Source organism: Nocardia acidivorans NBRC 108247, from assembly GCF_001625085.1.
Lineage (GTDB): Bacteria > Actinomycetota > Actinomycetes > Mycobacteriales > Mycobacteriaceae > Nocardia > Nocardia acidivorans.
The window spans coordinates 1-56495 of the sequence record NZ_BDAW01000057.1; the positions used below are offsets into that span (position 1 = coordinate 1).

Genomic DNA, 56495 nt, shown 5'->3' on the forward strand with positions numbered 1-56495 from the left:
GCGGAGTCACAACTTCTTAACTTCCGAACGAGAGAGACAGTACAACGGAGGGATCGGATTGTCTACACCCAAGGATAGAGATTTTTTGAGCGTTCAACCGTGGCCAGGAGGTGCGCGCATCGCCAGGCAACGAGGGCTCGTCCGGGCCTACGGACGGCTCCCGGCACGCCGGAACACCCCCGAAAAATCTGTAGTGTCAGATCTAGACATTCATCGATCGCTTCGGTAGCTTCTTCGTCGTAGCAAGTGAAGTAAACATGAGGGCACGGGAGAGAACGAACTGCCCGTGAGGATGGGACGACGGTCGGACCGAAACGTGGTCCGTAGCCGTCGAGTACGAGGTAACACGAAAGAGTAAGTGCGCGACCGGCCGATCGCCCGCCTCCGTCTTCCCGGCGGGCAGTCCCCACCGATTCACCCCCTTCAGGTGGGTCACGGTCGTTTCCACCGGGCCCCGGTGCCGCCCTTTGCGCGGCACCGGGGCCCCCGTCGTCGGAGTCCCGTCTACACGACGGGCGAGGCCGCGGACCGCCCTCGGTGCGACTCGGCATGGGATTCGGTGGAGGGCATCGGCCACGGCGCTGAATGAGGCGGCCTCGGCCCAGGCGATGCGATACAGCTCAGAGCTCACCTGTCGGATGGCGGTGGCCGGTCGGGATCGTGCCCTACGGGAGCGCGGCCAAACCGTACAGGGGGACCAGTGTGGTGGCGATCAGACCACCGAGTCCCGCGAGAATTCTCGCCGATATGCCTGCCGCTTCCATGAGGTGAGTTAACCAGAGCGACAGGGGGATTCGCGACGATGGCGATCGAACCTGTCATGCCTGCCCGGTCTCGAAGCGGCTGACCTTGCCGCCGTCGACCGTGAACCGCCAGGCGGTGCGCATCGATCCCAGGTGTCATTGCGGTTGGTCCTACGAGTTCAGTCTCGATCAGCGATGAATGTCGGCGGTGGGTGGGGGTGGGGTCCAGCGGTTGAGGCGGGAGGCGGCGGAGGATATGCCGTAGTCGGGTTTGAGATGTTCGGGGATGGCGTACTGCATGACACGCCCTCGGGTGAGGGAGGTGAGTTCGAAGATCGAGGTGAGGTGGCCGAGGCGGTCCAGCGCCCAGGCGCCGAGAGGTGAAGCGTCCTCGATGGTTTCGAGGACGCCGAGCAGGGTGGGGACGGTTTTGACGGCGGTGTCCCAGGCGGTGCGGGGGACTTGCAGCCAGTCGGCGCAGGTGTCGCCGATGAGGTAGCGGATCAGGGCGGCTACCACGGGGTCGAAGAGGGTGCCGGGGACGACCTCCTCGTACAGGTCGATGAGTTGGCGGGTGAGGTGCGCGCCCTCCTGGCTCGGGCCCATATAGCGCATCAGGTAGGTGTCGAGGAACTCGCGCGCGGAAGTGAGGTCCGCGGGGGCGTGCGTCTGGTCGACGCCGAGCATGGCGCCGACGACCCGCCAGGCGTAGTAGTACGCCTCGGCGCCCTCGACGCTCATATGGATATTGAGCCGGTGCAGGCTGTCCAGGACCAACATGGAGAACAGCAGTTGGCCGCCGATCATGTCTTCCTGGCAGATGGGGACGCCCAATGCGGCTGTGTCCCACTGGTTTTCCCTCGTCAGATGATGGCGGATCGAGGCGTGCAGTAGCCGCACCTTCTGTACGGCGGGAATGAATCTGCTCCCGGCCTCGAAGGCGTCGGGGCGCATCAGATAGACGGTGAACTGGCCGGTTTCGGCCATCCGTTTGGAGGGGTATCGCAGAGAGTGTGTGGCGGACAACAGCTTCGCGATATGCGGGATGACGTAGCAGGCTGGCATGGCGGCGAAGGACAGGGCGGTGGAGATGTGCACGTCATTGTCGATGAAGAACAGTCGCGCGCGTTCCATCTCGCCCCAGTCCACCCAGCTGGGCGGGGCGGCGGTCTGGTGCAGGTACTCGCGCGCGACCTCGGGCAGGTCATCCGGGAGCGGTGCGCCCGCGGTCGAGACGTACCGCATGAGCGTATTGAACGTGCCGACCTCGCCGCGTTCGAACAGAGTGGCCACGGTGGCGTCGGCGAGTTCATCGCCGAGCAGTCGCAATTCGCCGAGAGGGTGGGACATCGAAACTCCTCTGGTCCGGGTGACGACGGGAGTGCTTGCGCCGCAGTGTCAGTGGCAGCGGGTGGTGGCGGTGTACGCGAGTTCGGTCAGTGCCCGTGCGGCATTCGCGGGCAGCTCGGCCCGCGCGAGTACGCCGGTGGCGGTGCGGACCCGATCATGGATCATCTCCTCGACGCGGGCGGGGGAGCCGATGCGGTTCATCAGCTCGCGCAGGTCGTACAGGTCCGCGGGGCTCTGTCCTTTGCCCTCCAACAGGATTCGCAATTGTTCGCGCTGCCGGTCGTCGGCGGCTCGCCAGCTCTCGGCGAGCAGGGCGGTGGGGCGCCGGCCGCGCAGGTCATCGAGATTGGATTTGCCCATGGCGGCCGGATCGCCGAATACCCCGAGCAGATCGTCGCGCAGCTGAAAGGCATCGCCGAGGGGTAATCCGTACGCGGAGAACGTATTCCGCAGGGGCTTGTGCGCACCCGCCAGTGCCGCGCCGATCAACAGCGGATGTTCGACGGTGTACTTGGCCGTCTTGTATCTGATCACCTTCATCGATTCCCCCAGATCGGGAACCGTGCCGGTCGATATGATCTCCAGGCATTCCCCGGCGATCAATTCCCGGGCGAGCACCGTCCACAGCGGCCGCGCCCGCGACAGATACGCCACCGGCAGACCGCTTTCGAGGAACAACTGCCCGGCCGCGGCGATCAGCAGATCCCCGACCAGCATGGCCAGCGCCCGCGCGGATTTGCGCTGACCCGCCCGCGCGCCGAGTGAATCTCGCAGCGCCACATGGGCTGTCGGCAATCCATGGCGTAGCGGACTGGCATCGATGATGTCGTCGTGCACGCTGGCCGCCGCGTGCACCAATTCCATGGCGGCCGCGGCTCGAACCAGCGCATCACTGTCCGGTTGCCCGGCGGCCCGCCAGCCCCAGTAGCAGAAGGCCGCCCGCAACCGTTTGCCGTGGGTTGTCGCGACCACCAGCTGTTCGGCCACCGACCGCAACCGCGGATCGATCTCCACCAGTTGCTCGCACTCGCGCGCGATGAACTCCCCGAGCGCTGCGTCGATTCGCGCCTTGAACGCAACCGGGTCGAACAGCTCAGACATCGCCGCGGCGCGCCCGCGCGCGCTGAGCGAGAATCTCCAGGTGAGCGGGCGGGACCGCGGCATACCGGTCCAGCACCAACCGTCCCCGGGCCTTCAGATCCGCCCCGGCATCACCGGCCAGATCGGCGGTATCCGCGCGCCGCAGGAACCGCCACGCCTGATTCACCACCGGGGCGACACGACTCAGCGCCGCATCCGCCAGCCCGACGGCCAGCAGTACCGCGTCCTCGCCCCGTGACCCGGAATGAAATCCCCGTTGCGCCATAAGATCAGCTCCCACATCGCTCGAAGTGGCCCTGACACTTTGCTGCCCAACAACTTCCGGATCAGTCAGGCGAACCCAGTGTGACACGGACCGATTCGGGACACGCCGGAAATTAGCGGCGACCGGGTGTCCCGGCGCGCCGCACGGCAATCGGTCCGTAGGCTGAGCCCCCGTGGAACCAGGTATGCGGCTGGAGGGCTTACGCTCGGCGCTCTCGTGCGTCTATGAGAAGCTCGAGGCCGAGAGCCTCACCCATCCCGACAGCATTGAACTGGTCGCCCGCGCCGAGGCGCTCGAGGATCAGATCGATACGCTCCAGGACGCCCTCCACGACGATGAGGCCGCACCCGCTTCCGCTCCATACGGGTGATCCGCTGTTCTGAAAACCATGGTCCCCGTCCGCATATCGGACGGGGACCAGGCTCGCCATCACTTCACCGCCGCGAAAGTGCGAGGCGGAGAAGAGGAATCAGCGGGTGGCGTCGGGCACCCACATGAATCCGCTGGCGCCGGTATTCACGCAGATGACCGGTTCTCCGGTATTCACATCCCACGTCGGATGCATCGCCTCACTGCGCGGGCACCAGGTGTGCACGATCGGCGTCGCCGATGCGGACGCCGTCCCGGCCAACCCGACGCACGCCGCCGCGATAACTCCGCCGATCACCGCTGCGGCCTTGAATGCCTTCACTGTGTTCTCCCCTTCGTTGTCTGACAAGAACACTCTGCCGAGCGGTTGTTAACGAAACCTTGCGGTTGGCTTATTGCCGTTCAGCGGGCGGAGGCGGTGGAGATCAGGTCGGCGATCGGGTCGGGATGGCTGAGGGTGGCGGCGTGACCCGCGTCGAGGTCGATGGTGATGGCGTTCATTCGCGCGGCCATCTCGCGCTGCCCCACGGTGGGAATCATCTGGTCGCGGGTGGAGATGGCGTAGTAGGAGGGCAGGCTCTTCCAGGCCGGGGGCCCGGCGGGCTCGAGCATGGCGGCCAGTGCCAGGGGACGCTGGGTGGCGGCCAGGACTGCGGCGGTATCGGGATCGGTGTCGGGGGCGAAGACCTCGCGATACTGGGCGGGCACGATGCTGAGTTCGATATGCGGTGGACCCTTCAGCGGGGTAGCCCCGGGCAGCGGCCGGGCCTGGGTGACCTGTTGGGCGCGGCCGCCGAACTTCTCGTCGAGCTGTCCGGCGGATTCGCCCTCGTCGGGAGCGAAGGCCGCGATGTAGACCAGCGCGCAGATCCGGTCGAGGCCAGTGGCGGCATGCGAGATGACGGCGCCGCCGTAGGAGTGTCCGGCCAGGGTGATCGGGCCGGGAATGGTGGCCAGGACGGTGCGGAGGTATTCGGCGTCGTGGTGCAGTCCGCGCAGCGGGTTGGCGATGGCGACGACGGGGTGGCCGCGCCGGATCAGGATGTCGGCGATGGTGTTCCAGGAGCCGGTGGCGTCGGCGAACGCGCCGTGCACCAGGACGACGGTGGACGTGGTCATGATAATTCTCCTCGGGATGAAATCGATTGCGGTGCTGTGGATTCGGTAGGTCTCACCGGTGCCGTCGGTCGTGGCGCGATTCCCGTTCGGCGCGGTGCCGCTCATGCCGTTCGTCGCGACGCCGGTGCCGTTCGGCCTGCTCGTCCCGCCGCGCCCGCTGCCCGTTCGGATCGGTGATGAGCAACCGGCCCCAGGTGACCTGGCCGGTGATCTTCAGCAGCGGCTGATCCGGTTCGGGTGCGCCGCCGACGGTGACTTCGACGCCCGCGCCATTGGCGGTGAGCGCGCTGGTGTCCACGCCCCAGCCCGCCGGGACGATGAGGGTGATCCCACCCGCCTGGCAATTGACATGGATCTCGACTTCGGCTGGTGCGCAGTCGGTTTCGGTGAAGTCCAGTAGTACCGAACCCATTGTCGAGGTGGCGTTGATCCGAGCGGGGACCCGCCAGCGGCCGGTCTTCGACACCGAGCCGAGGGCGGTGGAGACGGTCAACGGTGCGGTGGGATTCATGGTGGGCTCCTGTGCTGTCATGCGGATTGGGGTGTGCGTTCCTGCGTGCTGGTCCGCACGCGTCCGGTGCGGTCGTAGAAAGCGGTCGCGCCGAGTCCGAAGGTGAGGCTGAGCACCAGCCACAGCACGACGGCGAGAATGGAGGCGGCCAAGTGGAATTCGGTCGCCGGGAAGATCAACTCCCGGGCCGCGGTGGTGATGTGGCGCATGGGCAATACCTCACCGAGCCAGCGGAACAGCGCCGGTTGCAGCTCCGGTGGATAGGCGCCTCCCGACGAGGGCACCCCGAACACCACCAGCACCATGGTGGCCACCAGTGCGCCCGGCGCGCCGATCACGGCGAGCAGTGTCAGGGGAACCACCCCGGCCGTGGCGACGGCCAGCACCGAGAACACCCAGAGGGCGAGCGGATGTGCCGCGGGCATTCCGAGTCCGCCCACCGCGAGGACCTCGATCACCGTGGCCGCGACCACCGCGCATCCCGCCAGCACCCCGACCTTGGCCAGCAGGGTGTGCACGCGATTGATCGGCAGCGGCGATCGAGTCGAGCGCTGGTGCAGGAACTCTCGCGGGGCGAATCCCAGTGCGCCGTCCACCCCGGAGTGCAGCAGTTGGGCGAGTAGAAATCCGGTCAGGATCAGCACCAGTGCGTAATAGAACGCGGCCATTCCGCCCGCGCTGTGCGAGGGCGCTGAAGTCAGCGGTGTGACAACGACTTTCAGCGGATCCGCGAGCAATGCCGGTGAGGTGGTCGACCCCGAGGCGGTCGCGGCCAGGCTGGTGCCGATCCGCTGGGAGAGCTCGTTCAGCACGGACTGGGCCACGCCCACGGCCGTGCCGGTGGCGGCCGGACCGGCGAGCGGATTGCTCAGCACCGTGACCGGCACCGGTGCGGTCAGCGCGGTGATGCGTGCGGTGAAGTCGGGCGGAATCACCACCGCCGCGTAAACCTCGTTGCGGGCCAACAGCTCTCGCGCCGATGCCGCGGTATCGACGCGCACCCAGCGTGCGGTGTGCCGCGCTGATCCGCTGAACACCTGCTCGTCCAACTGCGCACCCACCCGATGGGCGTCGACTCCGGCATCGGCGTCGACCCAGGCGATCGGCATCTGTTGATTCGGTGCGTCGGTGTCGAGCACGCCGCCGAGATAGCCCAGCGTCAACACTCCGGCGAGCACCGCGGCGAATACGGTGAACACCCATATCTTCGGACTGCGCAATAACGCGGTCGCTCGCATAACCATCAGCTCCCTGAATTCTTCGACGCCCGAACCGGGTCGGTCGAGGTTGAGACCAACCTTGAGCGGGGGCGATAAACACCGGCTTCCGCGCAGCGGACGGGGTCGGTTGTCCGGCTATTTATCCGGCGTTTATCTGGCTGAGGGTTACCGCCGTATGCTTCGACCGGCATGATCACGTTCCAGGTACTCGGCTCGTTGCAGGCGCGGGCCGGTGACACCGCGATCGAACTCGGCGGTTCCCGGCATCGCGAGATACTCGCTCGCCTACTGTTGTCGCGCGGGCAGGCGGTGTCGGTGGACCGGTTGGTCGATGACGTGTGGGGTGACGAGCCGCCGCGACACGCGATCGCGACCGTGCGCACCCTGGTATTCCACCTGCGCCAAGCGCTCGAACCCCATCGCCTGCCGAGAACGCCCGCGAAGGTGCTGACCACCGCCGCGTCGGGATATGTGCTGCGCGCCGAATCCGGTGCCACCGATGCCGGGCGGTTCGAAGCCTTCACCGACGAGGGCACCGAACTGCTGGCGCGAAACCACCCGGCGGACGCGCTGACCCGATTCCGGCAGGACCTGGAGTTGTGGCGCGGCAGCCCCTACGCCGAATTCGGTGACTACGCATGGGCGCGGTCCGAGATTTCGCGGCTGACCGAACTTCGACAGGTCGCGTTCGAAGGTAAGACCACGGCCCTGCTGGAACTCGGCCGCGCCGCCGAGGCACTGCCCGATCTCACCGCGTATGTCGCCGAACACCCTCTGCAAGAAGAGGGTTGGTGGTTGCTGGCGTTGGCGCTGTATCGGTCCGGCCGCCAAGACGATGCGCTGGCGACGTTGCAGCGGGTGCGGACGCTGTTGCGCGAGGAACTCGGGATCGATCCCGGGCCGAGGTTGCGGCAGCTCGAAGCCGACATTCTGGCTCAGGACCCCGGACTCAGCCCGCGGTATCGGAGCCTCGGGCCCGAGCCGACCGAAACATCCACTGCCGAAACGCTCTTGGGTGATGAGCCGTTGGCGGGCCGGACCGTCGAGGTGGACCGGCTCGCTCGGCTGGCTGCCAGGGCGGGCATCGGGCATCGGCAGGTGATTCTCGTGGAAGGCCCGGCGGGAATCGGCAAAACCACCCTGGTCACACATCTGCACACCCGGCTGAGCGCCGAGGGGTGGACGATCGGGTCGGCTCGGTGTCCCGAGCTGGCCGGGGCACCGGGCGGCTGGCCGTGGTGGGAGATCCTCGACCAACTCGTCGTCGCACACCACGCACCGCCGCCGGAACTCGCCCGATCGCTGGGCGGGGCCGCCGCCGGTTTGCCGGTGAGCGCCGACAATGCCACCGCCGATCTTTTCCGGTTCTGCGGTGCGCTGGTCGAATATCTGAAGGGCGTGACGGCGGACGGGCCGGTCCTGCTGGTGGTCGAGGATCTGCATTTCGCCGATGCGGATACGTTGATTCCCCTGGTCGAGGTGGTGCGTCGGCTCGGTGGACATCGACTGCTGGTGATCGGTACATTGCGACCGGGACCGCCCTCCGCGCCGCTGGCAAACGCGCTGGGCCAGTTGGCCGTTCAGCAGTCCGAGCGCATCGAGCTCGGCGGCTTGGACGCCGCGGCCGTCGCCTCGCTGGTGCGCATGACCTCCGCGCTGGATACCGATGCCGAACTCGCCGCACGCATTACCGATCGGACCGGAGGCAATCCGTTCCTGGTGCGTGAGGTGGCGCGCCAGCTCGCGGCGGAGGGGCCGCGAGCGGCGCTGTCCCAGGTGCCCAGCGGGGTGCGGGACGTGCTCGGTCTGCGCCTGGCGAGCCTGCCGGAATCGGTGCGGACACTGCTGCGTCACGCGGCCGTGCTCGGCGATGAATTCGATCTCGATGTGCTCGCCGCACTCGTCGGCGACCAGGGAACGACCGGGCTCGACTATGAGGCGGTGGTCGACGGCATCGAGGTGGGCTTGGCCGCGGGGATTCTCGACGACGGCAGGACCGACGGGACCGTTCGCTTCACCCATGCGCTCATGTACGAGGCCGTCTACGCCGGGATCTCCGCACCGCGGCGGGCACTGTGGCACCGGCGGGCGGCTACCGTGCTCGAACGGCTGCAACCCGGCAATGTCGCGGCGCTGGCCCGTCATCATCTCTACGCGCCGAGCGCGCAATCCGCCGCGGCGGCCATCGGCTTCGCCCGGGCCGCCGCGGACCAGGCCGCCGCCCGATTCGCCTATCTCGAGGCCGAACGGCTCCGCCGCGCCGCGCTGACCCTGGTGGACCGCTTCGGTGAGACCACCCGGGAACGGTTGATCCTGGTGGGGGAGTTGATCGAGGCGCACGCCTATCTCGGCAACCGGGCGGCGATGCGCGAATTGCAGGCCGCGGCGGTCGAACCGCTGACTGCCCTGGCCGATCCCGCGGTCACCGCCCGGATCATGGTGTCGGCCGACCCCGCCAATCCGTTGCTGGCCGAGCGGCGCGTCAACCCGCAATACGGGGTGCAGCTGGGCCGAGTGGTTGAATTGCTGGAGCGTAATCTACGCGCATTACCGTTGGAGGACAGCGAATTACGCGTGCTGTTGCTGACCAAACTCGCCGATAAGTTCTACGGCGACTCCTCCGATCGTGGCAGACAGGCCGCCGCGGAGGCGATGGCGATCGCCGAGCGCATCGAACTGTCGCCCGAAACCCGCGCCGAGGTGCTGATCGCCGCCCACACCCAAACCTTCTGGGTGCCGGGCAAACTCGACGAACGGGCACGGGTGGCCGCGGAATTGGTGGAATTGGCGGGCGCGCACCATCTTGTCGCGTCCGAGCGGCTCGGCCTGCTCTGGCAGATCTACACCGCCGAGCGGCGCGGTGATCTGGCCGAGACGGGGGCGGCGATCGCCGAATTGGACCGGCATTCACGGCGTTACGACCATCCACCCAGTGCGGCGCGGGTGCTCTGGCACCGGGCGATGTTGCTCGAACTCGCCGACGCATCCGATACCGAGGTGGCCGCGGCCTATCGGGTGGGCGCGCGGGCACTGGAGGACGCCGGAGTCCAGCGTGCGGACAAGCTGCTGGTGACCGTCGACTGGTGCCGCGCCTATCGAGCGGGCCGGGCCGCGGAATTCCTGCCGGAGCTGATGCGTGACTACCCGAACTGGCCGGCCTCCGCGCCCCGATTCGCACTCACCCTCGCCCTGGCCGGGGAGCGCGACCGCGCGAGACATCTGCTGCGCACCGCGCCACCGCCCCCGCAGGACGCCAGCTACGAACTCGATATCGCCCTCATCGGCCTGGCCGCGGTACTCGTCGACGAATTCGATATCGCCGCCGACGCCTACCGCACCCTGCTGCCGATTGCCGGGGAGATCATCGGCCCCGGCGCGTGCGTGCTCCTACCGGCCCGCCGGGTCCTCGACGAACTCGCGGTAGCCCTCGACCATGCGCCTCAGGTCCGCGCGGATCCGGTACGTCCCGTGCGTCGGCGCTGAGCTCCCGGAAGTCTGTTCGCTTGTCCCGCAACGTATATGCGGCCGGGGCGCTTGCCCCGATCAATCGGATTGGTGTTCGCCGTGCAGGTCGCAGAACGGGGGTGTTGGGGGTTTTGCCGCAGCGGCAGGCGGCCTTGCGGCTTGTTATGGATCGCGGGTAATGCTCCTGACCTCGGTGAGGTAGCGAGTCGGGAGCGGGTGGACATTGGATCGTTCGGCGTACGTATCCGCTTCCAATCCGACAATGCGGTTCGCCTCCCACCGCCGGGCGCAGAAAACGGGATCGCAGTCGCGGTGAATAATCGAAGCCTCCAGTGCCTCTGCGGCATTCATCGTCGCGTCGTCATTGCGGACGTGACAGTCTTCCAATCGATCCGAAGGTGTGCCGAAGATTTCCATGGGTCAATTCCATTTCCTTTATGCGACAGGCGTTATGGCCTGGTGGCTTCGCCCCGGTGGCGGCCTGTCGATTCATGGGGAACACGAGCAGTGATGCACTCGCCGTTGCGAATGTGAATACGTACCGTACGGTTCTCGGACCTGCTGAAACGCCTTTCCCTGACGTCCTCGCCAATGCAGACCAGGACGATCGCCGCGCAACCGCCGATAAGTATCGCCAAAACCCAGGCATCCCAGGACATTCGTGCCTCCTTGTTTCGAAAGAATCCCGGTCGCGGTGCAACTTGTCGGCCCCGGGTGCTATCTATGAGTAGACATCAAATGTGATCGAAAGATTCGCTCCCGGTCGGTAGTTCGTGAATTGCGTGTGTAAGACCGTGGCGGACAGTGTCCGTTGCGGACGCGTCCCGTACGGACACTGTCCGTCGCGGGCTTCCATCTGATTGTGAGGTTGACGAAATGGCCGGATTAACGGTTTCCCGCATGGATTTCGGCAACTACATGCGAGAGCTGCGGGCGCACGCCCCACGGCAGGCCATGATGGCCGCTGCCGCGCACATCGGAGTATCCCGACAAGCCGTGAACCGAATGGAGGATGGATCGCCGACCCGGCTCGGCGACCTTCACATCAACGCGCTACTGGACTTCTACCGCGCCGACACGGAAGCCCGCGCCACGGCCATGGAGCTGTGGAATGAGATCAAGATCGAGGAAAAGGCAAGCAGGGCACAGGGATCGACACGCGGACTGTGGACGGCGTACCAGGATCAGATCGCGCCGAACACGGGAAAGTTCCTGCGGTTGGAGGGAATCGCCGAACATGTCGTCGCCCATCATCCGGTGATCTTCCCGGCGCTTTTGCAGTCCGCCGACTACCGGCGCGCACTGGACCGTGTCAGCGAGCCGGGTCTGTCGACGGCCGATTTGGAGCGCAGAATCGAGATCATCGCGAAACGGCAAGCGCGGCTCGATGATCCGCTGTTCACGTTCGAGGCATTCTTGAGTGAAGCGGTGGTCCGGAACCGGGTCGGCGACGGTTTGCTGATGCACAGGCAACTGAACTGGCTTGCCTCCGTTGGTGAGCGGGAGAACGTGAGTATTCACGTGGTGCCGTTCACCGCCGGGGTCCACCCGGGGTTGACCACGCTGGCCTTCGTGTTGCTCGAATTCCCGAGGGGCTCAAGCGGGAAGACCTTGCCGACGGTGGTGTACGCGGAGGGTGCGATCGGAAGCGTCCTCCATGAGCACGGCGAGGAAGTCGGGGCATATCGGCGGGCGATCGATGGCATTCGAGCGGTAGCGTTGAGTCGACAGGAAACCAGGTCTCTGGTGTCGAAGATCGCGAAGGAGTATGCGTCGTGAAGCAGCCGGTCAGGGGACAGTGGTACAAGTCGAGCCGGTCCGACAGCGGCAAGCAATGCGTGGAGGTTTTTCACGGCGAGGATGTGACCAAGGTCCGGGACACGAAGGACGACGGTCACGGTCCCATCCTCGAGTTCCCGGCTGATGATTGGGTGAGGTTTGTCGCCAGTCGGGTGTGGGAGGGCTGAGCCCACTCGGCATGGAGGGCGGCCCCCACTTGGTGAAAGTAGGGGCCGTTCTTGTGGTTTCGGCGGTTCAGGGCGGTGAAGAATTCGCTCGGATGTTTCGCAGGGGAAGGGCTTATCGCGCTGGCTGATTCGCTCTATTCGGGTAGTACGGCGGCCAGGCCGAACAGGTCGTAGACATCGGGGTCCTGCGTCACGGTGTTGCGGGTGATCACACCGCCCGCGATGGTGAAGATCTGGAGTGTGTGCATGGCGTATCCGCCGGAGGGCGCGCGGACGTACGCCGCGAAGCCGAGTTGTCCGTTGGCCGCCACGGGCAGTACGCGCCAATCGGTTCCGTTCGTGGCGTAGACGCGTGCCATGAAGAAGATGTAGTGCTCGCGGCCCAGGTACCAATTGAGGAAGGGCGGCATCTCCATGATCACGTCATCGGCGAGCAGCTTCTCCAGGGCTGTGAGATCCGCGTCCAGGAAGGCATTGACGTAGCGATCGAGCACTGCCCGCTGATCGGTCGGTTCGGTGACATCGTCCTCGCTGATACCGTTGGCGGAGAGCGTCTTTCGCGCCCGCTGTAGCGCGCTGTTGACCGCCGCGGTCGTCATCTCCAATGCCTCGGCGATCTGCCCCGGCGGCCAGTCCAGCGCCTCGCGCAGCACCAGCACCGCCCGCTGCCGCGCGGGCAACTGCTGCATGGCCGCGACCAGCGCCAAGCGCAGACTGCCGCGCGCCGCCGCCACCTCCGCCGGATCGCCGATCATCGCATCCGGAATCGGTTGCAGCCACGGCACTTCCCCGCCGTGCACCAGCGGCTCGTGGGGATCGTCTCCGGGCGGCCCGCCCAATCCGGCGGGTAGCGGTCGCCGCGCCCGCTGCTCCAGCGCGGTCAGGCAGACATTGGTGGCGATCCGGTACAGCCAGGTTCGCAGGGACGCCCGGCCGGGGTCATAGCTGTCCCGCGCCCGCCAGGCCCGCAGCAGCGTCTCCTGCACCAGGTCCTCGGCATCGTGCGCGGATCCGAGCATGCGGTAGCAGTACGCCAGCAACTCGCGCCGGTACGGGTCGGTGCGGGTGGTGAATTCGTCGGCCACGAATCTTTTCTACGCCACACCGATGACATCCCGGGGTCCCGCCGGTAGGTACTCGTGAGCCGCCGATCCGGGCGGCACGATTGCAGGAGGATCACCATGAACGACACCGCCGTACAGTCCACCGACCGGACCGCTGTCCTGGATGTCATCAGCGATCTCTACCGGGCCTGGAGCGCGAACGACGCGGACGGGATGGTCGCCGGATACCTGCCGGACGCGGTCTCGATTCTGCCCGGTTCGCTCAGTGACGGTCGCGAGGCCGTGCGCACCCGGATGGCCGCGGGCTTCGCCGGTCCGCTGAAGGACTCCTCGGTCCTCGATGAGCCGCTGATCGTGCGTTTCCCGTCCCCGGACACCGCGATCGTGGTCAGCCGCGGCGCGGTCCTGATGGCGGACCGGACCGAGCCGGAACGCTGGATCATCGCGACCTGGGTGCTCGTCCGCACCGCGGGCGGCTGGTCCATCGCGGCGTACCACAACTGTGAGGAATGACCACCGGCAGAACAAAGCCCCCTTCCGCCAATGCGGAAGGGGGCCTGCCGAATTCGATTCGCGGGCGAAACTCAGGGAACGACCTCGACCGCATCACCGGGATTGAGATAGCCGAAGAACTCCTTCGCCCCGTCGGGCGTCATTCGAATGCAACCGTGCGACTTCTTGTCCACCGGTCCGATATGGAATGCGATATCCCCGTTGAAGAAGATGGCGTACTCCATCGGAGCCTCATGCATGGTGCTCCAGTGGAACGGCCGTTTGAACGCCACATGGAAGAACCCGGGCGGAGTCTCGAATCCGGGCATGCCATGTGATATCGGGGTGGGTCCGTAGACGACCTTGCCCTTGTCCATCAGCCACGCCTCATTGGTCCCCAGTCGCAGGCAGGCGCGGGCCTGATCACCGCAGGGGGCCGTGACCGGCTGGGTGGGAATAATCGCCGGAACGCCAGGCACATCGGGTCCGCCGGGCCACAGCGGGTCGGCCTGCGCCGATCCCGCCGCCAATCCGACCGCCATGCCCGCGAAGACGAGGGAGCGCATAGCCGAGCCGAGGGAATACTTGCTCATCATCGAGTCATCCGACCTCTCTAGCCTCGCCCGTCACCCGGTGAACGCGCCTGCCTGGGCGATGGGACATCTCTATTCGTCTCGTGCAAGTGATCATTCTGCGCGGTGCGCACCGGGATTCGCGGTATAAAACGCCTCAGGCGCGCCGACACGCGTGCGGCGTGCCGGGGAATTTCATCGAATGGGCGGCATGGTGCGTTCATTCGGGTCGGCACCGGTGGGCATTTGCGCACCATTGTTCGGAATGTCCGGTCGCGGGGCATTCGAGGAACCGCGAATCTGCTGATCCGCCGGCGGATTCTCACAGTAGGTCCAGCGGAAGAGCGTGTCATCCTGCACCACGTACGGCGGTGTCTGCTTCGTCTTGTACATGCACCACGGGCGCGGCCAGGCATCGGCAATCGTGTAGAACTCGTTGTCGTGCGCGGGCACACCCATGGCGGAGGTGCCGACCACCAGCGCCGGGAACAGCGCGCGCAATGCGGGGGTGCGCAGCAGCGCCGCCCGCACCACCGCGGACATATTGCCGGCCAGGCTTTGAATCGGATCCTGATTGCGATCAAGGATGGTGCTCAGCACGGCCAGTTGCTCGGGAGCCTGATCGAGCACTGTGCGCAGTTCGACATTGGCCGCGTTCACCTGCTCGATGAGCAGTTTCGAATTGCGCGTCAGCGTGCCCAGATCCGGCTGCGCGTGCGCGGAGGTGGCGGCGATGGACCGTAGATTCGCGATGAGGCTGGTGGTCTGCGGCAGCAGATTGTCGAGCCCGGTGGTGGCCAGACTGAGGGCGTCGACCATATACCGCAGTTGATCCGGCCCGCCGCTGAGCGCGGTGTCGAGCTCGGACAGAATGGTATTCATCTTGTTCGGATCGATTTGCGAGAGTAAATCATTGGAGTTCGCCAGCGTCTCGGGAACGGATGCGGGCGTGCTGATTCGCTTGGGGTCGAACAGGATTACCTGCCCGTCCTTCAGATACGGTGCGCCATCGGTGTTCGGCCGGAAGTCGATGTACTGCTCACCCGCCCCGGACAGCGCCGCCACACCGATGGACGTATCGGCCGGAATCTTGTATTTGTCTTCGATTTCCGCGACCGCGGCCACCTGCGCCCCGCCGTCGACCAGCGAGATCGACTTCACCTTGCCCACCCGATATCCGCGCCAGGTGACATCGTTTCCGGCCTGCACCCCACCGGATTTGTCGAGCCGCACCGTGACGGAGTAGCTCCCGCCCGGTCGCACCCGCGCGGTATCGAAGAGCAGATAGCTCCCGCCGGCGACCATGCAGGAGACCAGCGCGATATTCGAGATAAGCGTTTTGTGTTGTTGCAGAATGCCCACGGGCCCGCCTTCATCGCCGATCACGGACAACAGGTTCGGTGCTGACAAACGCAGTGCGATCAGATGGCAGTGCAGTCAAAGAGGACAGAGCAGTCGGAGCTGGCAACGCAGTCGGAGCTGGCAGAGCTGGCAGAGCAGTCACAGCGGACAGCGCAGTCGGAGCTGGCAGAGCAAACTCTCGGCGAAACTGCGGGCAATACTAGGCGACGCGAACGCATCGGCGCCGCGGACATGCATGTAGCGCGTGCGCACCCCTCGTACACACGCGGACATGACGGTGTTGTGAGTCCGCGCCGGAGACCTCTCGCTCCCCGGTGCGGCCGTGTGATGACTGTGCCAGGCGCAGATGAAAAGAGAATGAACGTTCTCTACCGGCCCGGCCCGGGGGAGAAGAGGCTGGTGAGGGTGGGCGGCGGCAGACCCGCGCGGCGGAAGGTCTCGGTGGCGTCGGCGAGTTCGCGTATCGCGGTGACGGTATCACCGCGCGCGGCCACGGCGGCGGCGTGCAGGGCCAGGGCGCGGGCGCGGTCTATGGGGTCGGCGGCCATGCTCAGCAGGTCCAGGGCGCGAGCCGACTCGATCTCGGCGGTGCACGTGCGACCGGCGCGCAGATGGATCTGCGCCAGGCGGGTGCAGGCCCAGCCCTCCCAGAGCCGCACGCCGTTCCGGCAGGCGATGCGTACGGCCTCCTCGCCCAGGCGCAAGGCCGTCTCGTGATCGCCGAGTAGTGAATGGGTGGCGGCCAATTCGTGATGCGCCCAGCCCAGGGCCACCGAGTTGGAGCATTCGCGGGCCATATCGATGGCGCGTTCGGCGACGGCGAGAGCCTCCTCGTACTGACCGGATTCGCACAGGGTGCGGGTCGCCAGGGCGAGAATCCACGCCTCCATGGAGCGATCGCCCAGGGCGCGGGTGAGGGCAACGGCATTGGCGTAGTGGCGGTGCGAGTCCTTGGTATTGCCCAGGCGGCGGTCGGCAATGCCGAGCAATAATTCGGCGAGTACCTGAAGGCGGCGGCCCGCGTCGTCGACCGGAGGCGAAATGGCCTGCAGGAACTCCAGACTCGCCTCGACTTCGCCTAGGCCGACCTGCATGATGGCGCCGAGCGCGGTGCGCAGCCTGCGGATGCTGCCGCTGTCCTGCTCCTGGATCGCGGTGTGCAGCAGGGCTTTCAGGGCATCGGCGAGTTCGCGCGCGCCGGTGCCGCCGTCCATCACCTCGGCCAGCACCCAGGCAAGATCGGCTGCCAGGGCCACGGTATGCCCGCCGACGCGGGCGGCCTGGCGGTGCAGGGCGATGACCACGGGCCGCTCGATATCGTTCCAGCGCTGTCCATCCGCGCCGCTGGTGAAGGCGTGACCGGGCACGGTGGTGGGGACCAGCAGTCGCGTGGTGTTGCTGTAATCGATTGCGCTGAGCAGGTTCTTACCGCTGGCCAGGTAGTAGTCGAGCAGGCGGGACAGCACCCGCGATTCGTCGTCGCCGGGCTGGCGGCGGGCGAACAGGCGCAGCAGATCGTGGAAGTGGTAGCGGCCCGGCGCGGTCGTCTCGAGCAGACTCAGGTCCACCAGGGCCTCGCACAGGTACTCCGCCTGTGCGACGGGAACATTCAGCACCGCGGCCCCGGCATCGGCGGGCAGGTCGGGAACCTCGGCGCGGGCCAGGGTGCGAAAGGCCCGGGCCTGCTCGGGATTCAGCTGGCCGTAGCCGAGGTGGAAGATGGCCTCCAGGGCGAGTTCACCGGTCTGCAGGACGTCGAGGCGGCGGCTCTCGTCGGCGAGCCGGGTGGCCATGGACGCGATGGGCCAGCGCGGGCGCACCGCCAGGCGCGCGCCGACAATGCGCACGGCCAGCGGCAGGCAGGCACAGAGGGTGATCACCGCGCGCGCCGCATCGGGTTCGGCCGCAACCCTTTCCGCGCCGAGAATATGGGTCAGCAGGGTCATGGCCTCGTCCGGTTCGAGGACGTCGAGGCGGGTGCGGCGCACGGCCGGGAGTTCGGTGAGCGCGGATCGGCTGGTGATCAGGACCGCGGTGCCGGGAGTGCCGGGCAGCAGTTGGCGGATCTGGGCGCTGTCCCGGGCATTGTCCAGGACGAGCAGAATTCGCCGGTCGGACAACAGGGTTCGCAGATGTGCGGAGCGGTCGTCGATGGTTTCGGGGATATCGCTGTCCGCGACGCCGAGTGCGCGCAGGAAGCCGCCGAGGGCGTCGGCGGGGGACATGGGCTCGTCATCTACGCCGCGCAGGTTCACATACAGCTGGCCGCCGGGGAAGCGGTCACGCACCCGATGCGCGATATGCAGTGCGAGCGTGGTCTTTCCGACGCCGCCCATACCGCCGACCGCGGAGATGGCGACCGCGCTGCCGTCCCCGGTGAGCTGGGCGGCGATCTCGTCGGCCAGGCGGGAGCGGCCGGTGAAATCCGCTATGTCGGGCGGTAATTGGGCGGGGGTGCGATCCCGGCCCGGGCGCTGCACGGGTGGGAGTTCGGCGCGCAGGATGCGGGCGTGCACGGCGCTGAGTTCGGGTCCGGGCTCCACGCCGATGCCCTCCACCAGCGCGTGCCGGGCGCGGGCATACTCCTCGAGCGCCTCGGCCTGCCGCCCGCAGTGATAGAGCGCGGTCATGCGCAGCGCTCGGAAGCGTTCGCGCAGTGGATGTTCCTCGATGAGCGGGCCGAGTTCGGCGACGGCCTCGGGCGAGTGCCCGGTCTCGATATCGAGGGCCAGGCGGTCCTCGAGAATGCTGAGCCGCCACTGTTCGAGGCGGGCACGCTGTCGTTCGGCGTATGGGCCGGGCAGCGCGCCCAGCGCCGCACCCCGCCAGTGCGCCAGCGCGGCCACCAGGGTTTCGCGGGCGGCGGCCGGATCGTCATCGCGAATCAGCGCCGCCAGATTGACGCGCTCCTCCACCTCGGCGATATCGGTCCGCAGGTCCGGGATGCGCAGCGCGTAACCGTCGCCGATCGAAACCAGCACGGCGGAGGGTGCGCGGGTGGCGCGCTCGGGATCGAGTTCGCGGCGCAGCTTGGCCACATGGGTGCGCAGCGCCGAGACCGCCCGCGGCACCGGATCCTGACCCCAGATGCCCTCGACGAGCTCGGCGGCCGTCACCGCCTTGCCCGCGCGCAGCAGCAGGGCCACCAGCACGGCCCGCCGCTGCGGCGGACCCAAGTCCAGGGGCGTGTCCCCGCGCCACGCGCGGACCTCGCCCAGCAGTGCGAACCTCAACAAAACCGACCTCCCCGTTCGGGCAGTCTAGAGCGTGTTCTCCGAGCACTACCTCGGTGGTTCCCCGGTGCGGCACATGCCAGCACGACCCTACGACAATCCCGCCCACCACCCCCGGCGTTGGCAGCGCACCCGCGCATCGGATCCCCTGGTGCGTGACGGCCGCGACACAGATACCCGGGAACGGTTCCGAGGCCGTGATGCCCCGGGCCGTGATGCCCCGGGCCGCGATGACCCAATTCCGCGATGACCCGAGACCGTGATGCGCCGGGCCGTGATGCTCCGGGGTCGCGATGCCCCGAGGCCGTGATGCCCCGGGCCGTGATAACCCGAGGCCGTGATAACCCGAGGCCGTGATGACCCGAGACCGTGATGCTCCGGGGTCGTGATGACCCCGGGGCCTGTCATGGCCCGGTTGGTCCCGGCCGGAGTCCTTTCCCGCAGATCGCGCCCGCCGTCGTGAGATCCTCAGTGCACCAGCCGAATACCCACCTGCGCGATCGGAGCAATCCCATGACGGCCACCAACAAGCGCAACCTCGTCTACTTCGAGAGCCCCACCATGCGCGGCCTCTACGAATCCATGGACGCCTGGCAACAGGAGCATGAGCTCCGGCTGCTGTCCATCAGCATCCAGCAGGACAACGGCGCCTTCTGCTGTATAGCCCTGACCAACCCCGCCGAAGTCGTGATCACCAGCGCCGATGGCCACCACCACGCCAGCGTCAACCGGTTCGGCCTGCTGGCCGTGGATTCGCAGTAGTCAGTTCGTGGTCCAGGGGCGGAGCTTTTCCCGATCGCGGATCACCCGGATACGGGTGATGCGATTGTCGGAGATGTCGAAGGCATAGACCGAGACGCCGGTGCCGTCCAGTTCTGCGACGAGGCCGGGTTGGCCGTTGACGGTGCGTTCGAGGAGGGTCACCTCGCCCACGCGGCCCGCCAGTTGGATCCAGGTGGAGGCTGTTTCCAGGCCGCTCATCCCCGAGCAACCGAACGCGGGATAGGTCGGCTCTGCCCGAAAATCAGTGGCGCACTGCGCCGCTCGTAGGGCACGGTAGCGCACATGTTCGCGTACGCCATCACCGCTACACCCGCAGTCGCGGGTGCGATGGCTGCGCTCTGCCTGCCCGCACCGGCAGTCGCGGCATTCGACGGCGCACGACGCTGACCTTCTCCGGGACGTCCCGGGACCTCGGACGGGGAAGGTCGCTGCTGCCCGAGGTTCCTCGAATCACGACTCCCGGATGGAGAAAATCATGGCCAAGCAGGCTTTCGTGCGCACCAAGCCGCACCTGAACATCGGCACCATGGGGCATGTCGACCACGGTAAGACCACGCTGACCGCCGCCATCACCAAGGTGCTGGCCGAGCAGGGCGGCGGATCGTATGTCCCGTTCGATCGCATCGACCGGGCCCCGGAGGAGATAGCGCGCGGTATCACCATCAATATCGCGCACGTCGAATACGAAACCGCCACCAGGCATTACGCCCACGTGGATATGCCGGGTCACGCCGACTTCGTGAAGAATATGATCACGGGCGCGGCCCAGTTGGACGGTGCGATCCTGGTGGTCTCGGCCCTGGACGGTGTCATGCCGCAGACGTCCGAGCATGTGCTGCTCGCCCGTCAGGTGGGTGTCGAGCACATTGTGGTCGCGCTCAACAAGGCCGACGCCGGTGACGGCGAACTGCTGGAGCTGGTCGAACTCGAGGTGCGGGAACTGCTCTCCGCGCACGGGTACGACGGCGACGGGCTGCCCGTCGTCCCGGTCTCCGGATTGCTTGCGCTGCAAGGTGATCCGGAATGGTCGGCGGCGCTGCTGCGACTGCTCGAGGCGGTGGACGAGTACATTCCCATGCCCGTGCGCTACACCGACGCCCCGTTCCTCATGCCGGTGGAGAACGTGCTCACCATTACCGGTCGCGGCACCGTCGTGACCGGGGCCATCGAGCGTGGCCGGGTGCGCATGGGCGACCGGGTGACGGTGCTGGGCTACGGCGACAGCCTGGAATCGATCGTCACCGGTGTCGAAACCTTCGGCCGCACCATGGAATCGGCCGAGGCGGGCGACAATGTGGCGCTGCTGCTGCGCGGCGTGCAGCGCGGGCAGGTCAGCCGTGGCCAGGTGGTCGCGGCGCAGGGCAGCATCACCATGCACACCGGTTTCACCGCCAGTGTGCGGCTGCTCAGCGCGGCGCAGGGCGGGCGGCGCACGCCCATCGTGAGCGGTTACCGGCCGCAGTTCTATCTGCGCACCGGTCACGTGGTGGGCGATGTGCTGCTGCCGGACGGCCGGGCGCAGCCGGGGGAGACCGTCGAGATGTCGGTGACCCTGGGTCGTCCGGTACCGCTCGAGCCCGGTCTCGGCTTCGCGATTCGCGAGGGTAGCCGGACCGTCGCCGCGGGCACGGTGCTGGCCGTGCACGAATAGGCCGAATACGGATCTCGGCCCCGAGCATCGTGCTCGGGGCCGAGATTCTCGCATTACCACCGAGTGTCGCGCCTGCCTGGTTCGCGAGTTATGTCGCCGATTCTCTCCCCATGACCTCACGCCGCCAGAAGTTTGCCGTCGCGCTGGGAGTGGCCGCGCTCGCCGTGGCCGGATGCTCCGGAAGTTCCGGCGGCGATTCCGGCAAGATCGATGTCGGCGTCCTGGTCATCACCATGTTCGACCCGGAGAACGAGGTCTGGCTGCAACGCGAACAGCTGCCCACCACCGTCGATGTCCCGGGCGCGTACAAACCGGTGCGCTGCAACAATGACCGCCTCTGCGTGGCCGAGACCGGTCAGGGCAAGGTCAATGCCGCCACCACCATGATGGCGATTCTGGGCAGCGGCAAATTCAATTTCGACAAGGCGTACTTCCTGACCGCGGGCACTGCCGACGGTCAGCCGCAGCCGTGGAATTCCCCGAATACGCAGGGCCACACCGCTTTCGTCGGATTCGAGTTCATCGGTCATCCACACCAGCGCGTGATCGCAGATCCACATATTCAATCGCCTGGGCGCGGTGGGCTTGTTGAAGCAGGTCGGAGCATTTGATTGGCCGCGAACAGGCTCTCATACCAGGTATTGGAGAAGCAGGAGGCTAATAGCTTGGTACGGAACGAAAGTGAGCACGGCGAGAACCAAATATATTGGTACCGCGTCTATTTGGGTTCGTGGCACGGTGTCTATAGAATCATGATGCGACACGTGCAAAGCGGTGGGTTTCGCGCGAATGCGATGCCAGCACGCGCCGAGCCAGTGCCCGCGGCGCTCCCGATTGCCCGCGCATTCCGGGAAAGGCGTTCACATCGATAATCAGAGGCGAGCCCGCCACCTCGAGGATATCCACACCGTACACCTCCAACTCGAAGGCTTCGCCGACCGCCAGCGCCAGATCCGCCCAGGGATGCGGAATCGAGGAATGCCGGTCGGGCAGTCGAGGTTCGGGTGCGAACTCCGTTTGCCGTAGCGCCGCGAAGACCTGATCGCCGATCACCCAGAGCTTGTGATCCCAGCCGGTGCCCAGTGTGAAGTCCTGTACCACGATCGGTTCGCCGGGCCAGCGTCGCTGGACTTCCCGGAGTTCGGCGGCATCGGCGATCCGGGTGACGAGATCACCCCGTCGACTGTGTCGGCTCTTGATGACCAGCGGGTGTTCGAACCCGGTGAGCTGTCCGGGATTCGCCAGCGCCCTGGTGCGGGCGAATGGGAATCCGGCCTGCTCGGCGCGCTCGGCCATGTGGGCGCGGTCCTGACAGAACTCGGTGGCGGCGGCCGAATTGAGCACCGGCACACCGGTGTTCTCCAGGGCGCGCGCCAAAGCCACTGCCTCGGAGGTGCGCGCCTTGAGGAGATAGATATCGGCCGGATCCGACGGCGCCGGGGTATCCGGGGCGAGATGTTCGATCCGGTGACCGGCCTCGGTGAGCAGGGCGGCCGTTTCGGCGAGCAGCGGATGGTTCGGATCGCCGGTGAGAAATCCGATCCGCATCACAGCGTCCCCACCGCGAGCGGTTCCTCGAACCGGGATTCGCGCAGCCGCGGCATGCTCTGCCAGGCCGAACCACCGCGCGCCAGTTCGACAATGGCCCGCGAGACGGTCGGCACCGCCATCGGCACCTGTCCGAAACTCGGAAAGTCATTGACGTCCACCACGATCGGGCCGTCCGGACCGCGTACCACATCGAGCCCGTAGAGGTCGAGACCGAAGACCTCACCCACACGCGCCGCGATAGCGGCGATTTCGGGATCCAGGGATACCGGACGATCGGGTGCCTTGCGCCCGCCGGTATGCAGTGGGGAGGTGCGTTCGGTGGCGTAGACGCGCCCGTCCACACAGTAAACCTTCAGGTCCACACCGGAATTCGGCACGAACGGTTGCGCGATGAGCAGCCCCTGATCGGCCCGGTCGATGGCCGCGAGATGTTCGGGCCGCTCCACCACCCGCACATCGCGACCCGAACTGCCGTCGGCGGGCTTGACCACCAGCGGGAATCGCGCCGCCGGAATTCGCGCCAGATCGCGCGGGCGCGCCGCCGCCCAGGTGGTGGGCACCGGTAGTCCGTGCGCGGCTGCCAGCGCTGCCGCACGGGCCTTATCGCGCACGCCGCGAATGGAGCGCGCGTCATTGACGGTGGTCAGCCCCGCCGCCGCGGCCGCCTCCAATAGTCCGAGTCCCGGTCCGCCCGAGACGGTCTTGAGCACCCACGCGTCATGATGCCCGCGCTCGACCAGCGTATTCAGATCCAGCAGTTCCCCGCCGGGTCGCACCACATCCACCCGGTGACCCCAGGCGCGCAATTGGTGAATCACGCTGCGCGGCATGCCGTCCCGGCGGTATTGCTCCTCCACCAGAAAACACAGACTGACTCGCGCCGCCATTCGTTCCCGCTCCCACAGTTGTACTGCGCCCGCCCCGGAGCGGCCCAGAATTGATCGCCGATTGTTCACCAAGATCATCGCTGTGGCAACCGGGAACGCAACGGCACGGGCACAACGGATCTGGGCGAAGTGGCCGCGATTCTCTGCTCACCCAGCCCATCTCGGCCGGACCATGGGCGTATGGAACGAGGGCACTATGAGGACGATCACCGCGCGTTCGCCGAACTGGCGCGCGACTTCATCCGCAAAGAGATTGCGCCGCACTATCTGGAGTGGGAGGACGCGGGCATTGTGCCACGCGAGGTGTTCACCCGCGCGGGCGCGCTCGGCCTGATCGGCTTCGCCGCGCCCGCCGAATACGGCGGACTGGGAACGGCCGACTTCCGCTTCAATCAGATCCTGATCGAAGAGTTCATGGCGGCCGACTGCGCGGGGGTCGGGCTGAACTTCGCACTGCACAATGACATCTGCACGCCGTATCTGACCCAGCTCACCACCGCCGCACAGCGTGAGCGCTGGGTGCCCGGATTCGTCGCGGGCACCTTCATCGCCGCCATCGGGATGACCGAGCCGGGCGCGGGCTCCGATGTCGCCGGAATCCGCACGGCCGCAGTCGATATGGGTGATCACTACCTGGTGAACGGGGCGAAGACGTTCATCACCAATGGCATCAACGCCGATCTGGTGATCACCGCCGTCCGCACCGCGCCCGACCGGCACCGCGGGCTCACCCTGCTGATCCTGGAGCGCGGTATGCCCGGGTTCGAACGCGGTCGCAATCTGGACAAGCTCGGCCTGCACTCCCAGGACACCGCCGAACTCACCTTCACCGAGGTCCGCGTGCCGAAGGAGAATGTGCTCGGCGAGCCGGGCCGCGGCTTCGAATATCTCATGCGCAATCTGCCGCAGGAGCGCATGCAGATCGCCGTGGCCTGTCTGGCTCGCGCTCGTGCGGCCCTGCTCACCACCATCGAATACGTCGGCACCCGAACGGCTTTCGGCCAGACCATCGCCTCCTTCCAGAACACCAAATTCGTCCTGGCCGATGTCGCCACCGAGGTCGCGGTGGCCGAAGCCTTCGTGGACAAATGCGTACTCGAATTGAATGCGGCCCGCTTGACGCCCGCCGATGCCGCCAAGGCCAAACTCTGGGCCTCGGAGATGGAATTCCGCTGTCTGGACCGCTGCCAGCAACTCTTCGGGGGCAACGGTTACATGCGCGAATACCCCATCGCCCGCGCCGCCGCCGATGCCCGCATCACCCGCGTCTACGGCGGCACCTCCGAGATCATGCGCGAAATCATCGGCCGCGACCTGAAACTCACCTGATCGAGCGCCCCCGGCACGACACCCCGAGCACCGGGAATAGCGAGAGGCTATCGATTCCCTGGCATAGGCTCGCCCGGCACTGTCGTCCCCGGGGAAGGATTTGGCGTTCATGCGTGCTTCATCGGCATTCGCACTTTCGCTGGCCTGCGTGGTCGGATCGTTCATCGGTATTCCCGCCGCGGCCGACCCGCCGCACGTCGACGATTCCGCGGGTTCGCGGCTGGTGCTCGGCGCGGCGAATCTGCCTCCGATGCAGGCGCTGCTGCAAATATCCCGGCAGCTGTTCCCCGATCGTGGACCGTATGTGCCGTGGACCTATCAGCTGCCGCCCGCGCCGATTCCGCATACACCCGCGCACGGTGTCTGCCCGAGCGGGTCGGATCGATGTATCGACGACACCATCGCCGATATGGAGGCCCGCGCCAAGGTGATGAAACGGGACTGCGACGACAATGCCCCGCTGCTGCTGAGCTATCTGCACACCACCAAGGGTGAGCGTGAAATCGCCCGGGAGCGTGGTGGATTCGCCTATCCCGAGCATGTGAACGATTGGTCGGCCACGTACGCGCAGCACTATTTCGACGCCATCGACAACTATTACGTGAACGGCCGCCCGGATCTGGTTCCCGAGTCCTGGAAGCAGAATTTCCGTGCCTCGGACGATCATTCGCTGACCGTGTTCGGGAATGTGGCGGTCGCCTACAACGCGCACATCACCCACGATCTGCCGATCGTCATCGCGGATATGGGCGTCACCGCCCCCGATGGCAACTCCTACAAGCCCGACCACGAGAAGATCAACGAACTGCTCGCCGAGGCCGAACAGGGCACCGTCTCCGAACTCGCGACCCTCTACGGTGATGCGGACCCGGCGATGCGCGCGCCCTATGAAATGGAGCCCCTCACCGGCGTCGCCTTCGGCCAGGTGATCCAGATCTGGCGGGAATATGCCTGGCGCGGAGCCGAACAGCTCCTGCTCGCCCCGAACCCGGAGGCCAAGGCCGTGGTCGTACAGCAGATCGACGACCTCTCGAACCTGCTCGGCGACATCATCCTGAAGCTCTTCGCGCGTACCGATCCGGGGCCGCATCTGCCGCACTGCCCGGCCGCGGGCGAGTAGCCGCACGGCCGGGCAGGTTCTTGCGAGGGGCGTCAGCGCACGGCGCGGCGCCCGGTGACCAGATTGACCAGGAACAGCAGGATTACCGCGCCGCCGAGGCAGGTGAAGAAGCTGAACCAGAGGCCGCCTCCTTCGACATCCACGCCGAAGAGTTTGAGGATGAAGCCACCGAGTAGTCCGCCGATCACGCCTACGACGATATTGAGCAGGATGCCCTGCTGTGCATCGGTCTTCATGATCTTGCTCGCGATCCAGCCGGCCAGACCGCCGATAATGATCCAGCCCAGAATGCCCAGACCAAGCATGTTTCTCTCCTTCTCTGCGAGTCGCCGAGGCGTCTCGGCGTCCTGCGAAGCGCATACCCGCCGGAGCGGAAACGATGCCTGCTACGCGACGCAGGTCTCAATCGCGCCGGTCAGGCGATGACTCGACGGGCGGATGACTCAGCGTTTGAGGCCGTAGGACGCCGCGATCAGACGCTCCATGACCGTGCGCGGCAGGATGCGGCGCACCGCGAACATGATCGGTGCGTTGGACCCGATGGCGTAGAGCGGCTTCGGCCGATCCGCCGCGACGGCGCGGACGATGGTCGTCGCGACTCGTTCGGGGGTGATGCCACGCCCCTGCTTCTCATCCATCTTCGCCATGAAGCGCGCGAAATCGGTGGTGTGCGGGGAGCCCTCGTCGATGTACTTGGTGCGCCGCTCCCGCAGTCCGGTATCGATCTGGCCGGGTTCGATGGTGGTGATCCACACCCCGAACGGCGATTCCTCGAAGCGCGCGGCGGTGGCGAAGCCGCGCAGCGCCGCCTTGGTCGCGGCGTAGGAGGAGCGGTAGGGCATGGGGAAGCTGCCCAGCATGGAACCCACCATGACGACCCGCCCGTACCCGCGCTCCCGCATCCCGGACAGCACCGCCTGGGTCAGCGCCACCGGACCGATCACATTGAGCTGGAACAGTCGCTCGACGGCGGTGCGCGGTAGTTCGGCCAGTGGACCGGCCTGACTCTCCCCGGCATTGTTGATCAGCACATCGACCGCGCCCAGATCGGCGGCGAAGCGCTCGATCGACGCGCTGTCGGTGAGGTCCAGTGCGCGGTAGTCCACACCCGACACCCGATCCGCGGCGGCGATGGAGTCCGGATTGCGGCTGGTGCCGATCACCTTGTCGCCCTGGGCCGCGAACGCCGCCGCGGTCGCTCTACCGATACCGGAGGATGCGCCGGTGACCACCACGGTGCGGGTCCGCGTCGAATGCGTGCTCATGAATCAGAACGTTAGCGGTTTCCTCGTCCGGAGGTTTAGGCCGATCCGGTTCGTCCGCGCACGAGCGAATACCGAGCCACACGCCCACTCCGAAGGCCGAACCGGCCAGAACAGGCATTAGCAGAAGAGTGTGTGAGCTCATGATGCGGTTTCCCTCGCGTCGTCACCGATCCGGCAAACCGGATAGGTATGGATCGCGAGCGTGAGCGTTCTGTTACGTGACGAAACAAGACCGCTGGGATGGTATTGCACTGCAAGTGCATTCGAGAATTCATATCGCCGGTACGGAGGAGAATGTCACCGGCCGCACAGTGATCCGAACAATTCGGCGCGCCGCCCGGTCGAATGCCGCACCGGGGCAAGCGATCCGGTGCAGCAGCCACGCTCGACTGCCCCGAGGCAGTGCTTCGGGAATAGGGAGATCTCCAGGTCTTCTGGCAAACTGACTCAGACACGGCGGATTCGGCATATCGTGTGGCTGTCCGGGTCACCCCGGACGGGTTGTCGGTGGAGTCGATGAGGACTTGGGTACATGTTCGACTGGGATCTATTGCGAAACACCTCCGGCGTGCACATTATGACGCGGCTCGCGCAGGAGCGCGGAATGACGATTGCGGCCTGTCTGGCTGGGACGGGCCTGCCCCCGGAGGCGGTGAGCGATCCGGATGTGGAGATCACCGCGCGCCAGGAGGTGCTGGTGGTGCGAAACCTGTTGGCGCGCTTCGGCGGCGAGCCCGGGCTGGGCGTGGAGGCGGGCACCCGGTATCACCTCTCGCTGTACGGGCCGTGGGGGCTGGCGCTGCTGAGCAGCCGCACGCCGCGCGACGCGGTCGAGGTGGCGCTGCGCTCTGTGGGACCGGCCTTCGCCTTCGGGCAGCTGTCCTTCGAGGAATCCGGCGGCGAGGCGCGCCTGATCTTCGATGATCGCGAGGTGCCCGAGGATGTGCGCGGCTTCCTCGCCGAACGCGTGCTGACCGGAATCCAGATGATCGGGCGCGAACTCTTCGCGGCCGGGGTACCGCTGCACCGGATCGCCTTCCGTCATGCCGGGCCCGCGGACACCGCGCGCTATCGCGCGGTCTTCGGGGTGGAGCCGACCTTCGGCGCACCCGCGAATGTGGCGGCCTTCGACAGCGCCTATCTGGATGTTCCACTGCCGCGGGCCAATGAGTGGGCGCGCAACACCTGCGAACAGCTCTGCCGTGATCTGCTGGCTCGGCGGCAGGCGCGCACCGGGGTGGCCGGGGCGGTTCGGGATCTGCTGGTGCGCGATCCCGGACAGGTGCCCGATCAGGCGGCGGTGGCGGCGGAGCTGTTCATGAGCCCGCGCACGCTGTCGCGGCGGCTCAATGCGGAGGGCACCTCCTTCCGCGCCCTACTGGACGAGGTGCGGCAACTGCTGTCCGAGGAGCTGCTCGATCACACCGAGATGACCACCGAACAGGTGGCGGGGCGGCTGGGGTACGCGGAGGCGGCTTCGTTCATTCGGGCGTTCCGGCGGTGGAAGGGGTGTCCGCCGCAGGAGTACCGCGCGCGGCGGGGGCGCGCGAATTCGCCGGTGCCCGAAGCGGTCTAGCGGGGCGGTTCGCCGCGCCCGACCCGAACCGCCGCCCTCCGCCACGCCCTCACCGCCCTGCGGCTTACCATTCGGTCCGTCGGCCAGACCCGCCATTCGAATCGTTCAGGAGCCAGCCGTGACGCAGCAGTCGCCGAAGCCGTTACAGCACCCCGCGGTGGTCAACTTCCGGAAGCAGCGGGCCGCCAGTATGCAACTGCGGGTGGCGGATTGGATCACCAGGTTCGCCGGGTCCATGGGGTTCGTTTATATCCATGCGGTGGGGTTCGCGATTTGGATGATCTTCTTCGAAGCGAGTCCCTGGCCTACCTTGACGCTGGTGGTGTCGTTGGAGGCGATCTTTCTGTCGACGTTCGTCATGATCGGGCAGAATCGGCAGGCGGAGTTTCAGCAGATCAAGGCCGATCACGACTTCAGTCAGCAGGAGTTGGAGTTGAAGACCAATACCGAGCTGACCAGGGCCATCCATCAGATGACGACCGAGCTGCATCGGCGACTCATCGACGAGGCGGCCGACGGGCGGTGATACTGGAGGTCGTGAACGCCTCCAATGTGTCCACCCCGCAATGGGATCGAATCGAGCGGTTTCTCATCGAGCACGGCGCGGACCGCATACCGCACCCGGGCGGCACACTGCTGACACACCTGAAACGGGTGGCCGGACTACTCGCCGACTGGGACGCGGCCACCCATATCCAGGTGGCGGGACTGTGCCATGCCACCTACGGCACCGACGGGTTCGGGCAATCCCTGCTCGATCTCGCGGATCGGCCGATTCTGGTGCATCTCATCGGGGAGCCCGCCGAGGCGCTGGTGTACTTCTACGCCAGCTGCGATCGCGACGCCGTGTATCCACGGCTCGCCGATGACAAGGTGCTCTTCCGGGACCGCTTCACCGGGGGCGAGGAGTACGCCGACCCGCGGGAGCTGAGCGCGTTCATGGAGATCACCGCCGCGAACGAACTCGATGTCATGACCCAGAATCCGGCGCTGGCCGTGCAGCACGGCGCCGCGCTGCACGAACTGTTCGGGCGGACCCGGCATCATCTCTCGCCCAGGGCCTGGCACGACTGCCACACCCAACTACCGCCTGTCACACGCTGATTCGGCATCGGACGGTTCATTCCGGTGACCATCCGATCGAATCGTCCTGGTCGCTCGGGAAGGCGAGGGTGAACTCCGCGCCCCGGCCGGGTTCGGACTCCACGGTGATCTCGGCCCGGTGTGCCTTCGCGACCTGGGCCACGATGGCCAGGCCGAGTCCATGACCAGGGGTGGCGCGGGCTGTTCCGGCGCGATAGAAGCGGTCGAAGACGTGCGGGACGTCCGCGGCGGCGATGCCCGGGCCGTCATCGCCGACCGTGAGCCGCCGGTCCCGGACCGTGACCCGCACGATCCCGTCGGACGGGCTGAATTTGGCGGCATTGTCGAGCAGATTGGTGACCGCGCGCGCCAGCCGCGCCGGTACGCCCTCGATGGTGGTCGGCGTCAGTTCGGCGCTGAAGGTGATTGCGGGCCAATGCCTTCGAGCCACCTCCAGGCGTTCGGTCACCAGGGTGTCCAGCCGCAGATCCTCCGGTGTCTCGCGCTGCGCCGCCGGATCGTCGGCACGCGCCAGGTCGATGACATCGGTAACGAGTCCGGACAGCTCCTCGGACTGCACCCGCAGCGCCGCCACGGTGGCCGTGAGCTGGGCGGGGGACAGGCGCGTACCCCGGCGCAGCAGATCGATATTGGTGCGCAGCGCGGTCAGCGGCGTGCGCAATTCATGCGAGGCGTCCGCGACCAGACGCTGCTGTGCGGCACGGGAATCGCGCTCGGAGGTGAGCGCGGCATCCAATTCGGCGAGCATGGTGTTGACACTGGTGGCCAGCCGGGCCAGCTCGTCATTCCCGGTAACGGTGATGTGCGCGTGCGGATCTCGGGTGCGCGCCACCCGTTCGGCGGCGAGCGTCAGTGCGCTCACGGGTGCGAGCGCGCGCCGGGCCAGCAGTGTCCCGATGGCGGCGGCCAGCAGCGTCCCGCCGATGGCCGCCACCACCAATGCCACGCCTACGCGCCGCAATCCGGTGTCGACAGTCTCCGAGCGCTGCGCCACCTGCACCACACTGCCGGGTCGCAGGGGTGCGGTGTACATGCGCATCCGATGACCGTCGAGGGTGATATCGGAGAAGAAAGGACCGCCGGAACCCGCTGCCAGCAAACGCGTTTCGGTATCGATGGGCAGACTGAAGCCCGGAATGTGCTCGGATTCGATGGTCCCGTCGGCCGCGACCACCTGCACGCAGCTGGGCGCGGCGACATACTCGCAGGCCCCGGACATGGCCGCCACCGACGGCTCGACCGGGAACTGCCGCACGATCCGGGTGGATTGCCGGCGCAGATTCAGATCGAGCGCACTGTTCAACTCGTGCCCGACCACCACGTAGGCGGCGCCGCCCATCCCCGCCAGCGCCAAAGCCATGGCGAGCACGAAGAATACGGCGATCCGGCCGCGCAGCCCGAGGCGATTCACGCGGCCCCCAGTCGATATCCCACCCCGCGCACCGTGTGAATCAATGGAACCTCTTCCGGCGCTTGGATTTTGCGGCGCAGATAGCGGATGTAGACCTCCAGTGAGTTCGAGGACTGGTGCCCCCACACCCGATCGATGAGCGTCTCGCGGGGCAGCGCCTGTCCGGCATTGCGCAGCAGCACCTCCAGCAGCGCGAATTCGGTCCGGCTGAGCTCGATATCGCGCCCGCCGCGCCGAACCGTGTGCGCACCGGTATCCATGACCAGATCCGCGACCGACAGCAGTACACCGTCCTCGGGATAGGTACGCCGCAGCAGCGCCCGCACCCGCGCCAGCAATTCGTCCAGATCGAACGGTTTCACCAGATAGTCGTCGGCCCCCGCATCCAGACCCTCGATCCGATCCGAGACCGCGTCCCGCGCGGTGAGCATGAGGATCGGGGTGCGATCCCCACGCCCGCGCAGCGTGCGGCACGCGGTCAGACCGTCCATGAACGGCATGAGCACATCCAGCACCACCACCTCCGGCTGCCAGCGGGCAATCTCGGCCAGCGCGCTCGCACCATCGGCGGCGGCGTGCGTCTCGTACCCTTCGCTGTCCAGGGCGCGCACCAGCGCCTCCCGCACCGAGGTTTCGTCGTCGACCACCAGTACCCGCACGCACCGGACTATACGTAATATCCTCACCTGCGTTTTTCTCATCGCACTCTCATCTTCGAGGGCGATCGTGACCCGCATGGGAATTCGGAGATCGCACCGGCCGCTGGCCGTACTGGCCCTGCTGAGCCTGACGGCGACCGGTATCACCGCGTGCACGCACGACATCTCCGCGGCCAAGCCGCAGCTCAACGGCAATCGGGTGGCTATCGCCATTTCCGGGGGCACCGCCGAGGTGGACACCGCCTCGCTGGCGGTCGACGCGATCAGCGGCGGACAGCGGCTCGAACTCTCGGCCCCGGCCGCGGACCGGCTGGGGCCGCCCGGGGATATCGAGGTCGAGGGCACCACCGCGCGGTGGAGCTATCCGGACCGGGAACTCACCGCCACCGCTTTCGCCACCGACGGCCGCCTGCGCATCGAACTGCACAGCGACCGGGACGGGCAGCTGGTCTGGCCGATCACCGGCGGTGACAAATCCGCCACCGCACTCCAGATTCCGCGCGGTGAGGGATTGTCGCTACCGGTGCGCGATGCCTTCTGGAATGGTCCGGACACCGGTCTCGTCGGCACGGATCTGCCGCTCACCTCCGCACTCACCATGCCGTTCTGGGGGTACACCCTCGGCGGGCGCGGCGTCAGCTATGTAGTGCCGACCGATATCGGCAGCAGTCTCACCGTGCGGTCGCAGGACGGGTCGCTGCGCGCGCACGCCGCACACGATTTCGACGATCGCGCGGGCGCCCGCGATTACGCGGTCACCTTCGCGCTCACCGACGATTCACCGGTCGCCGCGGCGGCCGACTATCGCGAACAGCTCATCGCCCAGGGCGATTTCGTCTCGCTGCGCGACAAGATCGACCGCAATCCGGCGAATGCCCGACTGCTGGGCGCGTTCCACGCCTACCTGTGGGGTGACGGCCGCAGTCCCGAGGCCGTCCGGCAGCTACGCGATCTGGGGGTGAGCCGCATGTGGCTGGGCTACGACGCCGACGACCATCCGATGAGCGCACAGGCCGTGGACGAGGCCAAAGCCGCCGGATACCTTGCCGGACCCTATGATTCGTGGGACAACGCCCAGGATCCGGGTACCGCCGACAATCCGGTCTCGCGCTGGCCCGGTGCGATCTGGCCGCAGGGTTGCGTCCACGGTGCCGACGGCACCCCGGAGAAGGGCTTCGGCGGTCGCGGCTGTTACGTGAGTTCACAAGCGCTGAAACAGGATCCGACGCTGTATCAGGATCGGTACGCACAGCTGTCCGGCAATGGCGCGAACACCTACTTCCTCGATGTCGATGCCGCCGGTGACTTCTTCGACGACTACACCGCCGCGCACGCGATGAATCAGCGGCAGGATCGCGCCAACCGGCTCGAGCGGATGAAGTGGGTGGACGATCGAGGTCAGGTGCTGGGCTCGGAGGCCGCCGGAGCCTGGGCCGCACCGGTGCTGGCCTTCAATCACGGTGCGCAGAACCCGATCTCGGATGAGCTGTGGAAGCTGCAACGCGATCGCGAGGTATGGGGTGCGTACTATCCCGAGGCCGCGCCCAAGGTGTTCTTCCAACCGGTCGACCTGCCGGAGCCGCTGGTGCGGGCCATGTTCGATCCCGCCTACCGCGTCCCGCTCTATGAAACGGTGCTGCACGACTCGCTGGTGAATGTGGACCGCTGGGAGCTCTCGTATTACAAACTGCCGCGGCAGCGGACCATGCGCGCCCTCACCGCGATCCTCAACAACACCCCGCTCAACTTCGCCCTGGACCGCGCCACACTGACCGAGCACGGTCCGGAAATCGCTCGGCTGCAACAGTTCTTCGCTCCGCTGCACGAGGTCGCGGGCACCGAGGCCATGACCGACTTCCGGTGGCTCACCGGCGACCATCAGGTACAGCGCACCGTCTTCGGCGACGGCGCACTGACCGTCACGGCCAATTTCGGTGGCGCCCCCTATCAGGGCCTGCCGGGTGGCTGTGCGGACGCGCGGTTGAAGGGCGATAAGACGCCCCGGCGACTGTGTCCGGCACAGTGAATCAGGTGGCGACCCGCCGCGGCGGGCAGGTGACCGTATTCGCCGGTGCGGCAGCACTTCTCACCCTCGTCCTGCTGGGGCACCGCCGGATGCCCGATATCGGCGGGCTGGGCGTCGCGCTCGATACCGCCGCTCCCTGGCTGGGCGCGCTCATCCCGGTACTGGCCGTGGTCGCGGTGCTGTGCCGCTGTCCCGCCGGTGCGGTCGCCGCGCTGGCCCCACTATCGGCCTGGGCGTACCTGTTCGGCTCCTGGTGGGCGCCCGTTCCCAGCACGCACCCGGTACCGGCCTCGACGGATCTGCGCATCGTCTCGCAGAATCTGTTCGCCGCCAACACCTCTCCGCTCGCCACCGCCCGCGCCCTGGTCGCCACCCACGCGGACGTCATCGCGGTGCAGGAGCTGGGCGGCGCCAATCGTGAACCATCCGTGCGGATCCTGGACGATGCGTACCCCTACCGCGCCGAATTCGGCACCGTCGCGCTGTGGAGCCGCTACCCGGTCTCGGACACCACCCCCATCGATGTCGGAGTCGACTGGTATCGGGGTCTGCGCACCCATATCGCCACGCCCACGGGCGATCTCGTGGTCTACGTGGTGCACCTGCCGTCCGTTCGGCTCGATGACACCGCCACCCGCAATCATGGCCTGAGCCTGCTCTCCGGCGAACTCACCGCCGAGCGCGCCGAACGTGTCGTGGTGGCGGGCGATTTCAACACCGCGGGCACCGACCGGCACTGGACCGGTTTCGCCCCCGGCTACCGCGATATCCATTCCGGCGCGGCCTTCACCTGGCCCGCGGCCGTCCCGCTCGCCAGACTCGATCACATCCTGGTGCGCGGCGTACAGATCACCGGCACCTCGGTATCGCGCCTGCCCGGCCCCGACCATCGTGCGGTATCGGCCGACCTCGGGTCAGGACACTGCGATCGGTGCACTTCGAATCGATAGTCCGAGAACGGGAATCGCCGATGTCCGCGCCGCGCGCGGAAGAAGCCGGACGGGCGGCTATAGGTGCTGTCACCCTGCGAATTCCGGTATGAACCCCGGCGGCGATACCGCCGGGGCCCGCGCCGATGACCGCCACCTCGTGGTCCGGGACCGAATCCTCCGGTGCTGACGTTCGGTTCGACGCTGTGACCACGATGTCATGCCTTCCGAAAGCGGTACCGTTGTCACTCCAGCCCAGATTTGTCTGGGACAGTGATCAAGGGCTGCTGTCGCCGGAAGGATGCGATACCGGGACCTACTGCGGCGCAGGCGATTACCCGGCAGCGGCATCCCGTTTCGCCGTGGCCGCCCGCCGCGTTCGAGCCGCGGTGAGGTCGACCGGTCCGCCGGTGTGGGCTCGGTGTCGCTGCACCACCTCCGCCAATTCCGGTGACCAGCGCAGCATTTCGGCCCGCAGCGGACCGGTGGTGCCGAGCTGGCAGATCAGGCCCAGCAGGGTGAGGATCGAGCGGGCGAACGGGGTGTAGAAGGCGGGCATGGTGAGCTGGCGGTTCACATTGCTCAGCTGCGGACTCATTCCCGAGCGCACCCGATCCCGCAGCCAGGCGCTGTCCGCGCGAAAAGTGTCGTGCCGCAGCAGATCGGTATAGGGGAGTAGCTGTTCGGTCAGCGCCCGCACATCGAACGGCGTCTCGAAATCGGCGAAACCGTGCCGCCGCATGGCCGCGTCCAGATCGGCCGGGGTGCCGTTGAAGAGGGCGTCGGCGACATCGTGCACCAGCAGCGGGAATTCCGGCGGCGGCCAGGGAACGCAGGCCCCGAAATCGACCACGCCGAGCCTGCCGTCCGGGAGCACCCGGAAATTTCCCGGATGCGGATCGCAATAGAGCAGTCCCGACCGCTCGGGCGCGGAGAGCACGAAACGCAGCGCGAGCATCCCGACCCGGTCCCGTTCGGGTTGTGCGCCACCGGCGATCAGCCGGGTGAGGGGAATGCCGTCCAGCCATTCGCTGACGATCACATCGCCGCGCTGGGCCAGCACCCCGGGCACCCGGAAGTCCGGATCATTGGCGAAGGCGGCCGCGAAGACCCGCTGCTGTTCGGCCTCGGCCGCGAAATCCAGTTCGGCGATGACACATTCGGAGAGCTGATCGGTGAGCGCGCGAATATCGGCATTCGGCACGAAGACCGATGCCAGGCCGGACATGCGTCGCACCTGTTCCAGATCGCTGTGAATCGCCTGGCGCGCACCGGGATACATGACCTTGACCGCCACCGCGCGGCCGTCATGCCATACCGCGCGATGCACCTGCCCGATGGTGGCCGAGGCGGCGCGCCGATCGTCGAAGGACTGGAATTCCGCGCGCCAATCCGGGCCGAACGACTCCGCGAGCACCGTGTGCACGGTGCGCGGGAGCATGGGCGGGGTGGCGTCCTGTAACCGGCTCAGCGCGATGCGATACGGTTCGGCGAGTTCGGGCGAGAGGCCCAGCTCGTACAGGGCCAGCAATTGCCCCAGCTTGGCGGCGAACCCCTTCAATTCGCCGAGCACCTCGAAGAAATGCTGTGCGGTGCGGCGTTGAATCTCCATATTCACAACGTCGGCGGGCTGTCCGAATGCTCGTTTGCCCAGCCCCGCGGCTCGCCGTCCGGCGAAGGCGATGGGCAGCGCCGCCAATTTGGCATTGCGAACCGCGCTGCGCGCAGGCGGATTCCCGCCGCTGTCCACGCCCCCGATGCGTCGAACCGTCATCCAATCAACCCCTCGCGCTCTCACTCCGTGCGCCAGGGGCAGTGTGCCACGGTGTGAAACCAAGCGGTCCGGAATGCCGGGATAGTCCGCCGGTATCCCGAATGGTGGGATGGGATTCAGCGCTGCCGCGCGGCCAGTCGAGCCAGATCCGAGAGGCGGTAGGCGCGGGCGATTTCCGCGGGGGTGAAGGGGTCGCCGGCGCGGACGAAGGTCATCGTCTCGATCTCGAGTACCGTTCCGCTCGTGGAGAGTTCGGGCTCGACGGCCGAAACATATTGCGCGCCCAGTAGTTCCGCGATGACCAGGGGCAGCTCCTCGGGATCGGTGGCCACCCGCGCGGCGAGCCCGAGCGCACGGGTCTGCCCGTCCACCAGGGTGAGCGCGGAGGCGGGCCAGATGCCGACCGCTCGGCCGCCCGCGCGGTCGATGGCAGTGCTCAGGCGCGGCGGTCCGACATCGGCCGGGGTCGAGACCACCAGTTCATCGAGTACGCCGTCCTCGAGATGGTGCACATGGACGGTGAGAATATTCGCGTGCCGGTAGGCCAGCTGCTTGGCCAGCAACTCCAGCCGACCCGGAGTGTTGTCCAGCCGCACGCGAATTCGCCACAGCAGCTCGGCGCTGTCCAGGCGACGGCGATGACTCAATTCGGGTCCGTGCAGCCATCGGGCAAGGTAGCGCATGGCCCCGGGCTCCACCACCCAGATAACGAGAATGGTGGTGGTGATGGTCAATATGGCGACGGCGGCCAGATAGGGCAGTTCCAGATGCAGCACGAGCGCGTGCAGAGCCAATTCGACGGGGAAGACCGCGGCCAGCTTGGCGAGCGTGAGCCGGGTGCGACGGGGATGGGGCAGGCGACCGCATATTTCGCATGCCAGCGCATGAACCTCGGATTGCCTCATATTCACCAGCCTGCGGTGCCGAGGTTTCCGCACTGTACCGCGGTGTAAAGAGGTCGTGACGGCGAGCGGTGAAAGCGTTGCGGCAGCGGCGAATTCGGTGAGGCCGGACACACCTGTTCGCGTAATGTGCCGCACCGCACATTATTTGCCGGTCTTCACCGGTAGGGAGCTCGCGAAGGCGATTCCGCGTTCGACCCATTCGATGAGCGCCGCATCGGACTCGACGGTCTCGGCGGTGACGCGAAGCCAGCCGCGCGTCTCGCGCCCACCCATGACCATGGCCTCCACCGCGCCGGGCACCAGCAGTTCGGTGTAGCGCTCGGGTGAGACACGCACCAGCAATCCGCCCTTACCGCTGGCGGCGACCGCCATATTGCCGCCGAGCAGGAATGCCAGGCCGCCGAACATCTTCTTCTCGACCACCTCCGGCAGCATCGGCCCGAGGGCGTCCCGAATCCGGTCGGCCAAAATCTCGTCATATGCCATCTCCATATTCTGGCCCAGGCCACCGACATGATCCGCGCAAAAAACCGGATAAAGAGACCATTCCGGCAGGTGTCAAGGTCACCGCAATGAGGTACACAGGAAAGGTGGACACCCTGCCGACAGTCGGTGTCGAAGAGGAGTTTCTCCTGGTGGATCCGCGCACCGGTGCGCCGGTGGGCAAGAATGCCGACGTCGCCCGGACCGCGGCGGACCTCGGCATAGATATGCAATTGGAGATCATGCGGTGCCAGGTCGAGACCAGCACCAGAATTCACACCAATTCCAGTGATCTGCTGGGCGAGTTGCGTGAACTGCGCCGCGGGGCCGCGGCCTGCGCGGAGAAGAACGACGCGGTCCTGCTCGCGGTCGCGGTGCCGCCCGCGGTCTCGGCGGAACTGCTCGCCGTCACGGCCACCCCGCGCTATCGCCGGATCGCCGAACGCTTCGGCAGGCTGGCACAGGAGCAGGGGCTGTGTGGCTGTCATGTGCACGTCGCGGTGCCGGACCGTGAGGTGGCGCTGCATGTCGGGAACTTCCTGCGCCCTTGGCTCCCTTTGCTTTTGGCGCTCACCGCCAATTCCGCGATCTACCACGGTGACGAAACCGGTTATGCCAGTTGGCGTAATATCCTGTGGCGGCGCTGGCCGAGTGCCGGTCCGCCACCGCATTTCGAATCGGTGCGCGAGTACGACAGTTCGGTGCAGGCCATGCTGGCGCTCGGAGTGATCCTGGATCGCAAGATGGTGTATTGGGATGTGCGCCCGTCGGTGACGTTCCCCACCGTCGAGGTGCGGGTCAGCGATGTGCCCGCCACCGTGGAGGAGTCGGCGCTGCTGGCCACCCTGGTGCGCGCGGCGGTCATGATCGCCCAGCGCAGCACCGAAACGCCGAGAATCGCGGAAGACACACTGCGCGCGGCCTATTGGCGTGCCGCGCACGGGGGTATGGACGGTCCGGCCGTCGATCCGTCGGACGGGCGCATCATCCCGGTGCAGGATCTGCTCGCCAAACTCGTCGATCTGATCGAACCGGCGCTCAACGAACTCGGCGATCTGGGCTTCGTCAGCGATGCGCTCAGCACCCTGCTGGCGCGGGGCAACGGCGCGCACCGGCAACTCGACGCGTTTCGCGCGCGCGGCGAAATGGCCGATGTGATTGACGAATTGGCGGAGGCCACGCTCTACAGCTGCCGCTGAGTGGCTACGGATAGAGGGTATAGGTGGTGTGGCCCTTATGCGTGGTGGACCAGTCCGCACCACCTGCCGTCGCCGCGATCAGGCTCGCAATCGCCAGGGGCACAACCAATCCCGCCATCTGCCAGCGCCGGGTGAGCGGTTTGCCCGGGGCCATGGGACGGGCGCGGGCGCCGGGCAGCGGTGGGGGCAGCGCGGCCACCTGGCTACGCACCACCACATTGAGCAGCACCGTGATCGGATTGATGAACAGGGAGACCGGACCCCACCAGCCCTGCACCAGGGAATCCCCGGTCATATGCCGGAATACGGCCAATCCGCAGCAGCGGCAGAACGGTCCGGGCAGTTTGCGGAACTGCATGACGAAGATCAATCCGCGGTGCGCGCGGAAGTCCACCCGCACCGCCGGAGTCGAGCCGCAGTATTGGCAGTACACCCCGTTCGCGGTGCTCGGGTCGAAGTTCTCGAAGTGGTTGCGGGGCATCTCGAAGTGGTTGCGGGGCATCTCGAAGTGGTTGCGGGACATGGACACGCGTGGCGATCTCCCCGGGAGCGGCTGGAAACCGCCGTATTCAAACACACCGGGACGGTGCTCGCGCGCTACGCCATCGGCTGGTCGTCCACCAGAATGTTGTAGTTGACCGTATCGCCCTCGACATTGGTGGCGGTGACCGTGACACCCCAGCGGGTGGCGTCGGCCTCGGTGATCACGCAGCGCACGGTGGAGCCGGTGGCCCCGCGCAGCAGCCCGTTGCAACTGGCGGATTTGGGGGCGGTGCCGACCTTGTTGGAGTAGAACGTGGCCACATTGGTGGCGATATCGTCCGGGCTGACGAACTTGTCGCTGAACTCGATGTCGTAGTTGGGGGCATCGCCGTCGACCTTGGTGACCTTGGCGGTGGTCATCCAGGTCTGACCGTCCGCGGAGGTGACGGTGCACTTCTGCGTGGCGTCCACCTCGGCCTTCAAATCCCCGTCGCAGACAACGGATTTCGCGTCCTCATGGGATTTGTCGTGGAAGAGACCGCTCATCTTGATCTCGACATCGCTCTTGCTCACCGAACCGGGGGCCGGAAGAGCAACTGGTCAGCAGTATGGGTACGGAGAGGGCGGCTATCACCGCGGCTAATTTTCGCATGGCGGAATTATCCGGCCGTGCGATGGGCGTTAAGGGTGGTTTCGCCGGTAAAGACTGTGAATCGCGGCCCGAGTTCGGCGAGTCGAGCTCGGGCCGCGTCACATTCGTTCGAATATGCGGTCAGCTGGCGCGCTGACGCCACTCCTCGAGCTGCGGGGCCTCCGCGCCGATGGTCGTCGAGCCGCCGTGCCCGGTGTGCACCAGGGTCTCCGGCGGCAGGCTCAGCAGGCGATCCGCGATCGAGGCCACGATGGTGTCGTAATCGGAGTACGACCGACCGGTCGCACCCGGACCGCCCTGGAACAGCGTGTCACCGGTGAAGACCGCGCCCATATCGGCGGAGTAGAAGCAGACCGCGCCCGGAGCGTGCCCCGGGGTGTGCAGGACGTGCAGCTGGGTGCCGCCGATCTCGATGACCTGTTTATCGGCGAGTTCGCCGTCGGGCTCGATATCGGGATGGGTGAGCCGCCACAGCGCCAGATCCTCGGGATGCAGCAGGATCGGCGCGCCGGTGGCCTCGGCCAGTTCGGGGGCGACGCGAATATGATCGTCATGCGCGTGCGTGGCCAGGATGGCCCGCACCTTGCGCGTGCCGACCACATCGAGAATCGCCGGAACACTGTGCGGCGCATCGATGATGACGCATTCCAGGTCGTCGCCGACGACCCACACATTGTTCTCCACCTCGAAGGTCTCGCCATCGAGGGTGAAGGTGCCCGAGGTGGTGGCGTGATCGATATGCGCCATCAGAACACCACCACCGAGCGCAGGACCTCACCGTCGTGCATCTTGGTGAAGGCGGCCTCGATATCGGTCAGCGAAATCGTCTCGGTGACAAAGGCATCCAGATCGAAGCGGCCCTGCTTGTAGAGCTCGATCAGGTACGGGAAGTCCCGCGAGGGCAGGCAGTCGCCGTACCAGGAGGACTTGAGCGAGCCGCCGCGGGAGAAGAAGTCGATGAGCGGCATCTCCAACTTCATATCCGGGGTCGGCACACCCACCAGCACCACGGTGCCCGCCAGATCGCGCGCGTAGAACGCCTGCTTCCAGGTCTCCGGGCGGCCGACCGCGTCGATCACCACATCCGCGCCGAAGCCGCCGGTGAGCTCCTGAACCTGCTCCACGGCATCCTCTTTGGCCGCGTTCACCGTGTGTGTCGCGCCGAAGCCCTTGGCCCACTCCAGCTTTCGCTCATCGATATCGACGGCTATGACGGTGGTGGCGCCGGCCAGCTTCGCGCCCGCGATGGCCGCGTTACCCACACCGCCGCAACCGATTACCGCCACGCTGTCGCCGCGGCCGACATTGCCGGTATTGATGGCCGCGCCCAGGCCCGCCATCACACCGCAGCCCAGCAGGCCCGCCGCGACCGGTGAGGCGGTGGGATCGACCTTGGTGCACTGGCCCGCGTGCACGAGCGTCTTCTCCGCGAACGCGCCGATACCCAATGCCGGGGTCAACGGCGTGCCGTCGGTGAGCGTCATCGGCTGCGCCGCGTTATGGGTGGAGAAGCAATACCAGGGCTTGCCCTTGCGACAGGCGCGACAATTACCGCACACCGCACGCCAGTTCAGGATGACGAAATCGCCGGGCTCCACATCGGTGACGCCCTCGCCCACCGATTCGACAATGCCCGCGGCCTCGTGGCCGAGCAGGAAGGGGAATTCGTCATTGATGCCGCCCTCCCGATAGTGCAGATCGGTGTGGCACACCCCGCACGCCTGCACCTGCACGACCGCTTCACCCGGACCGGGATCCGGGATGACGATATCGGTGACCTCGACGGGAGCATTCTTCGAGCGTGCGATCACGCCGCGCACAACTTGGGACACGTAATGCCTTTCTATCGATCACAATCTCTTCCGACTATGGCATCCGAGCCGGGCCGGCGCACAACGTCTTCAAAGCAGTACCGCGGCAGCGGTTTCGGCAATGGTAGCTGCGACCATGCCGAGAGCGGGGGAGTCCAGTCGCCACTGTTGCCAGTACAGCGGAACATCGATGTAGACGGTCTCGTCCAGTGGGATGAGATTGTCCGTCGGACGGGTTTGCAGATCGGGCATCATGCCCCAGCCCAGGCCCAAGCGTAAAGCGTCGGCGAAGCCCGCCGAGGAGGGGATGTAGTGCCGGGGTGGATCGACGGGTTTGCGGGTGTATCGCCGCACGAGGCGGAACTGTAAATCGTCCTTGCGGTCGAACAGGATGACCGGGGCGGTGGCGAAGGCCTTCGCCGTGGGGCCGTCCGGGAACCAGGTGCGGGTGAAGTCCGGATTCGCCATCGGGCGGTAGCGCATGGCGCCGAGGCGGCGCACTGTGCAGCCCTGCACCGGGGCGGCGGTGGAGGTGATGGCGGCCATGACCGTGCCGTCGCGCAGCAACCTCGTGGTGTGCTCCTCGTCCTCGCGGTGGATCTCGAAATTCACGCCCGCGGCCGCGTCGGCCAGGGCGGGCATGACCCAGCTCTGGAGGGAATCGGCGTTGACCGCGATGGGGATATTCACCGGCTTGGCGGCCGGCTGATCCGCATCTCCGAGTTCGCGCGCGGTATCACTGGTGAGCAGCTGAATCTGCTTGGCCAGCCGCCACACCGTGAGCCCCGATTCGGTGGGCTGGGCGGGCTTGGTGCGCTGCACCAGAATCCGCCCCGCCGCATCCTCCAGGGCTTTGATGCGCTGACTGATAGCCGAAGGCGTCACGTTGAGTCGCCGCGCGGCGGCCTCGAAGGTGCCCTCGGTAATCACCGCGTCGAGCGCGCGAAGCTGATCCAGCTGGAGATCCATATTAAGAGATGCTAATCGTCCATCAGAAACATTAGCTGGCCTGGTCATAGACACCCGCCTAGCTTCATAAGGGTGAACGCATCATCGGCGGCCATGGCGGCCTTCTCGGGACTCGGCTTCGGACTCTCCCTCATCGTGGCGATCGGCGCGCAAAACGCCTTCGTGCTGCGCCAGGGCATCCGACGCGAACACGTCCTGCCGGTGGTGGCCGTCTGCGCCCTCTCCGATGTGGTCCTGATGACCGCGGGCGTCACCGGCTTCGGTGCCGTCATGAGCAAAGCCCCCGAGATCATGACCATCGCCAAATACGCGGGTGCGGCCTTCCTCCTGGGCTACGCCCTCCTGGCCGCCAAACGGGCCTTCTCCGCCACCGCGTTGACCGCGTCCGGCGGCACCCCCATAGCGCTCGGCGCAGCAATAGCCACCTGCCTCGCCGTAACCTGGCTCAACCCCCACGCCTACCTCGACACGGTCGTCCTGCTGGGCTCCTTCGCCAGCACCTACGCCACCCCCGACCGCTGGTTCCTCACCGCAGGCGCCATAGCGGGCAGCACAATCTGGTTCCTCTCCCTCGGCTTCGGCGCACGCCTCCTGGCCCCCCTCTTCGCCAAACCCCGAGCCTGGCAAATTCTGGACTCCCTCATCGCCCTCGTAATGACCACCCTCGCAATAGGTTTGGTCCTCAGCTGACCGCCAACCCCCGATATGCGATGCTCATCGAAGTCTCTCCGAGGGGGTTTCGATGGCGGGCAAGGTCGAAGTTCAGATAGGGCAGTTGCGATCGGTGGGCACCGCATTGGACACGGTGGCCACCCGCATCGCCACATTGACGGCGAAGGCGAAGGCGGAGTCCGCGGCTTACGAGGGCTCCTGGGGGAGTGATGATTTCGGGACGCAGTTCTCCGGTGGCGACAACGGTTACGCGAAGTCCGAGCAGAATCTCGTGAATGTGCTGGACTCGAAACTCGCCTTCGGGATCGTCAACGATTCTGTAGCTGAAATCTCCACAATCGAGGGACTTCCGAGGGACTGGTATTCCCCGTTTCGGTATCGAGAACGCCAGGCAGATTGTGGTGGAGGCATTTGATCGAGGTGAGAAGCATGCTGGTATTGCGCTGGTGGGGCTGGCGCTGAGTTACGAAGAGATCGAGCCTGTTTCGGAGTTGATAGCTCGTGCGGTGGAGATCCCGAGGTCAGGGGGCGGGGCGTTCCTGGACTACCCAGGAGTTGCCGTCCGGGTCGTCGAAGAAGAGGAAGGAGTTCCAGGGTTCGCCTGGGCCCTCTACTCGTTCGCCGTTTTCGAAATGGGTTATGGGGCTGACGGTTACGCCTCGGGTGGTTAGTTCGGTGTGGGCTGTGGTGATGTCGGGGACTACCAGTTGGAGGCCATGGAGGGAGCCGGGGGTCATGGGGCCGGTGGAGAGATGGATGGAGCAGGCGGAGCCGGGTGGGGTTAGTTGGACGATCCTGGTGTCTGGGGAGATTTGGATGTCCAGGTCCAGGGTGAAGCCGACCTGGGTGGTGTAGAAGGCTTTCGAGAGGTCCAGGTCGGTGACGGGGACCGGGACTACTTCCAGATTCCACTGCATCGGGAGCACCTCACGGGGTCGGCGTTGGGAGATCGACGGTACCGCTTTCGACGGGCGGCGTGTCGAACAGAGCGGCACGAGGTCGGCGGACGAGCATGGTGAGCGATTCCGAATTGCCGACGAGGTCGACAGTGGGCAGGGCGATGGGAGGTTCATATGTCAGACGGTGGTGAATACGAGCGGTTCGATCGGGCCGCTGAAGAGATCGCCGCGCAGGTGATCGGCTGGCGGCATCATCTGCATGCGCATCCGGAGCTGTCCAATCGGGAGGTCGACACCGCCGAGCTGATCGCTGATCATCTGCGGTCGTTGAATCTGGACGAGGTGCGCACCGGGATCGCCGGGCACGGCGTCGTCGGAGTCCTCAGGGGTGGCCAACCCGGCGATCGCGTGGTGGCCTTGCGCGCCGATATCGATGCCCTGCCCGTGGCCGAGGAGTCGGGTGTGGCATTCGCATCGAAGGTCGTGGATGACGACTATCCCGGCGGACCGTTCCCGGTTTCGCATGCGTGCGGGCATGACTGCCATACCGCGATCCTGATGGGTGCGGCGCAGGTTTTGGCGGGAGCACGCGAAACCCTGCCGGGGACAGTGTTATTCGTGTTCCAGCCTGCGGAGGAAGGGCCTCCGGTCGATGAGAGGGGCGGAGCCCGGGAGATGATCGCCGAAGGGGCCTGTGATAGTCCGAAACCCACCATGGCGTTCGGATTCCACGTCACCCCGTTCCCCAAGGGTGCGATCGGGTACCGGGCGGGCAATCAGTTCGGTGCATCCAGTCTGATCAAGATCACGATCACCGGTACACAGGTGCACGCCTCCACACCGTGGATGGGCGTCGACCCCATGCCCGCCGCCGGAGCGATACTGACCGGTGTCGGGCAAATCTATCGGCAACTCAACGCCTTTCATCCGGTGACGGTCAGCATCGGGCATGTCCAGGACGTCGGTCGGTTCAATATCATCGGGCAGACCGTCACGCTGTGGGGCACCATTCGATGCGCCGTCGAAGCCGATATGGATGAGGTTCAGGAACGTGTCCGGACCCTGGCGGCCAATTGCGCTCAGGCTTACAACTGTTCGGCCACAGTCGATTACCTCCAGGATGTGCCCGCGGTGCACAACACCCCGGAATGGGTCGACGCCGGGCTGCCCACCTTCCAGCGGGTGGTCGGCTCCGAGAACGTGCACGCCACCGAAGCCACCCTCGGCTATGACGATGTCTCCGAATTCGTCAATCGATACGGCGGCCTCTACGTCACCCTCGGCGTCCAGGACAGCGAATTCGACGACACCGGCCAAATCCGTCCCATTCCCGGTGGGCGCGGCATCTATATGAACCACAGTCCACTCTTCTACGCCGATGACGACACCCTGGTCACCGGCGTCCGCCTGCACTGCCACGCCGCCTACGACCACCTGACCGGTGCGCTGACCCCGAAAACCTGAAGGGGGTGAATCGGCGCGTGTTCGCCGACCAGGTGATCGATGCGCGCGCTTCGGCAGCGCCGCAAGCAGGCTGATTCAGACTGACCCATCCCGCTCGCCGTCAGAATCAGTGGCGGACCTCGGATATGCGGACGGGGCGGGATTCGCGGCGGGATTGTTCGCAGGCTTCGGCGATGTAGAAGGCTTCCAGGGCTTCGGCGGGGGTGCAAGGGCTGGGGCGGGTGCCCGCGGCGACCTCCAGGAAGGCGGCCAACTCCTCGACGTAGGCGGGGTGGAAGCGGTCCATGAAGCCGGGGTAGGCGGGGAGGCGGGAGGCGGGGTAGCCGGGTTCGACGGAGTGCAGGGGAGCCCGATCATCAAGGCCGACAATGGCGTTGCCCTGGGAGCCGAGGACCTCCAGGCGGACGTCGTAGCCCGCGCCGTTGTAGCGGCCCAGGGACACCGTGGCCAGGGCACCGTCATCCAGGCGCAGGACCACCGCGGCGGTGTCGACGTCTCCGGAGTCGGCGAAGAATTGTTCGCCGCGGTTGGCTCCGGTGGCGTAGACCTCGGTGACCTCGCGGCCGGTTACCCAGCGGATGATGTCGAAATCGTGGACGCCGCAGTCTCGGAAGATGCCGCCGGAGCGGGGGATGTACTCGGCGGGCGGGGGTGCGGGGTCGAGGGTGGTGGCGCGCAGAGTGTGGACCCAGCCGAGATCGCCCGACGCCACCGCCGCGCGGGCTGCGCGGTATCCGGCGTCGAAGCGGCGCTGGAAGCCGATTTGGACGGGGACGGGCGAGGAAGCTACCCGGTCCACCACCGCGAGGGTGCCGAGAATGTCTGCGGCTATGGGCTTTTCGCAGAAGACGGGGATGCCGCGATCCACCGCTGCGGTGATCAGCTCGGGATGGGAATCGGTGGCCGTGGTGATGATCAACCCGGTGAGGTCGGCGGCCAGCAGCGCGTCGATATCGGGGGCGAATTCGATATCGAGTTTGTCGGCGGTGGCGCGGGCTCGCTGCGCGTCGGCGTCGGCGACGATGACCGAATCCACGCCGGGCAGGGTGGTGAGGGTTTCGGCGTGGGAGCTGCCGATGCGGCCGGTGCCTGCGAGGCCCAGTCTGATCGTGGACATGGTTGCTCCTTCGAAAGTGGTTGCGGATCGGCTCAATCGCGGGGTGTGGCCGTTGTCGAGCGGACGACCAGGGAGGGTTCCAGGCGTTCGCGCACCGGCTCGGTGCGGCCGTCCCGGAGGCGTTCGGTGAGCGCCCGCACGGCCAGACGGCCGATATCGGTGCGCGGTTGATCGATGGTGGTGAGGGCGACATGGCGCAGTGCCGCCAGCGAGGTGTTGTCGTAGCCGACGACCGAGACATCCTCGGGCACACGCAGACCCGCCTCGGTCAGCGCGGACATCGCGCCGACCGCGTTGAAGTCGTTGCCGCAGACGAGCGCGGTGGGAAAGTTACTGGGCGAGAACAGATTCAGCAAACTGCGCACCGCCGCCGCCCCGGCCTCGTCGGTGTGCTCGCTGGCAATGACCATGGGCTCCAACCCATGTCGAGCCATGGCCGCGGTGTACCCCTTGCGCCGCGGCCCGGCCGCGAACGCCGCCCCGCCGTCGAGATGCACGATCCGCCGATGCCCCAGTGCCACCAGGTGATCCACGGCCAGCGCGGCCCCGAGCTCACCATCGTCATTGACGGTGTCGACCTCGGGCATGGTGGAGGTGCGCGACACCAGCACCACCGCACACCGATCCGCGGCATCGCGAATGGACGCGGCGGGCAGCACCGGCGAGAGCAGGATGATCCCGCCCGGCCGGAAGGCGAGCAGGCTCGCCAATGCCGCGGCCTCCCGAGAAGCGCTGCGCCGCCCGGTATTCAGAATGAGTTCGAGCCCGGCCTCCTGCGCGGCCTGATCCATCCCCTCCACCACATCGGCGAAGAAGGCATTGCGCAGGTCGGACACCATGACCCCGACGATGTTCGAGGTCCGGCTGGCCAGTGAGCGGGCCATGAGGTGCGGTTGATACCCCAGTTCCTCCGCGGCCTGCAGTACCGCGCGGCGGCGATGGTCGCTGACCTTGGGGGAATTGCGCATGACCAGTGAGACCAGTGCGCGGGAAACGCCCGCTCTCGAGGCGACGTCTTCCATGGTCGGTCGGGTCATGCTGCCTGACGGTACCGGCCCGTGCCGTGCACGGCAATAGAGCGCTCTAACAACCCGATTCAGGCATTTGGATTCCTGCACAATGTCCCAGGTCGCGACCGTAATGCAAGGTCATGCACCACTTTTCCAATGCGGCGACGCTCTTGACAGCGCTGTGAGCCGGGTTACATTGTTGGAGCGCTCCAACACCGAGGGCGTCTCACCCGTTGGCTACCGACAAGCTCTGGGAAGTGCCGATGACCGAACTGCGTATTGCCGCCGCGCCCATCTCCTGGGGCGTGTGCGAAGTCCCCGGCTGGGGTCATGTCCTGGACGCCGATACCGTGCTGTCGGCCATGGCCGGCCTGGGCATCACCGCCACCGAATTCGGGCCGCCGGAGTATCTGCCCGCCGCCCCAAGGGATTTGCGCGCCGAACTGGCCAAACACAATCTCGCACCGGTCGGCGGATTCCTGGCCCTGGCACTGCATCGAGAACCGGGCGCGGCCCTGACCGCCGCCCGCGAAACCGCCGCCCTCTTCGCCGCGGCGGGCGCGGAGGTCATCGTACTGGCCGCGGCCACCGGCGTGGACGGCTACGACACCCGCACCCCGCTGACCGATCACGAGTGGCGCACCCTCATCGACACCGCCGCGAGCATCGCCGATATCGCCGCCGAATTCGGCCTGCGCGCCGCGGTGCACCCGCACGTCGGCACGCATATCGAAACCGAAACCGAGGTGCGGCGCTTCCTGGCAGACTCCGAACTGGATCTGTGCCTGGACACCGGCCACCTGGCCATCGGCGGCACCGATCCGGTGGCGCTGGCCCGGCAGTACCCGCACCGCATCGGGCACATTCATCTCAAGGATGTGCGCCTGGCCCTCGCCGACGAAGTCCGAAGCGGCCGAATGGAATACAGCCAAGCCGTCCGCGCGGGCCTCTATGTCCCGCTCGGTCAGGGCGATGTCGATATCGCCGCCCTCGTGCACGTGGTCCGCACCGCCGGTTACTCCGGCTGGTACGTACTCGAACAGGACACCGCCCTGAATCCCGGCGACACCGCCGCCGGTCCGACCCGAGATACCGAAGTAAGTCTGCGACACCTAGCCGAAATCGAGGCCGAACCGGCCTCCGCCCGGATTTAGTGGGTTCTGTGATGACAATGAAGTCCCAAGTAGCACCCCCCGGCTCGACGCGGCAGCGTCCGGGCCGACGGCGATGGCGGCGGTTGACGCCCTGGATAGCGGTCGCGGCGATGCTCGCCGCGTGTAGTGGTCCGGGCACCGATCAGACCACGCCCGCCCAGGCGCCCGCCGCGGTCGGCAAGCTCAATTCCGTCGCGGTGGTCACGCACGGCTCACCCGGTGACGCCTTCTGGAACGTGGTCAAGAATGGCGCGGAGGCGGCGGGCGATCAGCTCGGCGTGCGGGTGGAGTACAACTCCTCCGGCGATCCGAGCCAGCAGGCCAAGCTGATCGACAATGCGGTCGCACAGGGTGTCGACGGTCTGGTGGTCTCCATGGCCAATCCCGACGCGCTGCGCACCTCCATCGAGAAGGCGGTGTCCGCGGGAATTCCGGTGGTGACCATCAACTCCGGTGAGGACAAGAGCGCCGCGTTCGGCGCCATCGGCCATGTCGGCCAGAGCGAGCGGCAGGCGGGCGAGTCCGCCGGTAAACGCCTTTCCGATGCCGGAAAACACAAGATGCTCTGCGTGATTCACGAGGCCGGGAATATCGGCGCGAACGAACGCTGCGCGGGTGCGACCCAGGGCTTCGGCACCGCGGTCACCCTCCAGGTCGACATCAACAATCCGACCGACGCGCAGGCCCGCATTCGCGGTGCGCTGGAGGCGGATTCGTCCATCGACGCCGTGCTGACCCTGAACTCGCAGATCGCCGCCCGCGCGGTGGACGCGGTGCGCGAGTCCAAGTCCAGGGCCGCCATCGCCACCTTCGACCTCAATGACGATGTGGTGCGGGCCATTCAGGCGGGCTCACTGCTGTTCGCGGTCGATCAGCAACAGTACGAACAGGGTTATCTGCCGGTGGTCATGTTGAAGCTGTACCGGTCCAATCTCAATAGCGTCGGCGGCGGTCATCCGGTGCAGACCGGACCCGCTTTCGTGGACAAGACCAATGTCGATGTCGTCGCCGGGCTCGTCGCCCAGGGCACGCGGTAACCGGTCGGGAGTGAATGACATGAGTGTTGCCACAACGGCTTCCGAGCCGACCACGCGAACCGAGGGGCTGCGCGCCTCCATCCTCCAGCGTCTGGTGGTGCGCCCCGAGCTGGGTGCGCTCATCGGCGCGCTGGTGGTGTTTCTGTTCTTCTCCCTCATCACCGACAAGTTCCTGAGCGCATTGGGCGTGTCGAACTGGCTGGACGACGCCTCGACGCTGGGCATCATGGCGGTGGCGGTCGCCCTGCTCATGATCGGCGGTGAGTTCGACCTCTCCGCCGGTGTGATGACCGCCTCCACGGCCCTGGTCACCGCCCTGCTGACGGTGAACGCGGGCTGGAATGTCTGGCTGGCCCTGGCGGTTTCGCTGGTCTTCGCCCTGGCGGTGGGCGCGCTCAACGGCTGGGTCGTCATGCGCACCGGTCTGCCGAGCTTCATCGTCACCCTGGGCACGTTCCTGGCCCTGCAGGGCCTGAATCTCGGTGTGACACGGTGGGTCACCGGTACAGTCCAGGTCTCCGGCGTTCGCGGCGCGGACGGCTATCAATCCGCGGGCTGGGTCTTCGCCTCCACCACCGATATCGGGGACGCGCACATCCAAGCCTCGGTCGTCTGGTGGATCGTCCTGACCGCGATCGCCGCGATAGTGTTGATGCGCACCAGGTTCGGCAACTGGATCTTCGCCGTCGGCGGTTCGCTCCAGAGTGCCCGCGCGGTCGGCGTCCCCGCCGCCCGCACCAAGATCATCCTCTTTATGACCACGGCCTTCGCGGGCTGGGTGGTGGGCGCGTGCAATCTGCTTCGCTTCTCCAGCGTGCAGGCGAATCAGGGTGTGGGACTGGAGTTCCAGTACATCATCGCCGCGGTGGTCGGCGGCTGCCTGCTCACCGGCGGCTTCGGCTCGGTGGTCGGCGCGGCCCTCGGCGCGCTCACCTTCGGTATGGCCCGGCAGGGCATTGTCTTCGCCGGCTGGAACAGCGACTGGTTCATGCTCTTCCTCGGCGTACTGCTGCTCTCGGCCGTGCTGGTCAACAACGCATTCAAGAAGCGAGCGGAAAGGGTACGCCGATGAGCACCCGGGCACCCCTGATCGAAACCGTCGATATCGGTAAGAGTTACGGCGGCGTGGTGGCACTGCACGATGTCTCCATGGTGGTCAATCCCGGCGAGGTCACCTGCGTACTCGGTGACAATGGCGCGGGCAAATCCACCCTGATCAAGATCCTGGCCGGAGTGCATCAGCACGACACCGGGGAACTGCGCGTCAATGGCGAGGCCACCCGATTCGCTTCTCCGCGTGACTCTTTGGACCTGGGCATCGCCACCGTCTACCAGGATCTGGCCGTGGTTCCGCTGATGAGCGTCTGGCGCAATTTCGTGCTCGGCTCCGAACCGGTGCGCAAGCTCGGTCCGCTCGAGCTGCTGGATCGCCGCCGCGCCCAGGACATCACCCGTAAAGCCCTGGAGGACATGGGAATCGAGATCCGCGACCTGGAGCAGCCGGTCGGCACGCTCTCGGGTGGTCAGCGCCAATGCGTGGCCATCGCCCGCGCGGTCCACTACGGCGCGAAGGTCCTCATCCTCGACGAGCCCACCGCCGCACTGGGTGTCAAACAGGCGGGCATCGTGCTCCGCTATGTCGTCCAGGCCCGCGACCGCGGTCTCGGCGTCGTGCTCATCACGCACAATCCGCATCACGCCTACCCCGTCGGCGACCGCTTCCTGCTGTTGCAGCGCGGCGGCCGACTCGGCTCCTACGAGAAGTCGGATATCGACCTCAATGAACTCACCCGGCAGATGTCCGGCGGCGCGGAACTCGAAGCCCTGCAACACGAATTGCAGCGAGTGGTGACGCCGTGACCGCACTGGAGGTGCTCACCATCGGCCGTGTCGGGGTGGACCTGTACCCCGAGCAGAGCGGGGTGCCGCTGGCGGAGGTGTCGACCTTCGCCAAGTTCCTCGGCGGCACCGCCACCAATGTCGCGGTGGCGGCGGCGCGGCTCGGCCGCCGCACGGCCCTGCTCACCAAGGTCGGCCCGGACAGTTTCGGCGACTTCGTCCGCAGTGCGCTGACCGACTTCGGCGTCGAGAACCGCTACGTCGGCACCGCGCCGAATCTCCAGACGCCCGTGGTGTTCTGCGCACTCAATCCGCCCGCCGATCCACCGCTGGTGTTCTATCGCGCACCCATCGCCCCGGACCTCACCCTCACCGAGAATGAGATCCCTTGGGAAGTCGTGGATTCCGTACCCCTGCTGTGGGTCACCGGCACCGGCGTGAGCGCCGAACCCGGCCGCACCACCCAGCGCGCGCTGCTCGAGCGCCGCGACCGGCGCGGGCACACCGTGCTGGATCTGGACTATCGCCCCATGTTCTGGCCCGATGTCGCGACCGCCCGCACCGAGATCGGCTGGATGGTCGATCACGTGAATGTGGTGGTGGGCAATAGAACCGAGGTGGAGGTGGTCGTCGGCACCGCCGATCCCGATGCGGCCGCCGACCGCCTGCTCGCCCGCGGCGTCCGCCTCGCGGTGATAAAACGCGGTGCGGAGGGCGTGCTCGTGGCCACCGACACCGAACGCTGGACCGTCCCACCCTGTCGCGTGGAGGTGGTGTGCGGACTGGGCGCGGGCGACGGCTTCGGCGGCGCGCTCATCCACGGCCTGCTCTCCGGCTGGGATCCACATCGCCTGGGCACCTTCGCCAATGCCGCCGGGGCGCTGGTCGCCTCCCGCCTGGCCTGCGCCGACGCCATGCCGACCGAGGCCGAGATCGAGGAGTTGCTGTGCACCTGACCGATGACCGCTGGTACCGCCTGCTGCGGACCCGAGCCACCGAACCCGAGGCGGTGCGGCGGGCGTACGCGGACCGTATCCGGCGGCCGAATCTGCTGTCGGACAAGGGAACCCTGTTCTTGGTCGCCGCCGATCATCCCGCACGCGGTGCGCTCGGCGTGGGCGGCGACAGCACCGCCATGGCCGGTCGCCGCACGCTGCTGGAGCGGCTGCTGATCGCCCTGGACAATCCGGCCGTGGACGGTGTGCTCGGCTCACCGGACATCGTCGAGGAATTGCTGCTGCTCGATGCCGTGCACGACAAGATCGTCATCGGCTCCATGAACCGCGGTGGACTCGCGGGAGCCGATTGGGAGATCGACGACCGCTTCACCGGATACGACGCGGAATCGCTGGTGAAGTACCGCCTCGACGGCGGAAAGATGTTGCTGCGTATGGTGGATTCGGATGCGGGCACCATTCCGACACTCGAAGCCTGTGCGCGGGCGGTGTCCGAACTCGCCGAACACGGACTCATGGCCATGGTGGAGCCGCTGCCGTACGGACGCGATCCCTCCGGCGCGCTGGTCATGCATCGCGATGCTGCCTCACTACAGCGCGCGATCACGATCGCCTCCGGCCTGGGCGTCACCTCGGCGTACACCTGGTTGAAGATTCCTGCCCCGCAGGAGATCTCGGCCCTGGACGCCACCACCCTGCCGGTGCTCGTCCTCGGTGGAGCCCCCTCGGGCGATCCCGCGGCCGACCTCGCCTCCTGGGGCGCGGCGCTCAATCATGACGTGGTGCGCGGTCTGGTGGTCGGGCGCAGCCTGCTGTACCCGCCAGACGGCGATGTGGCGGGCGCGGTCGACGCCGCCGCACGGGTGCTGGCGGCCGCATCATGAGCACGCTGCATCGTCCGGCCGGAACCCTCTGTGCCGGAGACGATCCGGTGGTGCTCACCCCCGACGACGCGGGCTGGACCTATACCGGCCTGCGCGTTCTCCGGCTGGCCGCGGGCGAATCCCGCACCGTGCACACCGGCGAATTCGAAGCCTTCGTCCTGCCCCTGTCCGGCTCCTGCACCGTGCGTGTCGACGGCCTGACCTTCGAACTCGAGGGCCGCGAAACGGTTTTCACTCGCGTCACCGATTTCGCCTACGTCCCGCGTGACGCCGAGGTCGAGCTGTCCACGGTGCACGGCCTCGAGGTCGCCCTCCCCATGGCCCGCTGCACCCGCCGTCTCGAAGCCGAATATGGTCCGGCCGAACAGGTTCCGGTGGAGGTGCGCGGCGCGGGTCAGGCGACCCGCCAGGTGACGAGTTTCGGCGTCCCGGGCGTCTGGGATCACGCCGACAAACTCAATGCCTGCGAACTCATCACCCCCGACGGCAACTGGTCCTCCTATCCGCCGCACAAGCATGACGAGGCGAGCGACTGCGAAGTGGTCAACGAGGAGATCTACTACTTCCGCATTGCCGACCGCGACGGAATCACCCCCTCTGCCACGGGTTTCGGCCTGCATCGCACCTACACCGCGGATGGTTCGCTGGAGGAGAACGTCGCGGTCCGCGACGGCGACGTCTTCCTGGTCCCGCACGGCTACCACGGCCCGTGCATCGCCGCCCCCGGCTATCCCATGTACTACCTCAATGTTCTGGCCGGTCCCGCCCCCGAACGGTCCATGGCCTTCTGTGACGATCCGGCGCACGCCTGGATTCGATCGCAGTGGGCCGGGGAACCCTCGGATCCGCGCTGCCCGGTCACCTCGCACGAAGGACGCCGCGTATGAGACTCACGACCGCACAAGCCCTGGTGGCCTGGCTGGTCGCCCAGCGCTCCGAACTGCTCGACGGCACCGAAGTACCGTTGTTTCCCAGTGTTTTCGCCATCTTCGGGCACGGCAATGTACTGGGCTTGGGTACCGCGCTACAGGAGCGGCGCGAGGAGATCCCGGTATGGCGCGGGCATACCGAACAGGGCATGGCTCTGGCCGCGGTCGGACTGGCCAAGGCGACGCAGCGCCGTCAGGTCGGCATCGCCACCTCCTCCATCGGCCCGGGTGCGCTCAATATGGTGACCGCCGCCGGTGTGGCACATGCCAATCGGCTGCCACTGCTCCTGCTGCCCGGTGACACCTTCACCAGTCGCGCACCCGATCCGGTGCTCCAGCAGGTCGAGCATTTCGGTGATCCGACCCTCACCGTGAACGACGCCTTCCGGCCGGTGAGCCGATACTTCGACCGCATCACCCGCCCGGAGCAGTTGATCGCCACGCTGCCGCAGGTGGCCCGCGTACTCACCGATCCGGCGGACGCGGGACCGGTGACACTCGCACTGCCGCAGGACATTCAGGTCGAGACCTACGACTTCCCGGAGGCGCTGTTCGAACCGGTCGTGCACCGCATCGCACGTCCCCGGCCGGATCGGCGCACCCTTGCCGAGGCGGCGGCCAGACTGCTGAGCGCGCACCGCCCACTGCTGGTGCTCGGCGGCGGCGTCCGTTACTCCGGTGCGGGCGCGAAAGCCCTCGAATTCGCTGAGCGGCATGGTATTCCGATCACCGAGACCACCGCCGGGCGCACTCTGGTCGCACACGATCACCACCTCTACGCCGGACCTCTCGGCGTCACCGGCGCGGCTTCGGCCAATACCCTTGCCGCGGAAGCGGATGTCGTCCTCGCCATAGGCACCCGCTTCCAGGATTTCACCACCGCCTCCTGGACCGTCTTCGCCGAGGACGTCCGACTCATCCATATCAATGCCGCCCGCTTCGACGCCGTCAAGCACGGTGCGCTCGCCGTGGTCGCCGATGCCGAGGCCGCACTCACCGATCTCGCCCCCGAAATAGGGGAGTGGCAGGTGGATCCGGCCTGGACCGCGCGCGCTCGCGTCGTCCGCGGTGAGTGGGACGCCCATATCGACAAGCTCCGCGCTCCGGGTCTCGGCGCACCCACCTACGCCCAGA

At 66.7% G+C, this 56495-nt stretch carries 57 protein-coding genes (1 of these 57 running past the window's edge); 27 read left to right on the forward strand and 30 right to left on the reverse strand.

The window, feature by feature from the left end; genetic code table 11:
* Positions 1-932 precede the first annotated feature (932 nt).
* The 3 genes from NA10_RS26100 to NA10_RS26110 are packed head-to-tail and all read right to left on the reverse strand — an operon-like array spanning position 933 to position 3459.
* Entirely contained in the window at positions 933-2093 is a 1161-nt protein-coding gene (locus tag NA10_RS26100; RefSeq protein ID WP_067572524.1) for an oxygenase MpaB family protein, read from the reverse strand.
* Positions 2094-2141: 48 nt separating this feature from the next.
* Entirely contained in the window at positions 2142-3194 is a 1053-nt protein-coding gene (locus NA10_RS26105; RefSeq protein ID WP_067572526.1) for a polyprenyl synthetase family protein, read from the reverse strand.
* Positions 3187-3459: a hypothetical protein gene (locus NA10_RS26110; RefSeq protein ID WP_067572528.1), complete on the reverse strand. Its 273-nt coding sequence runs from the start codon at positions 3457-3459 to the stop codon at positions 3187-3189. The genes NA10_RS26105 and NA10_RS26110 overlap by 8 nt, the downstream gene beginning before the upstream one ends.
* Positions 3460-3631: 172 nt before the next feature.
* On the opposite strand from NA10_RS26110, the gene NA10_RS26115 reads away from it, so the two are divergent.
* Positions 3632-3829, forward strand: a complete 198-nt coding sequence (locus tag NA10_RS26115; RefSeq protein WP_157556740.1) for a hypothetical protein — start codon at positions 3632-3634, stop codon at positions 3827-3829.
* 99 nt (positions 3830-3928) lie between these two features.
* On the opposite strand, the gene NA10_RS26120 is transcribed toward NA10_RS26115, so the two are convergent.
* From NA10_RS26120 to NA10_RS26135, 4 genes are all read right to left on the reverse strand, one after another.
* The gene (locus NA10_RS26120) at positions 3929-4150 is read right to left on the reverse strand and encodes a hypothetical protein (RefSeq protein ID WP_067572532.1); all 222 of its coding nucleotides are present in this window, start codon (positions 4148-4150) and stop codon (positions 3929-3931) included.
* Positions 4151-4230: 80 nt separating this feature from the next.
* The gene (locus NA10_RS26125) at positions 4231-4947 is read right to left on the reverse strand and encodes an alpha/beta fold hydrolase (RefSeq protein WP_067572630.1); all 717 of its coding nucleotides are present in this window, start codon (positions 4945-4947) and stop codon (positions 4231-4233) included.
* 52 nt (positions 4948-4999) lie between these two features.
* Positions 5000-5479, reverse strand: a complete 480-nt coding sequence (locus NA10_RS26130; RefSeq protein ID WP_157556741.1) for a hypothetical protein — start codon at positions 5477-5479, stop codon at positions 5000-5002.
* The gene (locus tag NA10_RS26135) at positions 5476-6702 is read right to left on the reverse strand and encodes a YhgE/Pip domain-containing protein (protein WP_084515255.1); all 1227 of its coding nucleotides are present in this window, start codon (positions 6700-6702) and stop codon (positions 5476-5478) included. The genes NA10_RS26130 and NA10_RS26135 overlap by 4 nt, the downstream gene beginning before the upstream one ends.
* A 165-nt stretch (positions 6703-6867) precedes the next feature.
* Here NA10_RS26135 and NA10_RS26140 point away from each other — a divergent pair, with 165 nt between their 5' ends.
* Entirely contained in the window at positions 6868-10161 is a 3294-nt protein-coding gene (locus NA10_RS26140) for an ATP-binding protein (protein WP_067572538.1), read from the forward strand.
* Positions 10162-10305: 144 nt separating this feature from the next.
* Here the strand turns inward: NA10_RS26140 and NA10_RS26145 are convergent, their stop codons facing one another.
* Positions 10306-10560 (reverse strand): hypothetical protein, encoded by a 255-nt coding sequence (locus NA10_RS26145; RefSeq protein WP_067572540.1) that lies wholly within the window; start codon positions 10558-10560, stop codon positions 10306-10308.
* Positions 10561-11019: 459 nt separating this feature from the next.
* Between NA10_RS26145 and NA10_RS26150 the strand changes: the two genes are divergently transcribed.
* Both NA10_RS26150 and NA10_RS26155 read left to right on the forward strand, forming a co-directional pair.
* Positions 11020-11922, forward strand: coding sequence for a DUF5753 domain-containing protein (locus tag NA10_RS26150; protein ID WP_157556742.1), 903 nt, complete (start codon positions 11020-11022; stop codon positions 11920-11922).
* Positions 11919-12110, forward strand: a complete 192-nt coding sequence (locus NA10_RS26155) for a DUF397 domain-containing protein (protein ID WP_067572544.1) — start codon at positions 11919-11921, stop codon at positions 12108-12110. Before NA10_RS26150 ends, NA10_RS26155 begins: the two co-directional genes overlap by 4 nt.
* Before the next feature lie 134 nt (positions 12111-12244).
* On the opposite strand, the gene NA10_RS26160 is transcribed toward NA10_RS26155, so the two are convergent.
* On the reverse strand, positions 12245-13195 hold the full coding sequence (locus NA10_RS26160) for a sigma-70 family RNA polymerase sigma factor (protein ID WP_067572546.1): 951 nt from the start codon (positions 13193-13195) through the stop codon (positions 12245-12247).
* 96 nt (positions 13196-13291) lie between these two features.
* Between NA10_RS26160 and NA10_RS26165 the strand changes: the two genes are divergently transcribed.
* Positions 13292-13687: an SgcJ/EcaC family oxidoreductase gene (locus NA10_RS26165; protein WP_067572548.1), complete on the forward strand. Its 396-nt coding sequence runs from the start codon at positions 13292-13294 to the stop codon at positions 13685-13687.
* A gap of 71 nt (positions 13688-13758) precedes the next feature.
* On the opposite strand, the gene NA10_RS26170 is transcribed toward NA10_RS26165, so the two are convergent.
* The 3 genes from NA10_RS26170 to NA10_RS26180 all read right to left on the reverse strand — a co-directional run bounded on the left by NA10_RS26170 (position 13759) and on the right by NA10_RS26180 (position 18836).
* A complete protein-coding gene (locus NA10_RS26170; RefSeq protein WP_067572550.1) occupies positions 13759-14262 on the reverse strand; it encodes a L,D-transpeptidase in 504 nt (167 codons plus the stop codon).
* A gap of 171 nt (positions 14263-14433) precedes the next feature.
* Positions 14434-15624 carry an MlaD family protein gene (locus NA10_RS26175; RefSeq protein ID WP_245677904.1) on the reverse strand — a complete coding sequence of 397 codons (1191 nt, stop codon included), beginning with the start codon at positions 15622-15624 and terminating at the stop codon, positions 14434-14436.
* Positions 15625-15968: 344 nt separating this feature from the next.
* Complete coding sequence (locus NA10_RS26180) at positions 15969-18836, reverse strand: AfsR/SARP family transcriptional regulator (RefSeq protein ID WP_084515256.1); 2868 nt, start codon at positions 18834-18836, stop codon at positions 15969-15971.
* Positions 18837-19346: 510 nt separating this feature from the next.
* Between NA10_RS26180 and NA10_RS26185 the strand changes: the two genes are divergently transcribed.
* Positions 19347-19595 (forward strand): hypothetical protein, encoded by a 249-nt coding sequence (locus NA10_RS26185; RefSeq protein ID WP_067572634.1) that lies wholly within the window; start codon positions 19347-19349, stop codon positions 19593-19595.
* Here the strand turns inward: NA10_RS26185 and NA10_RS26190 are convergent, their stop codons facing one another.
* Entirely contained in the window at positions 19596-19814 is a 219-nt protein-coding gene (locus NA10_RS26190) for a hypothetical protein (RefSeq protein WP_067572554.1), read from the reverse strand.
* A gap of 277 nt (positions 19815-20091) precedes the next feature.
* Here NA10_RS26190 and tuf point away from each other — a divergent pair, with 277 nt between their 5' ends.
* Together tuf and NA10_RS26200 are read left to right on the forward strand one after the other, a co-directional pair.
* Positions 20092-21267, forward strand: a complete 1176-nt coding sequence (gene tuf, locus NA10_RS26195; RefSeq protein ID WP_067572636.1) for an elongation factor Tu — start codon at positions 20092-20094, stop codon at positions 21265-21267.
* 110 nt (positions 21268-21377) lie between these two features.
* Positions 21378-21878: a nucleoside phosphorylase-I family protein gene (locus tag NA10_RS26200; RefSeq protein ID WP_067572556.1), complete on the forward strand. Its 501-nt coding sequence runs from the start codon at positions 21378-21380 to the stop codon at positions 21876-21878.
* 139 nt (positions 21879-22017) lie between these two features.
* On the opposite strand, the gene NA10_RS26205 is transcribed toward NA10_RS26200, so the two are convergent.
* On the reverse strand, positions 22018-22815 hold the full coding sequence (locus NA10_RS26205; RefSeq protein WP_067572558.1) for an ATP-grasp domain-containing protein: 798 nt from the start codon (positions 22813-22815) through the stop codon (positions 22018-22020).
* Positions 22815-23705, reverse strand: coding sequence for an ATP-grasp domain-containing protein (locus NA10_RS26210; RefSeq protein ID WP_084515261.1), 891 nt, complete (start codon positions 23703-23705; stop codon positions 22815-22817). Before NA10_RS26210 ends, NA10_RS26205 begins: the two co-directional genes overlap by 1 nt.
* A gap of 180 nt (positions 23706-23885) precedes the next feature.
* On the opposite strand from NA10_RS26210, the gene NA10_RS26215 reads away from it, so the two are divergent.
* Both NA10_RS26215 and NA10_RS26220 read left to right on the forward strand, forming a co-directional pair.
* Positions 23886-25034 carry an acyl-CoA dehydrogenase family protein gene (locus NA10_RS26215; protein WP_067572561.1) on the forward strand — a complete coding sequence of 383 codons (1149 nt, stop codon included), beginning with the start codon at positions 23886-23888 and terminating at the stop codon, positions 25032-25034.
* A 109-nt stretch (positions 25035-25143) separates the two neighbouring features.
* A complete protein-coding gene (locus NA10_RS26220) occupies positions 25144-26154 on the forward strand; it encodes a DUF5995 family protein (protein WP_157556743.1) in 1011 nt (336 codons plus the stop codon).
* 32 nt (positions 26155-26186) lie between these two features.
* Here NA10_RS26220 and NA10_RS26225 read toward each other — a convergent pair whose 3' ends face one another.
* Together NA10_RS26225 and NA10_RS26230 are read right to left on the reverse strand one after the other, a co-directional pair.
* Positions 26187-26459 carry a GlsB/YeaQ/YmgE family stress response membrane protein gene (locus NA10_RS26225; RefSeq protein WP_067572564.1) on the reverse strand — a complete coding sequence of 91 codons (273 nt, stop codon included), beginning with the start codon at positions 26457-26459 and terminating at the stop codon, positions 26187-26189.
* Between the two features lie 138 nt (positions 26460-26597).
* On the reverse strand, positions 26598-27419 hold the full coding sequence (locus NA10_RS26230; protein ID WP_067572567.1) for an SDR family oxidoreductase: 822 nt from the start codon (positions 27417-27419) through the stop codon (positions 26598-26600).
* A gap of 532 nt (positions 27420-27951) precedes the next feature.
* On the opposite strand from NA10_RS26230, the gene NA10_RS26235 reads away from it, so the two are divergent.
* The 3 genes from NA10_RS26235 to NA10_RS26245 all read left to right on the forward strand — a co-directional run bounded on the left by NA10_RS26235 (position 27952) and on the right by NA10_RS26245 (position 30099).
* A complete protein-coding gene (locus tag NA10_RS26235) occupies positions 27952-28995 on the forward strand; it encodes an AraC family transcriptional regulator (RefSeq protein WP_067572569.1) in 1044 nt (347 codons plus the stop codon).
* 118 nt (positions 28996-29113) lie between these two features.
* A complete protein-coding gene (locus NA10_RS26240; RefSeq protein ID WP_067572571.1) occupies positions 29114-29521 on the forward strand; it encodes a DUF1003 domain-containing protein in 408 nt (135 codons plus the stop codon).
* An 11-nt stretch (positions 29522-29532) separates the two neighbouring features.
* Positions 29533-30099 carry a DUF6817 domain-containing protein gene (locus tag NA10_RS26245; RefSeq protein WP_218021587.1) on the forward strand — a complete coding sequence of 189 codons (567 nt, stop codon included), beginning with the start codon at positions 29533-29535 and terminating at the stop codon, positions 30097-30099.
* A 16-nt stretch (positions 30100-30115) separates the two neighbouring features.
* Here the strand turns inward: NA10_RS26245 and NA10_RS26250 are convergent, their stop codons facing one another.
* Together NA10_RS26250 and NA10_RS26255 are read right to left on the reverse strand one after the other, a co-directional pair.
* Positions 30116-31510 (reverse strand): sensor histidine kinase, encoded by a 1395-nt coding sequence (locus tag NA10_RS26250; RefSeq protein ID WP_245677905.1) that lies wholly within the window; start codon positions 31508-31510, stop codon positions 30116-30118.
* Positions 31507-32169: a response regulator transcription factor gene (locus NA10_RS26255; RefSeq protein WP_067572573.1), complete on the reverse strand. Its 663-nt coding sequence runs from the start codon at positions 32167-32169 to the stop codon at positions 31507-31509. The genes NA10_RS26250 and NA10_RS26255 overlap by 4 nt, the downstream gene beginning before the upstream one ends.
* 76 nt (positions 32170-32245) lie before the next feature.
* Here NA10_RS26255 and NA10_RS26260 point away from each other — a divergent pair, with 76 nt between their 5' ends.
* Together NA10_RS26260 and NA10_RS26265 are read left to right on the forward strand one after the other, a co-directional pair.
* Positions 32246-34195 (forward strand): glycoside hydrolase, encoded by a 1950-nt coding sequence (locus NA10_RS26260; RefSeq protein WP_067572574.1) that lies wholly within the window; start codon positions 32246-32248, stop codon positions 34193-34195.
* 5 nt (positions 34196-34200) lie between these two features.
* Complete coding sequence (locus NA10_RS26265) at positions 34201-35145, forward strand: endonuclease/exonuclease/phosphatase family protein (RefSeq protein ID WP_157556744.1); 945 nt, start codon at positions 34201-34203, stop codon at positions 35143-35145.
* Between the two features lie 313 nt (positions 35146-35458).
* On the opposite strand, the gene NA10_RS26270 is transcribed toward NA10_RS26265, so the two are convergent.
* The 3 genes from NA10_RS26270 to NA10_RS26280 all read right to left on the reverse strand — a co-directional run bounded on the left by NA10_RS26270 (position 35459) and on the right by NA10_RS26280 (position 38289).
* On the reverse strand, positions 35459-36898 hold the full coding sequence (locus NA10_RS26270) for an ABC1 kinase family protein (protein WP_245677906.1): 1440 nt from the start codon (positions 36896-36898) through the stop codon (positions 35459-35461).
* 116 nt (positions 36899-37014) lie between these two features.
* Positions 37015-37803: a putative antibiotic biosynthesis monooxygenase gene (locus NA10_RS26275; RefSeq protein ID WP_157556745.1), complete on the reverse strand. Its 789-nt coding sequence runs from the start codon at positions 37801-37803 to the stop codon at positions 37015-37017.
* A gap of 141 nt (positions 37804-37944) precedes the next feature.
* Entirely contained in the window at positions 37945-38289 is a 345-nt protein-coding gene (locus NA10_RS26280; protein WP_067572643.1) for a TfoX/Sxy family protein, read from the reverse strand.
* An 86-nt stretch (positions 38290-38375) separates the two neighbouring features.
* On the opposite strand from NA10_RS26280, the gene NA10_RS26285 reads away from it, so the two are divergent.
* Positions 38376-39485: a carboxylate-amine ligase gene (locus NA10_RS26285; RefSeq protein WP_067572581.1), complete on the forward strand. Its 1110-nt coding sequence runs from the start codon at positions 38376-38378 to the stop codon at positions 39483-39485.
* A gap of 4 nt (positions 39486-39489) precedes the next feature.
* Here NA10_RS26285 and NA10_RS26290 read toward each other — a convergent pair whose 3' ends face one another.
* The 5 genes from NA10_RS26290 to NA10_RS26310 form a co-directional block, all read right to left on the reverse strand.
* On the reverse strand, positions 39490-40014 hold the full coding sequence (locus NA10_RS26290; protein WP_157556746.1) for a hypothetical protein: 525 nt from the start codon (positions 40012-40014) through the stop codon (positions 39490-39492).
* Positions 40015-40082: 68 nt separating this feature from the next.
* Positions 40083-40541 carry a DUF4333 domain-containing protein gene (locus tag NA10_RS26295; protein ID WP_067572585.1) on the reverse strand — a complete coding sequence of 153 codons (459 nt, stop codon included), beginning with the start codon at positions 40539-40541 and terminating at the stop codon, positions 40083-40085.
* A gap of 199 nt (positions 40542-40740) precedes the next feature.
* Positions 40741-41367: an MBL fold metallo-hydrolase gene (locus NA10_RS26300; protein WP_218021589.1), complete on the reverse strand. Its 627-nt coding sequence runs from the start codon at positions 41365-41367 to the stop codon at positions 40741-40743.
* Positions 41367-42452 carry an S-(hydroxymethyl)mycothiol dehydrogenase gene (locus NA10_RS26305; RefSeq protein ID WP_067572590.1) on the reverse strand — a complete coding sequence of 362 codons (1086 nt, stop codon included), beginning with the start codon at positions 42450-42452 and terminating at the stop codon, positions 41367-41369. Before NA10_RS26305 ends, NA10_RS26300 begins: the two co-directional genes overlap by 1 nt.
* A gap of 69 nt (positions 42453-42521) precedes the next feature.
* On the reverse strand, positions 42522-43400 hold the full coding sequence (locus NA10_RS26310) for a LysR family transcriptional regulator ArgP (RefSeq protein ID WP_067572592.1): 879 nt from the start codon (positions 43398-43400) through the stop codon (positions 42522-42524).
* 93 nt (positions 43401-43493) lie between these two features.
* Here NA10_RS26310 and NA10_RS26315 point away from each other — a divergent pair, with 93 nt between their 5' ends.
* Both NA10_RS26315 and NA10_RS26320 read left to right on the forward strand, forming a co-directional pair.
* Positions 43494-44090: a LysE/ArgO family amino acid transporter gene (locus tag NA10_RS26315; RefSeq protein WP_067572593.1), complete on the forward strand. Its 597-nt coding sequence runs from the start codon at positions 43494-43496 to the stop codon at positions 44088-44090.
* A gap of 52 nt (positions 44091-44142) precedes the next feature.
* On the forward strand, positions 44143-44487 hold the full coding sequence (locus NA10_RS26320; RefSeq protein ID WP_067572596.1) for a hypothetical protein: 345 nt from the start codon (positions 44143-44145) through the stop codon (positions 44485-44487).
* Between the two features lie 106 nt (positions 44488-44593).
* Here NA10_RS26320 and NA10_RS26325 read toward each other — a convergent pair whose 3' ends face one another.
* Positions 44594-44989, reverse strand: coding sequence for a VOC family protein (locus tag NA10_RS26325; protein WP_067572645.1), 396 nt, complete (start codon positions 44987-44989; stop codon positions 44594-44596).
* A 156-nt stretch (positions 44990-45145) separates the two neighbouring features.
* Between NA10_RS26325 and NA10_RS26330 the strand changes: the two genes are divergently transcribed.
* A complete protein-coding gene (locus tag NA10_RS26330; protein WP_067572598.1) occupies positions 45146-46435 on the forward strand; it encodes a M20 metallopeptidase family protein in 1290 nt (429 codons plus the stop codon).
* 106 nt (positions 46436-46541) lie between these two features.
* Here NA10_RS26330 and NA10_RS26335 read toward each other — a convergent pair whose 3' ends face one another.
* Together NA10_RS26335 and NA10_RS26340 are read right to left on the reverse strand one after the other, a co-directional pair.
* The gene (locus tag NA10_RS26335; protein ID WP_067572600.1) at positions 46542-47552 is read right to left on the reverse strand and encodes a Gfo/Idh/MocA family protein; all 1011 of its coding nucleotides are present in this window, start codon (positions 47550-47552) and stop codon (positions 46542-46544) included.
* A 32-nt stretch (positions 47553-47584) separates the two neighbouring features.
* Positions 47585-48589, reverse strand: coding sequence for a LacI family DNA-binding transcriptional regulator (locus tag NA10_RS26340; protein ID WP_067572602.1), 1005 nt, complete (start codon positions 48587-48589; stop codon positions 47585-47587).
* A 236-nt stretch (positions 48590-48825) separates the two neighbouring features.
* Between NA10_RS26340 and NA10_RS26345 the strand changes: the two genes are divergently transcribed.
* The 8 genes in view from NA10_RS26345 to iolD are tightly spaced (at most 19 nt apart) and all read left to right on the forward strand, a layout consistent with a single transcriptional unit that may run on beyond the window.
* Entirely contained in the window at positions 48826-49716 is an 891-nt protein-coding gene (locus tag NA10_RS26345; RefSeq protein WP_067572604.1) for a TIM barrel protein, read from the forward strand.
* A 17-nt stretch (positions 49717-49733) separates the two neighbouring features.
* Positions 49734-50753 carry a sugar ABC transporter substrate-binding protein gene (locus NA10_RS26350; RefSeq protein ID WP_067572647.1) on the forward strand — a complete coding sequence of 340 codons (1020 nt, stop codon included), beginning with the start codon at positions 49734-49736 and terminating at the stop codon, positions 50751-50753.
* Positions 50754-50772: 19 nt separating this feature from the next.
* Positions 50773-51825 carry an ABC transporter permease gene (locus NA10_RS26355; RefSeq protein WP_067572606.1) on the forward strand — a complete coding sequence of 351 codons (1053 nt, stop codon included), beginning with the start codon at positions 50773-50775 and terminating at the stop codon, positions 51823-51825.
* Positions 51822-52613 (forward strand): ATP-binding cassette domain-containing protein, encoded by a 792-nt coding sequence (locus tag NA10_RS26360; protein ID WP_067572608.1) that lies wholly within the window; start codon positions 51822-51824, stop codon positions 52611-52613. The genes NA10_RS26355 and NA10_RS26360 overlap by 4 nt, the downstream gene beginning before the upstream one ends.
* On the forward strand, positions 52610-53548 hold the full coding sequence (gene iolC, locus NA10_RS26365; protein ID WP_067572609.1) for a 5-dehydro-2-deoxygluconokinase: 939 nt from the start codon (positions 52610-52612) through the stop codon (positions 53546-53548). The genes NA10_RS26360 and iolC overlap by 4 nt, the downstream gene beginning before the upstream one ends.
* Positions 53539-54432: a Cgl0159 family (beta/alpha)8-fold protein gene (locus NA10_RS26370; RefSeq protein ID WP_067572611.1), complete on the forward strand. Its 894-nt coding sequence runs from the start codon at positions 53539-53541 to the stop codon at positions 54430-54432. The genes iolC and NA10_RS26370 overlap by 10 nt, the downstream gene beginning before the upstream one ends.
* Complete coding sequence (iolB, locus tag NA10_RS26375) at positions 54429-55319, forward strand: 5-deoxy-glucuronate isomerase (protein ID WP_067572613.1); 891 nt, start codon at positions 54429-54431, stop codon at positions 55317-55319. Before NA10_RS26370 ends, iolB begins: the two co-directional genes overlap by 4 nt.
* Positions 55316-56495 carry the 5' portion of a 3D-(3,5/4)-trihydroxycyclohexane-1,2-dione acylhydrolase (decyclizing) gene (gene iolD / locus NA10_RS26380; RefSeq protein ID WP_067572615.1) on the forward strand. It continues 662 nt past the right edge of the window, so the window shows 1180 of its 1842 coding nt (coding positions 1-1180); its start codon is at positions 55316-55318; the stop codon falls past the right edge of the window. The genes iolB and iolD overlap by 4 nt, the downstream gene beginning before the upstream one ends.

Bases quoted from the DNA above. Each gene is read 5' to 3' on its own strand.
- NA10_RS26310 (WP_067572592.1), bottom strand. From the start codon at position 43,400: ATGGATCTCCAGCTGGATCAGCTTCGCGCGCTCGACGCGGTGATTACC.
- NA10_RS26210 (WP_084515261.1), bottom strand. From the start codon at position 23,705: ATGGCGGCGCGAGTCAGTCTGTGTTTTCTGGTGGAGGAGCAATACCGC.
- NA10_RS26360 (WP_067572608.1), top strand. From the start codon at position 51,822: ATGAGCACCCGGGCACCCCTGATCGAAACCGTCGATATCGGTAAGAGT.
- NA10_RS26350 (WP_067572647.1), top strand. From the start codon at position 49,734: ATGAAGTCCCAAGTAGCACCCCCCGGCTCGACGCGGCAGCGTCCGGGC.
- NA10_RS26300 (WP_218021589.1), bottom strand. From the start codon at position 41,367: ATGGCGCATATCGATCACGCCACCACCTCGGGCACCTTCACCCTCGAT.
- NA10_RS26355 (WP_067572606.1), top strand. From the start codon at position 50,773: ATGAGTGTTGCCACAACGGCTTCCGAGCCGACCACGCGAACCGAGGGG.
- NA10_RS26325 (WP_067572645.1), bottom strand. From the start codon at position 44,989: ATGCAGTGGAATCTGGAAGTAGTCCCGGTCCCCGTCACCGACCTGGAC.
- NA10_RS26190 (WP_067572554.1), bottom strand. From the start codon at position 19,814: ATGAGCGGCCTGGAAACAGCCTCCACCTGGATCCAACTGGCGGGCCGC.
- NA10_RS26335 (WP_067572600.1), bottom strand. From the start codon at position 47,552: ATGTCCACGATCAGACTGGGCCTCGCAGGCACCGGCCGCATCGGCAGC.
- NA10_RS26280 (WP_067572643.1), bottom strand. From the start codon at position 38,289: ATGGCATATGACGAGATTTTGGCCGACCGGATTCGGGACGCCCTCGGG.
- NA10_RS26110 (WP_067572528.1), bottom strand. From the start codon at position 3,459: ATGGCGCAACGGGGATTTCATTCCGGGTCACGGGGCGAGGACGCGGTA.
- NA10_RS26235 (WP_067572569.1), top strand. From the start codon at position 27,952: ATGTTCGACTGGGATCTATTGCGAAACACCTCCGGCGTGCACATTATG.
- NA10_RS26315 (WP_067572593.1), top strand. From the start codon at position 43,494: ATGGCGGCCTTCTCGGGACTCGGCTTCGGACTCTCCCTCATCGTGGCG.
- NA10_RS26260 (WP_067572574.1), top strand. From the start codon at position 32,246: ATGGGAATTCGGAGATCGCACCGGCCGCTGGCCGTACTGGCCCTGCTG.
- NA10_RS26345 (WP_067572604.1), top strand. From the start codon at position 48,826: ATGACCGAACTGCGTATTGCCGCCGCGCCCATCTCCTGGGGCGTGTGC.
- NA10_RS26220 (WP_157556743.1), top strand. From the start codon at position 25,144: ATGCGTGCTTCATCGGCATTCGCACTTTCGCTGGCCTGCGTGGTCGGA.
- NA10_RS26340 (WP_067572602.1), bottom strand. From the start codon at position 48,589: ATGACCCGACCGACCATGGAAGACGTCGCCTCGAGAGCGGGCGTTTCC.
- NA10_RS26170 (WP_067572550.1), bottom strand. From the start codon at position 14,262: ATGATGAGCAAGTATTCCCTCGGCTCGGCTATGCGCTCCCTCGTCTTC.
- NA10_RS26275 (WP_157556745.1), bottom strand. From the start codon at position 37,803: ATGAGGCAATCCGAGGTTCATGCGCTGGCATGCGAAATATGCGGTCGC.
- NA10_RS26215 (WP_067572561.1), top strand. From the start codon at position 23,886: ATGGAACGAGGGCACTATGAGGACGATCACCGCGCGTTCGCCGAACTG.
- NA10_RS26330 (WP_067572598.1), top strand. From the start codon at position 45,146: ATGTCAGACGGTGGTGAATACGAGCGGTTCGATCGGGCCGCTGAAGAG.
- iolB (WP_067572613.1), top strand. From the start codon at position 54,429: ATGAGCACGCTGCATCGTCCGGCCGGAACCCTCTGTGCCGGAGACGAT.
- NA10_RS26100 (WP_067572524.1), bottom strand. From the start codon at position 2,093: ATGTCCCACCCTCTCGGCGAATTGCGACTGCTCGGCGATGAACTCGCC.
- NA10_RS26205 (WP_067572558.1), bottom strand. From the start codon at position 22,815: ATGCGGATCGGATTTCTCACCGGCGATCCGAACCATCCGCTGCTCGCC.
- NA10_RS26130 (WP_157556741.1), bottom strand. From the start codon at position 5,479: ATGACAGCACAGGAGCCCACCATGAATCCCACCGCACCGTTGACCGTC.
- NA10_RS26140 (WP_067572538.1), top strand. From the start codon at position 6,868: ATGATCACGTTCCAGGTACTCGGCTCGTTGCAGGCGCGGGCCGGTGAC.
- NA10_RS26125 (WP_067572630.1), bottom strand. From the start codon at position 4,947: ATGACCACGTCCACCGTCGTCCTGGTGCACGGCGCGTTCGCCGACGCC.
- NA10_RS26230 (WP_067572567.1), bottom strand. From the start codon at position 27,419: ATGAGCACGCATTCGACGCGGACCCGCACCGTGGTGGTCACCGGCGCA.
- NA10_RS26285 (WP_067572581.1), top strand. From the start codon at position 38,376: ATGAGGTACACAGGAAAGGTGGACACCCTGCCGACAGTCGGTGTCGAA.
- NA10_RS26165 (WP_067572548.1), top strand. From the start codon at position 13,292: ATGAACGACACCGCCGTACAGTCCACCGACCGGACCGCTGTCCTGGAT.
- NA10_RS26200 (WP_067572556.1), top strand. From the start codon at position 21,378: ATGACCTCACGCCGCCAGAAGTTTGCCGTCGCGCTGGGAGTGGCCGCG.
- tuf (WP_067572636.1), top strand. From the start codon at position 20,092: ATGGCCAAGCAGGCTTTCGTGCGCACCAAGCCGCACCTGAACATCGGC.
- NA10_RS26145 (WP_067572540.1), bottom strand. From the start codon at position 10,560: ATGGAAATCTTCGGCACACCTTCGGATCGATTGGAAGACTGTCACGTC.
- NA10_RS26105 (WP_067572526.1), bottom strand. From the start codon at position 3,194: ATGTCTGAGCTGTTCGACCCGGTTGCGTTCAAGGCGCGAATCGACGCA.
- NA10_RS26185 (WP_067572634.1), top strand. From the start codon at position 19,347: ATGACGGCCACCAACAAGCGCAACCTCGTCTACTTCGAGAGCCCCACC.
- NA10_RS26320 (WP_067572596.1), top strand. From the start codon at position 44,143: ATGGCGGGCAAGGTCGAAGTTCAGATAGGGCAGTTGCGATCGGTGGGC.
- NA10_RS26270 (WP_245677906.1), bottom strand. From the start codon at position 36,898: ATGACGGTTCGACGCATCGGGGGCGTGGACAGCGGCGGGAATCCGCCT.
- NA10_RS26150 (WP_157556742.1), top strand. From the start codon at position 11,020: ATGGCCGGATTAACGGTTTCCCGCATGGATTTCGGCAACTACATGCGA.
- NA10_RS26135 (WP_084515255.1), bottom strand. From the start codon at position 6,702: ATGGTTATGCGAGCGACCGCGTTATTGCGCAGTCCGAAGATATGGGTG.
- NA10_RS26225 (WP_067572564.1), bottom strand. From the start codon at position 26,459: ATGCTTGGTCTGGGCATTCTGGGCTGGATCATTATCGGCGGTCTGGCC.